This is a genomic window from Pseudomonas sp. P4_C8, from assembly GCF_056401975.1.
On the sequence record NZ_JBFUIH010000032.1, the window covers coordinates 1 to 57,320 of the forward strand.

Genomic DNA, 57,320 nt, shown 5'->3' on the forward strand with positions numbered 1-57,320 from the left:
GGCGGCGGCCAGTGCTTTTGGGTAGCGCTTTATCAAAGCCCAGTCGCACCAGGTCCAGCTTGGCGACGTAGATGTCGATAACGCGAACGAGGTGATCCTCAGGGATCAACTCCTCCAGCGAAACCGGGAACAAACTGGTCTGGGTACGGGACTGTCCCTGGATGTAGGCCATAACGAAAAATGCTCCGTATCTTTCGATGCGGAGCATTTTCTTTGATCGCCAGGCAGATTGCTAGGTTTTCACACAGTCTGTTCGAGCGGGTTTTTTCGTTTTGGCGTTCCGTTGGATCTGAGTTCGGGATAAAGGTCAGTTCGATAAAAGGGAGTACCCTTCATGTCGCGCACTACTGCTTCAATCTCCGACGCGGCTTGCCGTTCGGCCAAGCCGCACGTAGATATCAAGCAACATGAGTGTTCGCTGCAAGCTCATGCGCGGACTCAGGCTTGATCTTGAACCAGAGGGAGTACATCGCTGGCAGGAACACCAAGGTCAGCACTGTGCCGGCAAACGTACCGCCAATCAGGGTGTAGGCCAGCGTTCCCCAGAATACCGAATGGGTCAGAGGAATGAACGCCAGCATCGCCGCCAACGCCGTGAGAATCACGGGCCTCGCGCGCTGCACAGTGGCTTCGACCACGGCGTTGTAAGGCGACAGGCCGGCTTGCTTATTGGAGTGAATCTGGCCGATGAGGATCAGCGTGTTGCGCATCAGAATCCCAGACAAGGCAATCAGTCCCACCAAGGCGTTGATCCCGAACGGTTGCTGGAACAGCAGCAGAATTGGCACCACACCAATCAGGCCCAAAGGCGCGGTGGCGAACACCATCATCATTGCCGACATCGAGCGCACCTGAATGATGATGGTCAGCAACATTAGCGCGATCATAATCGGGAACAACGGCAGCAATGCCTTGTTCGCTTTACCCGACTCCTCGATCGCGCCGGCAAACTCAATGCGGTAGCCCGCCGGCAGTTTTTCGATGATGGGCTGCAACTGCGTTATCAAAGCATTGGAGACATCGGGTGGCTGAAGACCTTCAGCCACGTCACCGCGCACGGTTATCGTCGGCGTACGATCACGACGTCGCAGAATGGGCTCCTCCATGCGCACATCCACCGCCCCCACCTGGGACAGCGACACGCGCTGCCCTTGGGCGCCGGTCAGCGTGAAGGCGGCAATTTTCGACGGATCCAGACGCGTCTCTCCCGCCGAGCGAGCGACCACCTGAACCGAACGAATGTCCTCGCGCACCTCGGTGACAGGCACTCCCGTGAGCAGGAATTGCAACTGTTGCGCGACATCGGTCGAGGTCAAGCCGAAAGATTGCAAGCGATCCTGATCCAGCGTGAGATGAAGCGCTGGTGTGCGCTCGCCCAAGTCGGTGTTGACTGTCCTCATCATGGGGCTGGCGGTCATGACCTCGCGCACCTGCGCGGCGATATCTCGTAACATCGCGGGGTCGGCGCCCATCACCCGGAAGGCCACCGGATACGGTGAATAAGGACCAAATACCAACTGCGTCACCCGCACCCGAGCTTCAGGCGCCAAGCCATCGGCCGCGGCTTGTCTGAGGCGGAGCTTGAGCGCCTCACGCTCTTGCTGATTCGCGGTCAGGACGACGATTTTTGCGAAGGATGGATCGGGTAGCTCAGGTGCCATCGCCAAATAGAAGCGCGGCGCGCCCTGGCCAATGTAAGCGGTGACGATCCTGGCCTCTGGCTGCTGAGCCAACCACGCCTCGACCTTGGCCGCCGCCACATCAGTCTGTTCGATAGAGGTGCCGTAAGGCATCTGCACCTCAACCAGCACCTCAGGTCGGTCAGACGTTGGGAAAAACTGCTTGTTGACCACGCCCATGCCCAGAATCGCAACAACAAACAAGCCAACGACGGATGTCGCCACCAGGCCTTTGCGGCGGATCACACTGCCCAGCAGGCGCCTGAAACGCTGGTAGTTCGGTGTACCGTAAATCGCCGCATGCCCGCCTTCGGGTACCTTGATCTGCGGCAGCAGTTTGACGCCCAGGTAAGGGGTAAACACCACGGCCACCACCCAGGAAGTGATCAGCGCAATGCCAACGATCCAGAACATATTCGCGGTGTACTCACCAGCGGTCGATTTGGCAAAACCGTTGGGCATAAAGCCGATCGCCGTCACCAACGTCCCCGACAACATCGGCGCGGCCGTGTGGCTCCAGGCATAAGCAGAGGCCTTGATTCGGTCGTAGCCCTCCTCCATCTTCACCACCATCATTTCAATGGCAATGATTGCATCGTCCACCAGCAGTCCCAGCGCCAGAATCAACGAGCCCAGGGTAATTCGATCGAAGTCTTTGCCCGTGGCCGCCATGACAATGAACACCGCGGCCAGGGTCAGCGGTACCGCCGCGGCAACCACAACGCCGACACGCCAGCCCATGCTGAGAAAGCACACCAGCAGCACCACGCCCAGGGCAGCAAAAAACTTCATCATGAACTCGTTGACGGATGCGCCGATGTTCACCGCCTGATCCGTGACCTTGGTCAGGCTCATGCCCAAGGGCATCTGCTCATTGATCGCTATCGCCTCAGCCTCCAGCGATTTCCCCAGATCCAGACCGTTCCAGCCATCGCGCATTACCACGCCGAGCAACAATGCCGGCTCGCCATTGTTGCGTACCAGGAACGTCGCAGGGTCCTCATAACCGCGCTTGACCTCAGCCACATCGGACAACTTGAGGGTTCTACCCTGCACCGTCAGCGGGGTATTACGAATCTTCTGCAGGTCATCAAACGCACCATCCAGGCGGATAAAAACCTGTGGGCCCTTCGCTTCAACTGAGCCGGCCGGAGTCATCATGTTCTGCGTGTTTAACGCACTGAAGATGTCTCGTGCGGAAATACCTAGTGTCGCCAGACGCTCATACGACAGCTCGACAAAAATGCGCTCGGCCTGTTCACCAATGATGTTGACCTTCTTCACACCCGCCACATGCAACAGACGCTGGCGCAAGCTCTCGGCTTCGCGCACCAACAGGCGTTGCGGCTCGCCCTTGGCCTTGAGCGCATAGAGCGCGAAGGTGACATCGGAATACTCATCATTGACCATCGGGCCGATCACCCCAGACGGCAACCCCTTCTGCTCATCCAGAATTTTTTTGCGCGCCTGGTAAAACTCCTCCTGGACGGCTGAGGGCGGCGTGCTATCGAGCAGATAAACCGTGGTGAATGCCAAGCCGGGCCGGGTAAAGGTCTCGGTCCGATCGTACCAACGCAGTTCCTGCATGCGTTTTTCCAGTTTTTCTACCACCTGATCTTGCATCTCCAGGGCCGTCGCCCCAGGCCAGGCGGTGACCACCGTCAATTGTTTAATGGTGAATGCGGGGTCTTCCGCACGCCCCAGTTTGAAGAAGGCGTACAACCCACCCACAGAAATCAGCAGGATCAAAAACAGGGTGATTGAGCGCTCGCGTACGGCCAGCGCCGAAAGATTGAAGCCGCTCATCGACTTACCTCAACCACTGAATTTTGCGGAGCATCGGCGAGTTCAGTCCTGACCTTCTCTCCCTCACTCAGCAAGTGAGCACCCAATGCGACAACACGATCACCCACCTGCAGATCACCCGTCACGCGCACGCTGGCCTCATTATTCAGGCTGCGAACTTTGATCGGGCGCCATGCCACCTGCTCCGGTTCCCCGCCCACCACCCAGACCCCCGGGCCTTTACCGGCGTCGTAGAGGGCCCCCATGGGCACCTGTAATTCCTTGGCATCAGCAACATCCGTGTCAGCGATAACCACTGAGATCGTCGAACCCAGGGTGGCGTTGGAGAGCGCCCCCTCCAGCACATAACGCGCTTCAAACGTTCGGGTCTGTCGGTCGGCAGAGTCGGACAACTGGCGTAAACGCGCGCTACCTGCAGTCTGGTGCTGGCCGTATAACTCAACCGTCGCCGCCGAGCCCAGCGCAGGACGTAACGTCTCGGGCAACTGGATCACCGCCTCGCGCTGCCCTGAGTGGGCAACACGCACCACCACCTGACCTGCGCCAATCACCTGTCCCGGCTCAGCCAAGGTGTCCACCACAACCCCATCAGCATCAGCCAATAACGTCGAATAACCGGTCGCGTTTTTCGCCACATCAGCCTGGGCTTGGGCAGCGTTGAGTTGGGCTTTCGCCGAGTCGGCAGCCGCTTTGAACCCTGCGTAAGCTGAAGCAGATACCGCTCCGACGGACACCAGTTTACGGTAGCGAAGCTCATCATCGGAGGCCTGCCGGGCTCGGGCAATAGCGGCCAGCACCGCTTCCTGCTGCGCCCTCGCGGTCAGCGTCAGATCGTTGGCATCGATGCGCATGAGTGGCTGCCCGCGCTTGACACTCTGCCCAGAGTCCACCAAGCGCTCCAAGACTTTCCCAGGCACCCGAAAACCGAGATCGCTCTGAACTCGAGCGGCGACGATACCGGTGAATACCCGTGCCGCAGGTGCGGAAGGTTGAACTACACCAATGCGCACCAAGGGCATCTGGAGACGAGGATCTGCAGGCGCGGCCTCGTTGCAGGCCGTCAGGGCAAACGGCAACAAGCCAATGAAAATGAATGACAGGCGGGGGCGCTGGATCATAGAGACCTCTAAGTAGCGGATGCCCTATGCTTATTCAAGTGACCATTTCTGTCAATAGTCACCATTTAAGCAAATGCACGCCACCCTGTTGATCAGAGCAACGCAGAAAGGCTAGAGATCCGGTTTTAAAGGCGCGCACGTTGATACGGATGGCAGCCCATCCGTCAGCTGCGGCTTAAGGCATTAGGCTGCGCAGAACAAGATTGGAGATGAGCGAAGGGGCTTCTTCAACAAAATCGAGGTTGTACTGCAATAGCAGAGGATTGATGTAGGGCCGCAGAGCAAGATGAATCGCTTCTACTGTCTCGTCCAACGGTGTCTTGCGTTCAAACTCGCCGAGTTCTCGCCCCTCACGCACGATTTGCAACACGAAGTTCTTGATCTGAGCGTCATAGACTTGCGAGCTCGGCCAGCGCTCCGACGCAGAGAACGCCGCGATGTCATAGAGTTTACGGTCGTTAAAGAACAGGCTCACACCGGTAGCGATCAGGGTTTTGACCAATCGCCGAAAACGCTCAGTTGGCGAGATGCCGTCTGCATTGATAGCCTGCTCCACAGCTGCAACGATTTCCGTCAGGCAATTGGTACAGATAGCGTTACCAATCGCCTGCTTGGATTCAAAGAACTTGTAGATGTAAGCCTTGGAAAAACCGATGGCCTTGGCGAGGTCAGAAACCGTTGTTTTGCCGTAACCGTACTGACTGAAATGCTCGTTGGCCGCCGCGACAATCTGGTCTCGAATGTCGTGATCGGCTGGGCCGCGGGCGCTGGGAGAAGAAACGGATGGCTGGTTCATGCGAGCAGCTTACGCATCCCAAAGCGGGTTGACAACTTGTGACCAAATTGCAATATCGTCACAAACCGTCCAGTCCGAAGGATGTTTGGCCGTCTGCACCGAGGTAAAGAAGCCGCCTTCGCCGGCTATCGGGCCTCGCAAGCCGGAGCAATTGCCAAACGTCTAGCAGTGGTCGCGTAACCGGCCGTTTTTTTTAGGTTTATCGGCGAGTGCCTCCTCTCAGCCCGAAGATTCTACGTCGCTAAGTGGTCTCGACGCGCTTTGCATCGTGCTGGTGACGGAGTTCGGCCCAGTCGATAAGCGCTGTCATAGTAGGGGCAAGTGCATGACCAAGCTCTGTCAGGGCGTACTCCACCCGCGGAGGCACCTCTGGGTAAACCGTTCGGTGGACGATGTCGTCTTGTTGGAGCCCCTTCAACTGCTGGATAAGCATCTTCTGCGTGACATCGGGAATGAGCTTCTCCAGTTCAGAGAATCGAAGCGGCCGGCCTTTGGCGGCCATCAGCTCATTGATGATGACGATCTTCCACTTCCCCTCCAGCACGCGAAGCGTAGCGTTGATGGCGGCAGACCAGGCCTGACGCCGTAATGGGTTCTCACATTCCCACTCACGATCCATCGATACTTACCTTTTGGTGTGTTACAGACAAAAACGTCGGTTCTTGCGAATTTTGCAGCAGCGATAATATCGTATCTGGACTTTGAATCCTTGGAGGGACTATGAAAATCGCTATCGTTGGAATCGGATCTATCGGCGGGAACCTTGCCCGTCGACTCGCCGCTGCAGGCCATGAGGTCCGCGTGGCCAACTCCCGCGGAAAGGCTGCTGTGAGCAGTTTTGCTAAAGAGGCAGGCGTCATCCCCACCGACCTCGAAGATGCCATCGACGGCGCTGATGCAGTGATGCTTGCCATCCCACTACCCGCAATCGCAACGCTTCCAGAAGACCTGCTGGCCGCATTGCCATCCTCGGTTCCGGTGGTCGACACCAGCAACTACTATCCAGGCCTGAGAGACGCGCAGATCCCCGCATTGGAATCTGGTCAAACGGAGAGTGTCTGGGTCAGCGAGCAGCTCGGCCGACCGGTCATCAAGGCCTTCAACAATCTTCTGGCTTACTCGCTGGAAAATCTTGGTAAGCCGAAAGGGTCGGAAGGTCGTCTGGGAGTCGCCGTCGCTGGCGACGATGCCCGTCAGAAAACTCTCGTGATGAAGCTAGTCGATGAAGTTGGCTTCGAGCCAGTCGACAGCGGAAGCCTCGAGGATTCGTGGCGCCAACAACCATGCACTCCAGCGTACTGCTGCGATTACACCGCTGATCAAATGCGTCCGGCGCTGGCCGCCGCAGTCAAGGGAGCCGCAGCGCAGAAACGAGAGGAGCTTAATACGCGTTTACCTGAGCTCTTCGCCAAGAATCCTTCCCACGTCGACGTGGTGGTATTTAACCGGAACTTCAACGCGGCCAACTGAATTCCTCGTCACCGATCCATTCGTAAGCCATGGTGGATGGATTGCGGCACGCCAATGGTTTCTTATGCAACGGTCCTGACAGTCCTTGCGGTGCGAGTGCACCCGGCCAAGCTCATCGACCCCGTCGCCTCCCCTATGAGGGTCCGCTTCGGGTCGAGGCTGTGTAAAAACGCTTTTGGGTGCTTGCAGTAACAGATATCGGCCTGAAAGCGGTGCTTCTGCGTGAATTATGTGTTTGTTCAGCCACCTTGCAAGAGCAGAGGATAAGCGCGGACCTTAAAAACGTGCATGCGTTTTTACGCAGCCGATACAGCCGTCAGAGAGCAGGTTCCCGGCTCAGATGAGCCGGGACTGAACTTACTGCTGCAATATAAACGTAGTCAGGGTTTTCAGATCGTCCGGGCTTAACTGCGCGAAAGGCGGCATCGGGATTTCCCCCCATTTGCCGGCACCACCATGCTGAATGCTGGACGTTACCTTGGCCAGCGCCTGCGGGTCATTGGCGTACTTGGCAGCCACATCGTGATAGGCCGGGCCTACGACCTTATGATCGATCGCGTGGCAGGACAGACAGGAGTTGTTCTGGAGCAAAGCCATGGCATCGGGTTTTGCGACAGGCGACGCCGGGGGTTGGCTTGCCGTCGGGCTCGAGGCCGCCTGCACATCGGCATCGCTCGTATGAGCACTACCGTAGGTCACCGCAAGGTAGGCGCCGATCATGCTCACATCCTGATCGCTGATCGGAGCTCCATACACCTTCTGCATCTTGCCCGCTTCTGCCGTCCATTGCGCCAGGCTCATGCCAGGAGGCTGGAAGTTGATGTAATCGGCAGAGTGGCAGGTGGAACATTTCTGTTGCGCCAACTGATAACCAGGCAGCGCATTGGGCTTGAGCACAGCCGTTTCCGGCGGCAACGTGATCGACAGTGGCGCTGCACTAGCCAGCGTAGCCAAACAAACCTGAGCCGCGCACAGCAAAGTGGTCATGCGTTTCATGAGTTTCATGCAGGCCCCTCAGGCGACAGTCACGTGGCTGGTTTCTACGACATTGCGGCGGTAGCCGCCAGGGTTCCAGTCGGCTCGCAGCGGTTGCGTCTCGCCCGCACTGTTACTGGCTCGCACCATCAATTGTGTGGCGCCCTTGCTGGTAAAGGTGATCGGCAGCGTCCACTCACGGAAGGAGAAACGGCCAAGGTCCTGCCCAAGCTTGGCTTCGCGCCAGTTTTTTCCGCCGTCGATCGAGATTTCCACCTTGTTGACGCCAACACCGCCGTCGAACGCAATGCCCTTGAGCACCACGTTTTTTTTCAGCGGCAACACATCGCCATGTTTAACGCTGGTGATGAAGCTGCGTATCGCCAATTTGGAAATCGGTTTGGTTTGTGCCGCAGTGGTGCCGGGGGTGATGCATAAACAATCGTTGTCCGGAAGGCGGTAACCTTTCGCCATGAAGAAACCATCGAAGGTATGGTCGACGACTTCGATCTCATTCAGGTGTTTGACCCAGTACGTGCCGAAATAGCCTGGCACTACCAGACGTATCGGGTAGCCGTTGAGGAACGGCAGATCGGTTCCATTCATTGACCAGGCGATCATCGGTTCACCGTCCATGGCATGGCTGATATCCAGGGCCTTGATGTACTCCGGCGTGCTTGGCAGCACGGGCTTATCCAGCCCACGGAATGTCACTTGCCTGGCTTCGGCTTTCACACCGGCCTTTTCCAGTACCGCCTTGAGTGGTACTCCCACCCAGCGGGCATTACCCATTGAACCATTGCCCAACTGAGCGCCAAACACACGCGGCATCGAGAAGCCACGGCTATTACCCGAACACTGATTGACGGCCACCACTTCTACCGGTTCGGCGAGACCCTTGAGTTCTGCCAGGGAAAGCGACAGCGGCGTGTTAACCGCGCCCTTGATCGTCAGACGGTAAGTATCCGGATCGATGCTGGTAGGGAAATTGGCCAGGTGGTAACGCACGAAAAAGGCGTCATTCGGGGTGATCGGCCCTTCGTTGAAGACAGGGAACGGCGTCTCAAGGTGCGGTGGGCGAGCGGTCACCAAGGTCAACGGGCGCTTTTGCGGGTATTGCACCAGCGGCCGTGGACCAGCAGCAAAGGTTACTTCTTCGGCGGTTTCGTCGGCCGTCTTGGTTTCGTCGGCTGCCTTGGCGAGGCTTGCCAATGGAGAGGCCGCCACTGCCAGGGTGAAGACATCGCGTAGAACGCGCCGGCGACTCGGCTTGCTGTTATCTATAAAACTGAACTTCATTCTGCGCTCTCTATAATTGTTTTACTGAGATGCAACTGACAGCTCTCCCCCGCCAGGCTTGATGTGTAAACGGGGTTTCGCAGGGAAAACCAGTATCGTCACGAGCACGCCGACTGCTTTTCATTTGACGTCAGTGACTTCACATTTGATGACAGTGGCAGCCGAAGCCCGCTTGGTCAACTCCGTCGCCAGAGCGCAATTCGGACAATAAAAAAGGCGTCCCCAAAGGACGCCTTTTTCATATTGCCAAGACTTGAATGTTGTCAGACATGCTCACTGCTTTTCGCATGCGCCGCACGCGGTTCTCCATGTCCGTGGTCCATCTCCACCACCGGAATTTCTTTCCCGTCGCAGTCATGCAGCTTGCCTTCGCTGAAGTAATCCCCTTCACGCAACGCTGCCAGATCCTGATAACGCAGCACACGCTCAGTACCAGCCGCGAACACCGACTGCTGATCCGAGTTACCGGCCGTGAGGTGATTGAAGGTCAGGTTGAGCACGATGGCCATGATCGCCGAAGAGCTGATGCCCGAGTGGAAGATGGTCGCGAACCAGCTTGGGAAGTGGTCGTAGAAGTTCGGTGCAGCGATAGGGATCATACCGAAACCGATGGAGGTGGCGACGATGATCAGGTTGACGTTGTTGCGGTAATCAACTTTGGACAGCGTACGAATACCACTGGCCGCCACGGTGCCAAACAGCACGATACCGGCGCCGCCAAGGACAGACGTCGGCACCGCCGCGATGACCCGGCCCATGAAGGGCAGCAAGCCGAGAATCACCAGAAACAAACCACCCGTGGCGACCACGAAGCGACTCTTGATCCCGGTCACCGCCACCAGCCCGACGTTCTGGGCGAAGGCGCTTTGGGTGAACGAGCCGAAGATCGGCGCAAACATGCTCGACAGCATGTCGGCGCGCAGACCATTGCCCAGGCGTTTGGAGTCGACTTTGGTGCCGATGATTTCACCGACGGCGAGGATGTCCGCCGAGGTTTCCACCAGCGTTACCATGACCACGATGCACATCGACAGGATGGCGGCGAAGTGGAAGGTCGGCATGCCGAAATGGAACGGCGTCGGGAAGCCGAACATCGGGCCTTCGGTAACAGACGAGAAGTCTGCCATTCCAAGGAACACCGCGATGACCGTGCCGATGACCATCGCCAACAGAATCGACAATCGGGAGATGCTCGCGCTACCGATCTTGCTCAGCAGCAGAACCAACACCAGTGTCACCGCCGCCAGACCAATGTTCGCCATGCTCCCGAAGTCTGGAGCGTGGCTATTGCCGCCCATGGCCCAGCGTGCAGCCACCGGCATCAGCGTCAGGCCGATGGTGGTGATCACAATGCCCGTGACCAGCGGCGGGAAGAACTTGGTGATGCGCGAGAACACCGGCGTGATCAACAAGCCTATCAACGATGCGGCAATCACCGCCCCGAGAATCGACTGAAACCCGCCCTCCCCGCCACTGCTGACAATCGCCACCATGGTCGCGACGCCAGAGAACGATACGCCCTGCACCAGCGGCAACTGACAACCGAAAAACGGTAAACCAAGGGTCTGGAGTAACGTCGCCAGCCCCCCTGCAAACAATGAAGCAGCAATCAACAAACCGATGTCCGCCGGCGAGAGCCCGGCCGCCTGACCGATGATCAATGGCACCGCGACGATGCCGCCGTACATGGTCAGAACATGTTGCAGGCCGTAAGCCATATTCGCGCCGATCCCAAGGTTTTCATCCTCGGGCCGTTGGTGTGAAACATGGGGCGTTTTCATGGTTGGGGGGTTCCCTGGTTTTTGTTATGCGCACACTGTATTCAAAACACAGGACAACTGTCTATAGAGTTGTATACAACTTATCATTCAGATTATGACCAGTTGTTCATTTCACCCTTGGCTGTGCGGCTTTCCTCCCCTCAAAACTTTTGAAATACATCGTGACGCGGCCCTTCCACATTCCCCACTAGGCTTTGGCATTCCCAGCGACCGCCGGCACGGTCGCCTCTCGCTTATACATATAAAGTATGCATAATGAAGCCATTCGAAATTCAGTTTCACAAGGCAAAAAACGCAGCCAACAAATTAAAGCACCAGGGCATCAGCCTTTCAGAAACAGAGCCGGTTTTCTGTGACGAGCGAGCGCTTACGCTTCAAGACCACCACCATGATGAACAACGGTGGATCATCATGGGGATGGATGCCAAGGGTCGCTTGTTGGTCGTTGCGTATACCTATCGAGATCCGAATTTCGTTCGAATCATTTCCGCGCGCATCGCTACCAAAAACGAGCGCCGACGGTACATGGAGGATTGACCGATGAAAGATGAATACGACTTCAGCAATGCCAAGCGTGGGGCTGTTGCCTCCAGCAAAGGCAAAACCAGAATCACCATCATGCTCGATGATGCCGTCATAGAGGCGGCTCGTTCACTCGCCGAGAGTGAGGGATTTGGCTATCAGACAGTGATCAATAACACCTTGCGTCAGGCACTGCTCAATCACAGGAAAACAACCGCCGAGCTCGACCAGCGTGCCGCTTTCGCGAATGCCGGACATTTCAAAGAAGGGATAACCGCCTCCGAGCTGAAGAACCTCGAAAAAAAATTATCCGAGGTTCTCAGTGAAATTCATCGAGTGATGGCGCCTTGAGTTATCCCCCTGTGGAGTCTCAAAAAACGCTGGCTCAGTCTGGGCGGACCAACTGCTCAAGCACTCGCTTCAAACCCACATGTTCCGGCACCCGGATCCCGAACTCATCCTTCAGCAACCCGATCAGCTCATCCACATCCACCACCTGCCGCCGTTCGCTTTCGCGACCGACCCGATGTATTGCAAAACTGCCGTTGTTCAGCGTACGGCGCCAGCCCTCCCCGGTCCGGGCAACCATCAGTTGCCTGGCAAACGACGACTCGGGATGGGTCGAGACGTACCAGTTGCCGACGGTGTAATCGATGTCTTCCTGGCGTTGCAGGTCGAAGATGTACATCGCCCGCCACTCGCCGCCGACGTTGGCGCGCAGGGTGTAGCCGTCTTCATGCCGTTCAATGCGATACGGTTCATGGGGGGTGAGTTGTTCGGCTTCGGTATCGAGCATCAGCGGTGCAGTAGGGACCATGCCGCCGAAACCGACGTCAGTGATGTAACGCACGCCGTCCAGCGTGACCAGGCTCAAGCGGTGCGTGCGAGCGGTCCACGCGCCCTCGCGCTGGCCCATCACTACCCGGCCGGTGATGCCGTGAGCATCAAAGCCTAATGCCTGGAGCAACGCCAGGAACAGGTTGTTGAGCTCATAGCAGTAACCACCTCGACCGTCGTACAGGACTTTTTGCTCGATGGACGGCAGGTCAATCAGCACCGGCTCGCCCGACAACGTGGTGAGGTTTTCGAACGCGAATTCACCGGTGTGGCGCAGTTGCAGCTGGCGCAGGGTTTCCAGGGTCGACGCCGGGGGCGCGTCGAAGCCCAGACGCTGTAGATACAACGCAAGGTGGGTCAGGCGTGGCTCGCTCATTGCTCAGTCCTTATGCATGGGCCGCGGATCACTCCGCCGATGGTCGCCATGTATAAGGGATAAAGCAGTGCAACTGACAATTGATTTCGCCAATCACCGCTCTCATCAATGTCAATGTCGCTTGCGCGAGCTCACACGAATCCACGTCGGCGCGTGATCACTGGCATGCGGTTCATTGCGTACCCAGGCATTGACCCCCGCCTCTTGCAGATACGAACTCAGCGCCGGGTTCAACAACAGGTGATCGATGCGCAGCCCGGAATTTGTCTGCCAGTGCTGTCGGAAATAATCCCAGAACGTGTAAAGCCGATCCTGCGGGTACAGATGGCGCAGGGAGTCAGTCCAGCCCTGATCCAGCAAGCGCTGATAACACTCGCGGCTTTGCGGTTGTAGCAACGCATCCTTGAGCCAGGAACGCGGGTTGTAGATGTCCAGATCAGTGGGCACCACGTTGTAGTCACCCGCCAGCACCACCGGATGCTCGCTGCTTTGCAGATCCTTGGCATAGGCGATCAGCCGCTCGAACCACGCCAGTTTGTAATCGAACTTCGGCCCCGGCTGCGGGTTGCCATTGGGCAGATACAGACACCCCACCAGCACGCCGTGCACCTCCGCTTCCAGATAGCGACTGTGGGTATCCGTGTCGTCACCCGGCAAACCGCGTCGAATCTCCAAAGGTTGCGCATCTCGCGCCAGGATCGCCACCCCGTTCCACGACGACTGGCCCTGCCAAATGGCGCCGTAACCGGCCTCTTCAAGTTCCGCGACTGGAAAGGCCGTGTCGACCGACTTGAGCTCCTGCAAACACGCGATGTCCGGTTTCTCGCGTTCTAGCCACGCCAGCAGATTGGGAAGACGCGCTCGCAAGCCGTTGACATTGAAGGTGGCGATTTTCAAGTTCTTCATGGTCCGACGCTCGCTACGGATTGGCGGTATCCAGTTGTGTCAGGAGTGAGTAAGGACAGTTGCCGTGGCAAACGCTGCAGGCGATAAAAGGTACCGGGGCGGCTGGCGGAGGTGCCGGGGGTGCCGGGATTGGAACCAGCAGCGGAATGAATAAAAACAGGCCATGAAGCAGTTCATGGCCTGTTTTCGCTACCCGATCGTCACAGTCGTTTGACCGGGGGCGGGCTCCACTTACCGGTCAACGCCTCGGATTTCGGGCCGTACAAGCGCATGGTCAAGTTGAACGCACCTTTGGGGGCAGGAAGCCAATTGGCCTCAAGGTCTTTGCCGGGGCTTTCATTCTGGAAATAAATATCCAGCGAACCGTCGGCATTGGTCTTGAACGGCATCCAGCTACTGACCGCAAAACGGTTGAGTGTATTGCCCACCTGGAACCCTTCCGGATCGTACAACGTGATCGACCAGAAAGCGTTCACCGGTGGCGCTTCACCCTTATCGAAATGCAGCACGTACTTGTTGGCCCCATCGAGTGGCTTGCCTTGGTCATCGCCCATGTTCAGCGGATAAATGGCATCCTCGGGCAAGTTCGCTCCCAAACCGACCTGCGCCACGATCGCGCGCTTAAGGTAGTAGTTGCCATAGACGCCCATGGTGTCGGTGTTCATCGACCAGCCGTTGACCACAGGAGCGAGCGAGGCAACCTTCCACTTCATCAGCGTTTGCGCTTCTTCAGGCGCGGTTTGCAGCGCGGCTTTAACGGCCGGATCCAGTGCCTCGATGTTGAACGATTTTCCCACCTCGATACCGATGCGTTGCATCTGCGCCAGAATCGGCTGGTCGGTGAGATGAGGCGGATTCATTTTGAGCAACTCGGCGGCGTAGGCAAAATAATTGGCCGCCGACATCGTATCAACCTGAATCTTCGGCGGCGTTTTCATGTCCACCGTCGGGTCGATTTTCACGGTGACCGGTTCAGCTTTTTTACCCAGCAGCGACAATGGCGTCACGGTGTAGCCCGCCTGAATCTTGTGCACCGCCGCATAGTCGGCTTCCCCGTCAGTTTTGGTCCGACCGATGATCCAGACAAAAGTCGTCGGTGCCGGTAAATGACTCAATCCCACCGGCACCGTTCCGGTCCAGCCCGGCGGTGTCACCAGAAACTGACTGGCCTGGGTGCCAGTCGTGCGCCAACCGGGCGACGCGAAAACGTCGCTCCACATGTCGAGCATCGGCAACAGATAAAAGCGCCCTGCCGTGTCCGGCGCGGAAATCACCAATGGCTCTTTGGTCAAGTCGAGCCAGGCGATGGAATACAGCGTATCGAAGTTCGGCCGCACCACACCTCTGAAACTCGCGGGCGGGTACTCTGGCACACTCACAAACATGTTCATCGGGCCTTTACCGAACTCCTTGCCGGGTTCGATATTGGTGAACTGCTTGCGGGTGATGTCCATGGTCAACAGCGGATAAAAATACAGGTAGGCTTCAACGCCGATGGCATGCGCTTCTTCGGGCGTGACTTTCGGTTGAGCCTGGCTGGCCAGGGGAAAAACGGCCGCGGCCGCAAGCGTTAGAGCAACGGCTGTCAATGCTTGAGTAATCCACATTTAGGCGATCGTCCTTGCAATGGGGAGCGCTGCCGGGGTCGGCAGCTCTAACGGAACTCTAGACGATCGATTCAGCAAGAACTGACAGGCGGACGACCGGTTGTCGGGGTGTTGCCGGCCTGAAATAGCACTGAATGGTCGTTAATGCGCCTGGACATCGGAATGAATTGACCTGTGGATATGACCCAAGGCAAAACCCGATAACGCTGAAGGAGCTACGATTACTCTTACATCATGATAAGGAATCGACATGAGTAAGGCAGACGAGCTCGCCATGAAGTTGAAACACACTGGGGCTACCCACGCCGATCAGGCGATCGATAGCTGGCCGAACCAGGTTTACGAACTGTATCGCCAGATCGAGCACTGGCTGCTGCCGCTGACGGAGGTCGGCCTGGTATTGCGGCACAACCCCACACACGTTTTCGAGCGCGATCCGGAGGGGGAAACGTTCAACTATGCCATCGACCAACTGGTGATCGAAGGTAATGACCATACCCTGACTTTCGACCCCGTCGCGCGTTTCACCGAAGATGGCGAGGGCCGCGTAGAGATTCACTCCAAAGGCAAAGAGCTCGCATTGCTGCGTACCGTCGGTGAGCATGGCGAAACACATTGGTGGTTACAGGTCATTGAACAGCCAGGACAACAACTGGATGCGGTTGCGCTGACGGAGAACAATCTGCTTTCGGTCGTGCAGGAAGGTTTGGAGCTTTGGGACTAACCTTCTATTCGACCCTCGACTGTGTTCGACCGACAGCACAGGACAACATGCATGGACAGTTTTGTTTTGGGCACACGCGCCAAGGTTTCTGGGCAGAACAGGTTTGGTAATCGCACCGGTGCCGTTTCATATTTGAAAGTGTCCAGTGCCGCCACCGAACCCACCCCTTCAGATCAGGTAAGTACCGTCAAACAGTGGTTGGACCTGATCGTCCTACAAGCGAACCCTCCAGGCACCAAACCCGGAAAAGAACTGGATATTGTTTTTTTCGTTCATGGCTACAACACCGATTCAAAAGAAGCACTCAAGCGCCAGCGACTGGTCGAGAGCGAACTGAAAAAACGCAAATACAACTGCATGGTGATCGGCTTCGACTGGCCAAGTGCAGGCAGCGCTGAATTGTATCTGTATGACCGCTCCGAAGCGCAGGAAGCCGCCACGTTGTTAGTAACTGGCGGCATCATCCCGTTTGCCAACTACACGCTAAAAGACTGCCCCATAAACATCCATATCATGGCGCACTCCATGGGCGCCTTCGTGGTGCGTGAGGCGGTACGCGCGGTCGATAAAACTCGCAATGCGGACCTGGCCAATGACTGGCGCATCGGTCAACTGGTGTTGTTTGCGGCAGATATCTCCTCCGAGTGCTTTGAGCTCAACAACTCGGACATGATTCCGATCTTCAACCACTGCGGCCGACTGACCAACTACTTCAGTGGTTACGATGAAGCGCTGGCCGTTTCAAATGTCAAAAACATAGACATCAGCTCGCGCGTCGGACGCGCTGGCATGCCGATTGATACGCCAGCGCACGAAAAGGCCGTCGATGTTGATTGCGGACCGCGTTACAAGGCTGTCCCCAAAAGAAAATTCAAGATCATCGACGGCATGATTTCCCACTCCTGGTACCTGGAGGATCCGGTCTGGTACGACGATCTCGCCTATACCCTGCAAGGGCAAGTTGACCGTAACTCCATTCCGACCCGGATCTGGGTCAGTAAAAATGACTTTATCTTGAAGACCTGACTACCTGCCCGCCCCCAAAGCCGCATGCAAATCCAGCACCGGCAATGGCGAAGGCCGGTTCAACGCCCGCAACACCGGCGCATCGTAGCCATACACATCTGGCTTGAACGCCACTCGCCCGCCACTCTCCAGATCCACCGTCCAGTACGCCAACAACACCGGCACTTTAACCGGAAGCGAGATGTTCTGTGTCTTGCCATTGGCCAATTGTTTTTGAATGCCGGCGCTGTTCCATTTAACCGGGTCGTTGAACAACAGTTCCACCAATTGCAGCGGGTTCTCTACGCGGATGCAGCCCGAACTGGTCGCGCGCACAGTTTTGGCAAATAACTCGCGGTGCGGTGTGTCGTGGAGGTAAATCGCATAGTCGTTGGGGAAGCGGATCACCACCTGGCCCAGCGAGCTGTCAGGGCCGGCATCCTGGCGCAGGGTGAGCCCGCGCGGATTGCTCCAGTCAACGGATGACGGTTCGAGCACATTGCCTTCTCGATCAAGTACGCGTATCCGGTTGTTGGCCAGATAGTCTGGATTCGCCTGAACTTTCGGTAGCACGTCTTCCTTGAGGATCGTCGGCGGTACAGTCCAGGTCGGGTTAAACGTGATGTAGGTGATCTGCGCCTGAAAAATCGGTGTATTGCGAGCTGCTTTACCCACCTGCACCCGAGATCGCCAGATCGGTTGGCCATCGCGGTACATCGCCACCTTGTAGCCGGCGATATCGACGATAACAAAAGTGCCCTGCAGTTTATAAAGCAGCCAGCGCGCCCGCTCCATGTTCACCCGCACCTGGTCGATGCGCGCCTCAACAGGCACATTCAGCGCCTCCAGCGTAGTTGCCCCCGCCACACCATCCGCGCCAAGGTATTGCTCGGTCTGATACTTCTTCACCGCAGCGGTGACGGCACCGTCGTATTTCGTGTCGCGGCCCAATCGTGGATCAAGAAAGCCTGCCGCGACCATCCTCGCACGCAGCTGTGCGACAGCGGGTTCGTCCATGCCGGGCTTGAGCGAATGGTCTACAGCGACTTTCGGCCAGCCGCCTCTGTCCCGAACACCGCGCAGTTGCGCCAATGCCTGACGCAGACTCTTGTACACCGCTTCTTGCGGCGGTGCCTGTGCAAAAGCACTCGCCACGTCGTGATTGTCGAGTGCCGCGAAGAAGGCGTTGAAGTCGTCACGGGGGGCGACGCCGTTCGAGTCAAAATTCCAGTGATTGTCGAGCCGCGACGGGTCGACCTTGCCGCGCCGCAACTGCTGCAGCGCAGTAATAAAGGTGTGGGTGGTTGCGATATCAAAGGCTGCCCGCTGCTCAGTCGTGGCGGTCAAGGCGAGTACTGAAGGCTGTGTCCGGACAATTTCTTCAATATGGAAATCCGCCGGGTTCAAACCGTCGGCCTGCGTGTCGTTCAAGCTTTTGATCAACTGCGCGACGTCGCTGTCATTCGACCACGCCGCGCGATAGGCACGATGGGTATAAAAATCCATGACCAGACGGCTGACATCCACCCGCCGATAGCGCTTTGAAGTGAGCAATGGCGGAAACGCGGTTTTCATCGGCGCAAGTGTTGCCTGAATCGTTTGAGCGACGTTGTCGTCCGGTGCAGCGTCCATAACGGCGCTCGGCGCAGTTGCCGGCTCAATCGGCGAAGTTTCGGCAACCGCTGCACCGCTGATCAGAAAGCCCATAAAAAGTATGCGGCTTATGACGAATAACCTTGTTAATTGCACCATAGATAATCCTTAATCTCCCGCATTCACCAGCTAGCTTCCCACGCACTGCTAGACTCGCACTTAACATGATGAGACATCCATATGGCGTTACTACGTTTCGGCCTTCCAATCGCGGCCCTGATACTGACTGCAATGTCCGTACCATCAGCTTACGCCGATTCGCTTGCCGCCGCCCTCGTCAAAGCAGCCCCCACTGCCGACGCCAAGGTCATTGACCTGGCGGTCCGCGCTTCAAAATGCAGCATTGCTCAAGGCGCAGCCCCTGTTCAAAGGCTTGCAGTCATCGACTATTCCCTGCCTTCGACTCAACAACGGTTGTGGGTGTTCGATCTAAAGAAACGCAAGTTACTGTTCCATGAACTGGTGGCCCACGGGCGCAATACCGGCGAGAACATGGCCGTTAACTTCTCCAATAAAAACGAAAGCTTCGCCACCAGTCTCGGCTTGTACCGCACGCAGTCAAGTTATGTCGGGCAAAACGGCTACTCGCTGCGCATGGAAGGCCTGGAACCGGGGTTCAACGACAACGCGTTTGACCGGGCGATCGTGATTCACGGCGCACCGTATGTCAGCCCGATGCTAGCCCGCGTGAATGGCCGGATTGGCCGAAGCCTCGGTTGCCCGGCAGTCAGGCCGGCGATTGCGCATCGGCTGATTGATTCGATGAAAGATGGGCAGTTGTTGTTTTCTTACTATCCGGATCAGCGTTGGTTGAAGAGTTCTTCTTATATCAATTGCGGCAGTGAAACCGTCGCGTCGGCGGCCAAATCAACCATCCGCAAGTAAATACCGCGTGAACCTGTCAAAACTGTAATCCCCACCTCAGTCTTCTGAAAGGCAGCCTTCGTTAGTCTCGCCGTCAACTCCACGTTGACGGACCGGGAACAACGGCATGCATTCCAACACTTCAAGACGCACTTTCGTGAAGGGCCTGGCCGCCGGCGGGTTGCTCGGCGGCCTCGGCTTATGGCGCGCACCGGTCTGGGCAGTCACCAGCCCCGGCGAACTTCAAGTCCTGGCAGGCACCGATTTCGACCTGTTGATCGGCGAAACCCCGGTCAACTTCACCGGCAACCCACGCTCCGCCATGACCATCAACGGCGGCATTCCCGGCCCGCTGCTGCGCTGGCGTGAAGGCGACACCGTCACGTTGCGGGTGAGGAACAAACTCAAGGACGACACCTCCATCCACTGGCACGGCATTTTGCTGCCGGCCAACATGGACGGCGTACCAGGCTTGAGCTTCCACGGCATCGAACCCGGGGGAATGTACCTCTACCAATTCAAGGTTCGGCAAAACGGTACTTACTGGTACCACAGCCATTCAGGCCTTCAGGAACAGTCCGGCGTTTACGGCCCGCTGGTGATCGACGCCAAAGAGCCTGAGCCGTTCCAGTACGACCGCGACTACGTGGTGATGCTGACCGACTGGACCGACGAAGACGCCGTCAGCCTGATGAAGACGCTGAAAAAACAGTCCGACTACTACAACTACAACAAACCCACCGTGGGTGATTTCATCCACGACGTCGGCGAAAAAGGTTGGGGCCCAACGGTCGCGGATCGAAAGATGTGGGCCGAGATGAGGATGAACCCAACCGATCTCGCCGACGTCAGTGGCGCCACTTACACCTTTTTGATCAACGGCCAGGCGCCGGACATGAACTGGACCGGTGTGTTCCGGCCCGGCGAGAAGCTGCGCCTGCGCTTCATCAACGGCTCTGCCATGACGTATTTCGACGTGCGCATTCCCGGCCTGAAAATGACCGTGGTGGCGGCAGATGGATTGCACGTCAAACCGGTGAACGTCGACGAGTTTCGGATCGCGGTGGCGGAGACGTTCGATGTGATCGTCGAGCCGACGCAAGAGGCCTACACCCTCTTCGCCCAATCGATGGATCGCACCGGGTATGCACGCGGCACGCTGAGCGCGAAGGCGGGTTTATCCGCGCCAATCCCTGCGCTGGACCCTCGCCCACGGGTGACCATGGATGACATGGGCATGGGTGGGATGGACCACGGCAGCATGGGCGATATGGCAGGCATGGATCACAGCAGCATGGCCATGCCGGGCATGCAATCTCATCCGGACACGGAAAAAGACAATCCGCTGGTGGACATGCAGGCCATGACCACCTCGCCAAAACTCGACGATCCGGGGTTGGGCCTGCGCAACAACGGACGCAGGGGCCTCACCTATTCCGACCTGCGCAGCACCTTCGAAGACCCCGATGGCCGAGAGCCAGGTCGCACCATCGAACTGCACCTCACCGGCCACATGGAGAAATTCGCCTGGTCGTTCAACGGCGTGAAATTCTCCGACGCCGAACCGCTGCGCCTCAAGTACGGAGAGCGAGTACGCGTGGTGCTGGTCAACGACACGATGATGACCCACCCCATTCACCTGCACGGCATGTGGAGCGACCTCGAAGACGAAAACGGCCAGTTCATGGTGCGCAAACACACGATAGACATGCCACCCGGCTCCCGGCGCAGTTACCGGGTAACCGCCGATGCGCTCGGCCGCTGGGCCTATCACTGCCATCTCCTGTACCACATGGAAATGGGCATGTTCCGTGAAGTTCGCGTGGAAGAATGAGGCGCTATCCCATGACCAGACTTACCCCGATTTCCCTGGCGCTCATGACGGTGGGCCTGACGCTCTCTTCGGCCATGGCCGCTACCCACGACATGCAGGGCATGGACCACAGCCAAATGACCGGCATGGATCATAGCCAGATGCAAAGCATGGGCGACTTCCAGATGCAGCCCGCCGCGCCGACCGAAAGCCGCACACCGATACCGGTGCTGACCGATGCCGATCGCGCCACCGTGTTCGCCAGCCCCGGCGGGCACAAGGTGCATGACTCCGCGCTCAACTATTACTTCCTCGCCGACAAACTCGAATGGCAGGACGCCGACGACGGCAGCACGCTCGTCTGGGATCTCTCCGGCTGGGTCGGTGGCGACATCGATCGCCTGTGGCTGCGCTCCGAAGGCGAGCGCAGCAACGGCAAGACCGAGGACGCCGAAGTCCAGGCGCTGTGGGGCCACGCGATTTCCCCTTGGTGGGACGTGGTCAGCGGCGTACGCCAGGACTTCAAACCCGGCGCCCCGCAAACCTGGGCAGCCTTCGGCGTGCAAGGTATGGCGCTGTACAACTTCGAAGCCGAGGCCACTGCGTTCATCGGCGAAGCTGGCCAAACCGCCGCCAGACTGGAAGGCGACTACGACATTCTGCTGACCAACCGGCTCATCCTGCAGCCTACCGCCGAGCTGAATGTCTACGGTAAAAACGACCCGCAACGGGGCATCGGCTCGGGTCTGTCCAACACCGAAGCCGGTCTGCGCCTGCGCTATGAAATCCGCCGCGAATTCGCGCCGTACGTTGGCGTGACCTGGTATCGCACCTACGGCAAAACCGCCGACTACGCCACCAACGAAGGCGAGGATCGCAGTGAAACGCGCCTCGTCCTCGGGGTTCGGCTGTGGTTTTAAACCCTTTTACCCACAACAACAATTTAACGAGGCCTTGCATGCGCACCATCAAAATCAACGCTTTCGCCGTCGGATTGCTGATGAGCACACTCGCTCAAGCACACCCGAAACTGCTCTTCTCCGCCCCAACTGAAGGCGCGGATGGCGCGTCGCCCAACACGATCGAACTGCACTTCTCGGAAAACCTCATGACCCAGTTCTCCGGCGCAAAACTGGTGATGACCGAAATGCCCGGAATGGCCCACTCGCCGATGCCGATGAAAGCCAAAGTCACCGGCGGCAGCGACCCGAAAACCATGGTCATCACTCCACTGTCGCCACTGCCCACTGGCACCTACAAAGTGGAATGGCGCGCGGTGTCCTCGGACACCCACCCGATCACCGGCAATGTCACGTTTAAAGTGAAGTGATGGATGAGCGACTCGGTCAGCATTGCGCTGCGGTTTGCGTTGTATCTGGATTTGATGCTGCTGTTCGGGCTGGCGCTGTTTGGGCTTTACAGCCTTCAAGGACGGGAGCGGTTGTCAGGGGCGGTGTTGTCGTTTCGGTCGATGTTGACGGGGACTGCGATGCTGGGTGTGTTGCTGTCCGTCGTCAGCATGGTGACGATGGCGAGCGCCATGAGCGGAGAGTCGGACCTCACTGAACTGCGCCCGCACATCGAGATGATGGTGCTTGAGACGGATGTCGGATTGGCCTGGATCGTGCGCATCGTTGCGCTGGTGGTCTGCGGTTTAGCCATGATGCTCAACCCTCGCGCGCCCGGTGTAAGTTTGCTGGTCGCCTCGATCGCCGGCGGCATTACCCTCGCCTCCCTGGCCTGGAGCGGACATGGCGCGATGGATGAAGGCAGTCGGCGTATCTGGCATTTCACCAGCGACATTCTGCATTTGTTGGCGGCGGGTGCCTGGCTGGGTGCACTGGTGGCGTTTGCGTTGATGGCGAAGATCAATGCGCTGCAAACCGAAGTGCGCATCAGGTTGCTGGCCCGTGCGGTGACGCGGTTTGAAACCGCAGGTGCGTTGATCGTCGTGGTCATTACGGTGACGGGTGTTGTGAACTATCTGTTTATCGTTGGCCCGAAACTGGATGACGTTTTACTCAGCACCTACGGGATTTTGCTGTTTATCAAAGTCGCACTGTTCGCCGCAATGCTGGTGCTCGCGGCGTTGAACAGATTTCACCTCGGGCCATTTTTGGAACGGTCGCTACGAGATGGGCAGTATCAGGTCGCAGCCAATGCGTTGCGGCGCAGCGTGCTGGTGGAACTGGCGGCAGCGGTGTTGATTGTCGGGTTGGTGGCATGGCTGGGGACGTTGAGTCCGGAAATGGCCAACGGGGTCAGCGGTTGAGACGGGACTCAAACCCCAGGACAGTATTTAGTGTTTATTATCCGTTCGGGGACGGTCGTGCGTTATCGCTGAACCGATGAGATTCCATCAAAAAAAGTCCGAGAACAATGAAGAATATAAAAAGCACAATGATGCTCGGCGGTTTGCTCGTTCTATCGTTTGGCGTACAGGCAGAACCATCGCATCTGGACAGCGTCATCCAGCAAGGCCAACTTCGCGTGTGCACCACAGGCGACTACAAACCCTACACCTACAAAGCCGAGAACGGCGAATATTCAGGCATCGACATCGCCATGGCCCAGTCACTGGCGGACAGCCTGGGCGTCAAGGTTGAATGGGTGCAGACCACTTGGAAAACCCTGTTGCCCGACATGCTGGCGGGCAAATGTGACATCGGCATGGGTGGGATCTCGGTCACTCTGGAGCGCCAGAAAAAAGCCTTCTTCAGCACCACGCTAGACGTCGATGGCAAAATCCCGCTGGTGCGCTGCGAAGAGCAGGCGCTGTACCAAACCGTCGAGCAAATTAACCAGCCCTCAGTGCGCCTGGTTGAACCGGCCGGCGGCACTAACGAAGCGTTTGTTCACGCCTTCCTGCCCAAAGCGCAACTGAGCCTTCACGACAACGTGACCATCTTTCAGGAACTGCTGGACAAGAAGGCTGACGTGATGATTACCGATGCGTCGGAAGCGCTGTACCAGCAGAAACTCAAACCCGGATTGTGCGCAGTTAACCCGAGTCAGTTTATGCAGTATGGGGAAAAGGCTTACCTGCTGCCGCGCGACGACATGACCTGGAAGTTGTATGTCGATCAGTGGTTGCACTTGGCCAAGGTGACAGGTAATTACCAAAAAGTCCTAAGCCAATGGATCGCGACGCCCGAAACTAAATAGCCGCTAGATTATCCCCCGTAGCAACTGGCGAAGCCTGCGTCCAACTGCGCAGCAGTCGCCAACCCAAAGCACACGGCACATCAGGCAAAACCCAAAACGGCGGAAACAGTTCCGCCGTCGTTAATCGTCGTGCAACAAACCCGAACTGTACTCGCCGAAGCTGTTGCCGAGCGCACTGCCATGGAATTTCATCTTGTCGGGGTTGTTGGTCGGCCCCGGGCCAAAGCCGGCAGACGGCAGGGTGGCTTCTGAGTAATCGCTATGGGTGTTCACACCCGAACAGGCGCTCAACAGCAACGCACCACCGATTAGTACGACTTTGACGAGATTCGAGATCATTTTTTCAGTTCCCTGTGGGATGGAAGTGCGGTGATACGAGCTTGAGTCGTAATCCTAGGCGGTAATCTCGGTGGGCATTGTGAAACTTTGCTGGGCGACAGCATTGGTTCAGCCAGGGCGGTTTCCGGATGGAAAAACGGGTGTTCCCTCAGGAACGCCCTTTTCTGTTTAGAGCCGCGACGCCTAAACCTGCGCCTGCAATCGCCGCCCCACTACATCCATCAAATCACAGCCATCACGCAACGGAATCGCCAGCACCCGCGCGAAGATGAATTGGATGTAGCAATCCACCGCAGCCCCGGCCCGCCTAGCCTCCCCTGCTTTTTTTCTTCACCGTGTAGCAATTCTTAAGCAGGCTGAAACACATGCCTGTCACGGACACTACCTGTTATTTGTTTGTAGTCTTGGGGGAGTCGACCATTGCTTAGGAAAGAGGGCAGGAAGTCACCCTCTCAACATTCGACTGCTACGCTGAATTCTTCACGGAGGATTCGCGATGCCACACTCTGATCTGCTCCCTAGTCATGAATGAGAGGTCGCCATCAGCGCTCTGGGCAGCTTCTACAAGACTGAACTAGCTTTACCTACAAGCTTCAAGTGCTTGGAGTTCTTCCTGCTTCGGCATCGCAGTGGGCGGTACCGTAAGCCCATTCGTACGCGGCACTTTTGGGGAAGAAGCAATGCTCAGCTTGAGTCTCCTGGCTTTATTCCTGATAGCGATCCACTGCCTGTCGGCAAGGAGATGTGATGCGCGCCACAGCGTTTTCAGTCGGTCAACCTGCTCCATGGTTCCATTGCCGCACTCAACAAAGAGAGCACTTTTGTTTCGACACTATTGCCGGTCGGTATGTAGTGCTTTCTTTTTTCGGTTCTGCGGCTGATCCCGCATCAATTAAAGTTCTGGAAGGTGTTCGGGCCCATCGTCAGCGGTTCAATGACGATCAAGTCTGCTTCTTTGGTGTTTCCGTAGATCCGGATGATGAAAAGCTGAAGCGGGTAGAAAGTGCGATACCTGGCGTGCGCTTCATCTGGGACTTCGATCGGTCAGTTAGTAAGCTCTACGGTACATTGCAGATAGACGGCAGCATCAGGCAAATGACCTATGTGCTGGATCCTGCGTTACGTGTCCTGGCCATCGTCCCGATAGAGACGCGAGTTGATAACCATGTACCCTCGTTAATGCGTTTTCTGGATAGATTACCCGCACTGATGCCGCCACATGCCGCCACTCCACACGCACCAGTCTTGGTGATTCCCCGTATATTTGAGCCCAAGCTGTGTAAAGCACTAATAAGTTACTACGACGAACGTGGTGGAGAGGAATCCGGGTTTATGGTGGAGCAGTCGGGTAAAACCGTCCACATCACCGACCATGGCCACAAGCAACGTCGTGACTGCACTATTGAAGACGAGGCTCTATCCAAAGCATGTTCGTTGCGTATAGCCAACCGTCTGCTTCCAGAGCTACATAAAGCGTTCCAGTTCAATGCCACTCGAATGGAGCGCTATCTGGTGGCCTGCTACAACAGCGAGGAAGGCGGGCATTTCCGGCCCCATAGGGATAACACCACGAAGGGTACAGCGCATCGCCGTTTTGCCGTTTCCTTGTTTCTTAACACGGGAGAGTACGAAGGCGGTTCTCTGCATTTTCCAGAGTATGGAAAAATGCTTTACAGCGCGCCAACAGGAGGGGTCGTGGTGTTTTCGTGTTCACTTTTGCACGAAGCCACTCCTGTAACCCAAGGTCGCCGTTATATGTTTCTCCCGTTTTTATACGATGATGCTGCTCGCGCCATTCGAAAACAGAATCTCCCATTTTTTGGAAGCTGACTCGTACTCAAACACAAAATAAAGGGGACGGATTTATTGACTCATAGCTTGCCTTGCTAAATCCCCCCAACCCTTTGCTCATACGCCCTGATCAACCGCAGCAAGACTCGCCCGCGCCCCATAAGCCCAATCCTGATAAACTCCCGTCTTTCGCCCCACCGATTCCAGACCCCCAATGCCCCCAATCACCGCCACACCCGCCCCGCTCTCCCGCCGCTTCTCCGTCGCACCGATGATGGATTGGACCGATCGTCACTGCCGTTTTTTCCTACGTCTATTGTCGAAAAACGCCCTCCTCTACACCGAAATGGTCACCACCGGCGCGCTCCTAAACGGCGATCACGACCGTTTCCTGCGTCACAACGAAGCCGAACACCCGCTCGCCCTGCAACTCGGCGGTAGTGTTCCGCTGGACCTGGCCGCCTGCGCCCGCATGGCTCAGGAACATGGCTACGACGAGGTGAATTTAAACGTCGGCTGCCCGAGTGATCGGGTGCAGAACAATATGATTGGCGCGTGCCTGATGGGGCATCCGCAGTTGGTGGCTGATTGTGTGAAGGCGATGCGTGATGCGGTGTCGATTCCGGTGACGGTGAAGCACCGCATCGGGATTAATGGGCGGGACAGTTACGAGCAGTTGTGTGATTTCGTCGGTACGGTTCGGGATGCCGGGTGTACGAGTTTTACGGTGCATGCGCGGATTGCGATTCTGGAGGGGTTGTCTCCGAAGGAGAACCGCGACATTCCGCCCCTGCGTTATGACGTGGCGGCGCAGTTGAAGACGGATTTTCCGGACCTGGAGATTATTCTCAACGGCGGGATCAAGACGCTTGAGGCTTGTCACGAGCATTTGCAGACGTTCGACGGTGTGATGCTGGGCCGTGAGGCGTACCACAATCCTTATGTGATGGCTGAGGTGGACCAGCAGCTGTTCGGCAGCACGGCACCGGTGATCACTCGGGCCGAGGCGCTGGCGCAGTTGCGGCCTTATATCGCCGCGCACATCGATGCGGGTGGTTCGATGCACCATATCACCCGGCATGTACTGGGACTGGGCACCGGATTCCCGGGGGCGCGCAAGTTTCGGCAGTTGTTGTCGGTGGATATTCATAAGGCCAAGGAGCCTTTGGTGTTGCTGGATCAGGCGGCGGAGTTGTTGGAGGGGCGCTAATAGTCGCCCGGGTTGAACCTGTGCGCTGATTTGGCATCGTATTTATCGATACCGCGCCCCGCCATTCAAACAGCCGTTTTCAGGTTGTTGCCGCTGGGGCCATCGATACGTACATGCGCCCTTGAGTGGCTGTCAGCGCTCGGGTAATGTCATTAGACCCACAGGACAGAGCACGCCCATGACTTCCAAGCTGGAACAACTTAAACAAATGACCACCGTAGTTGCCGATACTGGCGACTTCGAAGCGATCGCTCGCGTTAAACCGGTGGACGCTACCACCAACCCTTCCCTGCTGCTCAAAGCCGCGGCTATCCCTGCGTATGCCGAGTTGCTGAATGCTTGCGTTCACGACTGCAAAGGCGATGTGGGCCTGGCCAGCGACCGTTTCGGTGTTGCGGTCGGGCAAGAGATTCTGAAGGTTGTACCGGGCCGTATTTCCACCGAAGTGGATGCGCGCCTGTCGTTCGACACTGACGCCGTATTGAAGCGTGCGCACCGTCTGATCGAGTTGTACGACAAGGCCGGCATTGGCCGTGACCGCGTGCTGATCAAGATCGCCTCCACCTGGGAAGGCATCCGCGCGGCGCAGACGCTGGAAAAAGAAGGCATCCAGACCAACCTGACGCTGTTGTTCTCCTTTGCTCAGGCGGCGGCGTGTGCCGATGCGGGTGTGTTCCTGATTTCGCCGTTCGTGGGCCGGATTTACGACTGGTACAAAAAAACCAACGGCAACGACTACATCGGCGCGGATGATCCGGGCGTGCAGTCGGTGACGCGGATTTACAACTACTACAAGGCCAATGACTACAAGACTGTGGTGATGGGCGCGAGCTTCCGTAACCTGGGCCAGATCGAGCAGTTGGCGGGTTGTGATCGCCTGACAATCAGCCCGGACCTGCTGGAGAAGCTGGCGGCAGATACTGGCAAGCTGGAACGCAAGCTGGCACCTGGGCATGCCGGTGAAGCGCGCCTGAGCTTGAATGAAGCGCAGTTCCGTTGGTTGTCCAACGAGGACGCGATGGCGACTGAGAAACTGGCTGAGGGTATTCGTCAGTTTGCTCGGGATCAGGAGAAGCTTGAGGCGCTGCTGCAGGCCAAGCTGTGATTTGAGGTAGCTGGAAGCAAAAAGGGCGAACCTTGGTAGGTTCGCCCTTTTTTATGCTTGGGTGGTTTGGCTTCGCGCCTGATGAATGGTGACAGGTATGACGCTATCGCGAGCAGGCTCGCTCCCACAGGGGATTTGTGGGGATCTGAGATTGTGTATCCGAAGGAAACTCAATGTGCGAGCGAGCCTGCTCGCGATGGGGCCAGACAGGCCCACATCACTTTAAGCCTAATCAGTGACGCTCGAGCGCATTCACCAGGTCATGGAACGCTTCGCGATTGTGGTCATTGAGGCCCATGAGGATTTTGTGTGCTTCGAGGACTTTGATACGCACCACTTCTTCGGACTGGTCCTGGTCTGGCAGGTCGTCCAGGCATTCCGGGCAAGGCACGGGCTGGTCAACAATGTTGAACACTTGCTCGAAACCCATGGATTCCAGCAGACGGGTGATGTCTTCGTGGGTGGTGACGACGGTCGGCAGGAGGCCGACCTTCTGCCGCGACAGGATCGACAGCTTGGCCAGCAGGCCAAGGGTGGTGCTGTCAATGCTGCGGGTTTCGGTCAGGTCGATCACGATCGCGTTGAAGTTCAACGCGGTGAAGATCCGATCAATAGTCGCATCCAACGCCGAACACAGGGTCAGGCGAACTTCACCGACGAATTTCAGGACGAAAGTGCCATCCTGCTCGGCGAACTGGATTCTACCGGTACTCATTAAAGATTCCTGCTCAACACCAACAGGGCGATATCATCCGGCATCTCCCCAAGCGTGGCCAATCCAAAAACCTGCCGCAGCCCATCCAGGGTGCCGCCCGCAGCCTTGACCCGTTGGGGCAACGCCGCTTCTTTTTCTTTGAGTGTGGGTTCTGGCAAAAGGTCCAGAATGCCATCAGACATCAGCGTCAGACTGAACGTCGGCGGCAGCTCCAGCACGTGGTCTTCGTAGGTGGCTTCATTAAAGAGGCCCACCGGCAGACCGCGCCCTTCCAGATAACGAACACTGTCTGGCGTGTACAACACAGGCAACGGCAAATGACCACCGATGCTATAGGTCAACAAACCTGTCTCCTCGTCGATGACTCCACCGACCATTGTGACGTGTTTTCCCAGCTTACAACTGATCAGGCCTCGGTTGATATGACCAAGGACCTCTGAAGGCTTGAATTCCGGCAATGTGCCGCTTCGCTTGGATTCGAACAGCAAGCGCGTGGTCATGAACTTCAGCAGCACGGTAACGAAGGCTGAAGAGGCGCCATGCCCGGAAACGTCTGCCAGGTAGAACGCTACCCGACGCTCGTCGACCCGAAAGTAGTCAACAAAATCACCCGACAGGTACAGCGACGGGATGATCTGGTGCGCAAACTGGAACTCGTCGATGGTCCAGGGGCTGACCGGCAGCATGTTCATCTGCACCTGGCGACCGGCGTTCTGGTCTTCCTGGAGCAGGTTCAGGCTGGCGGCGAGTTCGCGGTTGGCCTTTTCCAGCTTCTCGCGGTAGCGCTGGTTTTCCAGCAGCAGGCGCGCGCGATCCAGGGCTCGGCGCACAGAATGCTCGAGCACAGCCAGATCTTCGAGAGGCTTGATCAGGTAATCCGCAGCGCCCAGGCGCAGCGCCTCGACCGCGTCGTTCATCACGCCGGCACCCGAGACCACAATCACAGGGGTTTGCGGAGACCGCTCAGTGACCTGGCGGATAAGTTCGAGTCCGCCCATCTGCGGCATGCGCAGATCGCAGATGACCAAGTCGGGCTTGTCTTTCTCGAATACCTGAAGACCCTGCTGGCCGTTGCTGGCCTGCAGGACACTGAAACCACTGTCTTCCAAATAGGCCGCGAGACTCGCGCGCACTACTTCGTCATCATCGATTATCAGCAGCGTGGCACTGGTTTTTGGCATGTGGGCAAACGGCGCCAGAATTAGGTTGGCGTAGCAGGCAGGGGTTTTAGCCCGGCTCACACTACTGGATTCGCTTTCTAGCCTCTCTGCTGCACCGTTTTCGAGCGCTTGCCCTAATCACACGTACACCAGAGGTGCCCTTCTAAGGCGCAGACGGTACTCCCATCCGCGGGGCGTTTCAAGCTCACGCCGATGGTCGCTTGGCGTCTTTATTTGTCAAATCACTGAGAGTTATAAGAACAGACAAATCCGTAACCCAATGGAAGGATCGAGCCCATGAGTCAAACCAGTCGGGACTACAGCGAAAAGCGCGGTTTCATCCGCATACGAGTCGATGCCGAGGTGTCGTTGATTCATGAAGGCGATGAGGCTTCAGCCGTCTGCATCGACCTTTCCAGCAGTGGCATGCAGGTTGAAGCGAAGCGTGGATTCAACGTCGGCGACCGGCTCAACGTGCGCATCGGCTCCGATCACGCCGCATTAAAAGACCTTGAGGCCGACACCTAGGGGGTGTGGGTGAAGTCAGTGGACGGAGATGGACAGAAACTCGGGCTTACAATCTTGAAGAGAAAATAAGCCGGATCCAAACGACAGAAGGCGGCCCAATGGCCGCCTTCTTCGTCTTACGGATCGAGATTAAAAATCGTCTTCGACCTGGCCGTCTTTGACTTTGAATTCGCGGTTCTGCAAGTACGCATTACGAATAAAGGTGTACTTGTCACCGGTGATCAGTTTCTCGCTCGACAGCAAGCTGGCGCGCGTGTCGACGACGTTCAGGCCGAAGACCGAGTTACGCACCGGCACATCGTTGATGTACGGGTACGGGCCAGTGTAGCTGTCGACGACCTTGGAAGGCGCATCACGCACGGTGCTAGGGCCCAGCAATGGCAGCACCACGTAAGGACCGCTACCGACACCCCAATAGCCGAGGGTTTGACCGAAGTCTTCGTCGTTGCGGTGCAGGCCCATCTTGGTACCCACATCGAAAAAGCCCAGCAGGCCGAACGTGGTGTTGAAGATGATGCGTGCTGTATCAGTACCTGCGGCAGTCGGTTTAACCTGCAAAATGTTGTTCACCAGGTTGGTGACATCACCGACGTTGCGGAACATGTTGTGGATGCCGTCTTCCAGAAACTGCGGCGTTATGAACTCATAACCCTGAGCAACAGGCTTGAGTGCATAAGTGTCGATCACATCGTTGAACTTGAAGATCGGACGGTTAACGCTTTCCCAAGGATCGTCTTCCGAAGCAGCCTGAGCCGCAAACGGAACCAGCAACACGCCGGCACACACACAAAGCTGAGCGAAATGTTTGCTCCAGCGCATAGAAAAACTCCTTGGATTATTACTGGCGCGGGCACTCGGCCCGGGCGTTAAGCTAGTTAGTATAAGTCGGAAAAGCTGGTTTATGCAGCATCGTGCACATTCGCCTACAGATGAATCGCCCTGATTGGGAGCGTTTCACACCAATGTCACTCAACTGTCACTGACGCCGCATAGCCTTGTCACTATTTCAGGGACGTTGATATGCCAAACGCTGAAACCTTGCCCATTGCAGCACCCAGCTTGACCGCCGTCTTGTTCGGCCTCAGCGGTTGCCTGGTGGATTTCGGCGCCCGGACGCGCCAACACGGGGTTTATTCTGCGGAGCACGCCGAGGCCACTCCCGGTGCGCTGGACAGCCTGCGCAGTTTGCAGCGCAAGCAAATTCCCTGCGCCTGGCTCGATGAACTACCCCCTGCCCTCAGTCATTCTCTGGCCGTGACCCTGCCTTCCTGGATCAGCTCTTCGCAACACCCTGCAACAATCAACCCATGGCCCGCTCCGAACGCTTGCTGGCAAGCCCTGATGGCGTTGAATGTCGAACGCCTGGATGGCTGTGTGCTGGTCAGCGGCGAACCGCGATTGCTGCAATCGGGTTTGAATGCCGGGCTATGGACGATTGGCCTCGCGTCCTGCGGCTCGCTCTGCGGCCTCGCGCCCAGCGAATGGCATGCGTTAAGTCAAAAGGAACGCGAGCATTTACGCGGCAAGGCGACGATGCAGTTATTCAACTTGGGCGTGCATTCAGTGATCGATCATCTGGGCGAACTCGATACCTGCCTGGCCGATATCGGCCTGCGCCGGCTCAAGGGCGAAAAGCCCTGACCGAGATCATGCAGGTTGCGCGCAAGTGGATTAATCTAAAGGTCAGCCATAGACCTTTGGCACGAGGCTGCGGTCTATGCCAGTGCCTATTGATAGAAGGAAGAACGCCATGCCTGCCCGCGAACTGCAAGAACAGCTCAATGCCCTGCGCGAGCAATTGGAACAGAATCCTCCACTGTCCGAATCCGAACGTGAAAACCTGCATGAACTGATGCAACAGATCGAACTCAAGCTTGAGCTCGAAACCAAGACCCAGGACGCCAGCCTCGCCGACGGCGTTAATCTGGCCGTCGAACGCTTCGAACTCGAACACCCAACCCTGGCCGGCACCCTGCGCAACATTGCGCAAGCCTTGGGCAATATGGGCATCTGAACCCGCCAGATGCAAAAAAGCCCCGCTTTCGCTAGCGGGGCTTTTTCATATCCGGGATTTGTATGCAATCCCCCTGTGGGAGCGAGCCTGCTCACGATAGCTGAGTGTCAGACGACATCAATGTTGAATGATTCACAGCTTTCGCGAGCAAGCCCGCTCCCACATTAGATCTTCACTGACGGACCAGGCGGTGGTTCGGCAGTTGAACCTTTTCGGTGCTGCGATACGGGTTGATATCCAATCCCCCACGGCGTACATACCGCGCATATACCGTCAACTTCTCCGGCTTCAACAACCGCTGCAGGTCGAGAAAAATCCGCTCTACGCACTGTTCATGAAAGTCCGAGTGCTGACGGAAACTCACGATGTATTCCAGCAAACTCGCGTGATCCAGTGCCGCGCCACGGTATTCCACCGCCACGCTGCCCCAGTCCGGCTGACTGGTGACCGGGCAGTTGGATTTGAGCAAATGGCTGTGCACGCTCTCTTCGACAATACGCGACTCATCGCAACGCAACAGTTCCGGACGTGGATGCTCGTAGTTGCTGACGCTGATGTCCAGATCATCGATGCATACGCCCGGCAACGCGACAACGCCTTCGGCTTCCACGTCTTTGAGGCTGCGAATGCGCACGCCAACCGGCTTGCCGGCGGCGGCCGACAGGTCTTTCGCCAACGTCGCTTCAAGGTTCGCGGTGTCGGCAAACGGCGTCTGATTCAACGAGTTCAGGTACAGCTTGAACGACTTCGATTCGATGATGTTCGGCGAATCCGCCGGGATGCTGAACTCGCCAATCGCCACCACGGGCTTGCCGGATGGCAACAGCCACGACAGCTCGAAGCAATTCCAGAAATCCACGCCCTTGTATGGCAGGGTTTCAGCCGTCAGGCCCAGTTCGGCCCATTTCGCAGTGCGCGGAATCGGGAACAGCAAGGACGGCGTGTAAGTGGCAATGTATTCGCTGGATTTGCCCAGCGGCGAGTGTTCGGCTGCGGGATGCATGGCGGAAACCTGACTGAAGAATCAGCGGATTCTACCAGCCTTTGCGCCCGCCATTGAGTGCTTACTGACTGACAGTCAACTTGCCGACCATACCAGCCTGATAATGGCCGGGGATGTTGCAGGCAAATTCCAGGCTTGTGGCCTTGGTGAAGGTCCAGGTCAGTTCCGCCGTTTTGCCCGGCTCGACGAGGACGCTGTTCGGGTCGTCGTGTTTCATCGATCCATGATCCATGCCAGCCATCGAACCGTGGTCCATTTCCTTCATGCCTGTAGGCGTCAGCATGCCGCTCTGCTGCATCTGCAACATTTCCTGCTGGTGTTTGGCATGCATCGCCGCGTCCCCCAGGTTGAATTCGTGCAGCAACTGGCCTTTATTCACCAGCACAAAGCGAACCGTCTCACCGGCCTTGATCTCGATGGCCTTGGGAGTAAACGACATATCGCCCATCACCACTTCAATACTGCGAGTCGCCTTGGCCGCCGCAGCGGGCTGGCCGAAGTCGTAGGTATGCGCCGGGGCAGCCCACACCGGCGAACTCAATGCCAACAAACACGCCACCCGCAGCAAAGATTTGTGCAAAAACATCGTCGTACTCCAACAAGATAAGGTTCAGCCTGTGGAAAACTCTAAACTGCTGCCACTGCCCGCAACCTGACAGCCAGATTACAACTTTGTCAGGTTGATCTGTATCCACGCTGCCCACGGTATAAAGCGTTCGTTCAATTTACCCAGAGTCGCCCATGAAACTGCTGATCGTCGAAGACCAACCGAAAACCGGCCATTACCTGCGTCAGGGCCTGAGCGAGGCCGGTTTCAACGCCGAACTGGTGGCCGACGGCAGCACCGGGCAACAACTGGCGCTGAGCGGTGACTACGCGTTGTTGATTCTCGACGTGATGTTGCCCGGCCGCGATGGCTGGCAGATTCTGCAAGCAGTGCGCGCTGCTGGCTTGGACACGCCGGTACTTTTTCTGACAGCCCGTGACGCGGTGGAAGACCGAGTCCACGGTCTTGAACTCGGTGCCGACGATTACCTGGTCAAACCGTTCGCTTTCTCCGAACTGCTGGCCCGGGTTCGCAGCCTGTTGCGTCGTGGCAGCGCCTCGCCACAGGAAACCAGTTTGCAACTGGCTGATTTGCGCCTGGACTTGATCCGTCGCCGCGTTGAGCGCAGCGGTCAGCGCATCGACCTGACGGCCAAGGAATTCGCCCTGCTGGAGATGCTCCTGCGTCGTCAGGGCGAAGTCCTGCCCAAATCGCTGATCGCCTCTCAGGTCTGGGACATGAATTTCGACAGCGACACCAATGTGATCGAGGTCGCCATCCGTCGTTTGCGCCTGAAAATCGACGATGAATTCCCCAACAAACTGATCCACACCGTGCGCGGCATGGGTTACGTCCTTGAAGAGCGTTCAGCCTGATGCGGCATCTTTCGTTAAGCAGCCGTCTGGCGTTGCTGTTTGCGGCCTGCACGGCGGTGGTTTCGCTGTTCGCCGGGGTGTTGTTCAGCCGCGCCAGTGAAGCGCACTTCGTCGAACTCGATCAGCAGTTGCTGGACGGCAAGTTGATTGGTTTACGCCGGGCACTTCACGATATTCAATCCAGCGACAACCAAATCAGACTCGCGGATGAATTGAGCCGGCAGGCCGATTTGTCGCTGCGCATTACCGGCAGTGATGGCCAACGCTGGTATGACAGTTCGGCGCAGCTGCCGGACAAGCTCCCGCAAAAACCGGGTTTATCGACCCTGAACGACGACGGCACCGACTACCGAGTGTTGAATGCGCCGTTGTTCGTCGACAAACCTGACTCCCCACAACTGACCTTGTTACTGGACATCACCCATCACCAGCACTTTCTGCAACGCATGCAGCATCTGATCTGGCTGACGGTTGGCTTGTCAGCCTTGGCCACGGCCCTGCTCGGGGCTTGGGCGGCGCGCAGTGGATTGCGCCCGTTGCGGCGCATGAGTGCGGTCGCCCGCGGCGTTTCGGCGCAATCACTGAATGCGCGTCTGCCCGAAGAGAACATGCCGCCCGAACTCGCAGAAATGGCCCACAGCTTCAATGCCATGCTCGGACGCCTCGACGACTCTTTTCAACGGCTCTCGGCGTTCTCCGCTGACATCGCCCATGAACTGCGCACGCCGCTGTCCAATCTACTGACCCACACGCAGGTCACCCTCACCCGCCCCCGCCCCATCGAGGATTACCGCGAGGCGCTGCACAGTAACCTCGAAGAGCTGCAATGGATGGCGCAACTGGTCAACGACATGTTGTACCTGGCCAAGGCGGATCACGGGTTGCTGACGCCCAAGCGTGAACCGCTGGAGCTCGCGGCAGAAGCGGATGTGTTGCTGGAGTTTTTTGCGCCGCTGGCTGAAGACGCCAAGGTGGCGCTGAGTCGTGAAGGTAGTGCACGGATGGAGGGTGACCGCAGCATGTTGCGGCGGGCGCTTTCCAATTTGCTGGACAACGCGTTGCGGTTTACGCCGGCCGAGGGCGAGGTTCGGGTGCGGATTGTTGATCAGGTTAAAGGGTTGAGTCTGACGGTTGAGAACAGCGGCGACGGCATTGACGGGGCGTTGCTGCCGCGATTGTTTGACCGGTTTTATCGAGCCGATCCGGCGCGCCAGGAGGGCAGCAGTGAACATGCGGGGTTGGGACTGGCGATTACTCAGTCGATCATTCGTGCCCATGGTGGGCAGATTCGTTGCGAATCGGAGAATGGGTGGACGCGGTTTGTGATTGAGCTGCCCAAGGGAGATTGAGGCAAGCAGTTCCGGCCTCATCGCGAGCAGGCTCGCTCCCACAGTTGATCGAGTTGAATCACATATTTTGTGATCGACTCCAAACCCTGTGGGAGCGAGCCTGCTCGCGATGGCGACTTCAGGAGTTACGAATACCGCAACGCGTGAGCCGGCTCGATCTTCGCCGCACGCCACGCCGGATACACGGTGGCAAGGAAGCTCAAGATGAACCCCGCCGAGCAAATCAACAGCACATCCGCGCCCTGCAATTCCGAAGGCAGGTTGCTGACAAAATACACATCCGAACTGAAGATGTGCTGCCCACTCACCCGCTCGATCCAGCCCACCAATTCACTGACATTCAACGCCGCAATGACCCCAAGCACGCCGCCGATCAAGGTCCCGACAACTCCGATTACCGTCCCCTGGACCATGAAGATCGCCATGATCTGCCCCGGCGTGGCGCCGATGGTGCGCAGGATCGCGATGTCCGCGCCCTTGTCGTTCACCACCATGATCAAGGTCGCGATGATGTTGAACGCCGCCACCGCGACAATCATCAGCAACAGCAGGCCAATCATGGTCTTTTCCATTTTCATCGCGCTGAACAGGCTGCCCTGGGTGTGGGTCCAGTCGTCAGCCTTGTATGCGGTGCCCAAACTGCTGGCGATGTCGCTCGATACTTGCGGCGCGGCGTACAAATCCTTCACCGCCAGACGCACGCTCTGTACCTGATTCGGTTCCCAATGCTGCATCTGCGCGGCATCGGCGACGTGGATCAAAGCCATCGAACCGTCCAGCTCAGCACCGACCTTGAACACACCGACCACGTTCAGGCGCTGCATGCGCGGGGTAATCCCGCCCGGTGCGGTGCTGACTTCCGGCACGATCAGGGTGAGCTTGTCGCCGACGTTCAAACGGAAACGACGCGCCGTGATCTCGCCGATCACCACACCGAATTCACCCGGTTTCAAGGCATCAAGACGCCCCTGAACAATGTGCTGGGCAACGATCGACACCTTGCCTTCCTGCGCTGGATCGACGCCACTGACCTGGATCGGCTGCATCGTGCCCTTGTAGGACAGCATGCCTTCCATCTCGGTGAACGGCACGGCCGCCGTCACTTGCGGATTTTTCATCGCGGCAGCGGCGACAGGCTGCCAATCGTCGATCGGGTTCACGCCGACGATGGTGGCGTGCGGCACCATGCCGAGGATGCGCGAGCTCATTTCGCGCTGAAAACCGTTCATGACCGACAACACCACAATCATCGCCAGCACGCCGAGGGCGAGGCCGATCATCGAAGTCATCGAGATGAAGGATACAAAGCGATTGCGGCGCTTGGCGCGGGTATAACGCGCGCCGATGAAGATCGATAACGGTCTGAACATTCGCTGGGGCACCGTATAAAAATAAAAGACCCGGCGTACCGTCTGGTACGTCGGGTTTTGCTCAATCAGATGGGTGTCAGGCAACCTTCCTGCAAATGCAGGACGCGGTCCATCTGGCGGGCCAGGTTCATGTCGTGGGTCACCACCAGGAACGCGGTGCGCATCGACGTGCTGAGTTCCAGCATCAAATCCTGAATGCCTTGGGCGGTGTGGGAGTCGAGGTTGCCGGTCGGCTCATCGAGCATCACCAGCCCTGGATTGTTCACCAGGGCACGAGCGATAGCCACACGCTGGCGTTCACCACCGGACAATTCGGCCGGTTTGTGTTCCAGACGATGCCCCAGCCCTACCCGCTCCAGCAACGCCGTCGCACGCTGACGCGCTTGCGGGATCGCAGTTTTGCCAATCAGCAGCGGCATGCAGACGTTTTCCAGCGCGGTGAATTCCGGCAGCAAGTGGTGGAACTGGTACACGAACCCGAGGGCGCGGTTACGCAGCAGGCCGCGATTTTTCTCGCTCAACGCCGAGAGTTCTTCACCGTCGAGCCAGACGCTGCCCTTGGTCGGTGTATCAAGCCCGCCCAGCATATTGAGCAAGGTGCTTTTGCCGGAACCCGACTTGCCGACAATCGCCACGCGCTCACCCGGATGCAGTTCCAGTTGCAGACCGACCAGGACCTCCACCGACTCAGGGCCTTCCTCGTAGGATTTGCCCAGGTTGCGGCAGCTCAAGATTGCTTTATCACTCATGCCCGACTCACTCATAACGTAGCGCCTCCGCCGGCTGGGTGCGTGCGGCACGCCAGGCTGGATACAGGGTGGCGAGGAAACTCAGGACCAACGCGGCGCCGCAGACCATCAAGACGTCCTGGCTCTGCACTTGCGACGGCAGGTAATCGATGAAGTACACATCCGCATTGAGGAATTTGTGGCCGATCAGGCCTTCGAGGGCCGAGATCGCGGCGCTGACGTTCAACGCGGCGAAGATCCCGACCACGGCGCCAATCAGCGTCCCGACCACCCCGATGACGGTGCCCTGCACCATGAAGATCGCCATGATCGTGCGCGGCGTGGCGCCCAATGTGCGCAATATCGCGATGTCGCCCTTCTTGTCGTTCACCACCATCACCAGTGTGGAAATGATGTTGAACGCGGCAACGGCGACGATCAGCAACAACAGCAGACCGATCATGGCTTTTTCCATGCGGATCGCCTGATACAGATTGCCATGGGTGCGCGTCCAGTCGCGGGCATAGAAATGGTCTTCACCGAGCTGCTGGGCGATGCTCCACGCGGTGCGCGGCGCCTGGAACAGGTCGTCGAACTTCAGGCGAATGCCCTGCACCTGATCCGGTTTCCAGCGGTGCAGCCTGGCCAGATCCTGCAAGTTGGTGATGCCCAGATAACCGTCCAGCTCACCGGCGCCGACATGGAAGATGCCGACCACGGTAAAGCGTTTCATACGCGGGAACATGCCGGCCGGGGTCACGGTGACTTCAGGCGCAACAAACGTCAGCTTGTCGCCGATGGCGGCGCCGAGCTTGGCCGCGGCCTTGTCGCCGATGACGATGCCGAACTCACCCGGGACCAGATCGTCGAGTTTGCCCTGCTGCATGAAGTTATCAATGATCGAGACGTTACGCTCCAGCGCAGGATCGATGGCATTGAGCAGGACTTTGGAGACTTTGCCGTTGTTGGTCAGCAAACCCTGCATCTGAGTGAACGGCGCTACGGCCGTCACTTGCGAGTTCTTCTTGACCTTCGCGGCCAGGCTTTGCCAGTCACTGATCGGCTCACCGGACTCGATGGTCGCGTGGGGCACCATGCCCAGCACGCGGGTGCGCATCTCATGATCGAAGCCGTTCATGACCGACAGCACGACAATCATCACCACCACGCCAAGGGCGAGTCCGATCATCGAGGTCAGGGAAATGAACGACACAAAATGATTGCGACGCTTTGCACGGGTATAACGCGTGCCAATAAATACGAAGAGAGGTCTGAACATGTCGGGGCTTGTTCGGAGGGAAAAGGAACGTCCTTGTGGCGGGGGTCGATAACCAGCTTTACACTCAGACCACCGCCGCTACCATGGGTTCGCCATGTCGACATTAGATGAAGAAGATCGCCGCGAATACTACCGTATCGAGGACACGATCGCACTGGAAATTCGGACCCTGTCAGCTCCCGAGGCCGCTGGCCAGGAAGTGTTGCAGGATGCTTCTCCATTGTTCAATTTGCTTAGCGAGCTGCACCTGAGCGAATTCGAGTCGCAACACCTGTTACGCCAGATCAGTGAGCGCGACCGCAACCTCGCGGCGTTCTTGAAATCCCAGAACAAACGCATCGATTTACTGAGCCAGGTGATCGCAATCACTGTGCTTGGGCAGATCGGCGAGCCTCAGCCGGTGGTTATTTCCGAAGGCGGCATTGAGTTCCTTCATCCGACGCCTATCGCCGTGGGCACGCACCTGTCGGTCAAGCTGGTGCTGATGCCGCAAGCCCTCGGCCTGTTGCTGCGAGCCCGTGTCATCCATTGCGACCGCAAGGCTGGCAGCTTTGATGTCGGCACCGAGTTCGAACGCCCGACCGATGCTCAGCGGCAGTTGCTGGCCCGTTACATTTTGCAGAAGCAGGCCCAGGAACGACGACTGGCCCGTGAAAACGAATCAAGCATTTAATTTAAGGAAGAACCGTGACCCTCATCTACGGCCATCGCGGCGCCAAGGGCGAAGCACCGGAAAACACCCTGACCAGCTTTCAGCAATGCCTCAAGCACGGTATTCGCCGTTGCGAGCTGGACCTGCACCTGTCCATGGACAACGAGTTGATGGTCATCCACGACACGACACTCAAGCGCACCACCGACCGGCGTGGCAAGGTCGTCGAGCATACGGCGGCGGAACTGGTGACTTATGACGCGCGCAACGGCGGCCCAGGCTGGATCAAACCCTGCCCGATCCCGACGCTGGAAGAATTGTTCGAGAAGTGCGACTTCGATCACTGGCAACTGGAAGTCAAAAGCGCCTCACGCACCCGCGCTGCCACGACCGTGCTGGCGATTCGTGAAATGGCTCAGCATTTCGGCCTGCTCGACAAGGTCACGATCACCTCAAGTTCACGCGAAGTGCTCAAAGCCGCACTGGACCTAGTGCCGGACGTGTCTCGCGGATTGGTGGCCGAGTACGCCTGGCTTGACCCGCTGAAGGTCGCGCAAAGCTATGGCTGTGAGATTCTGGCGCTGAACTGGACCCTGTGTACGCCGGAACGCCTGCAGAAGGCGCAGCGTCAAGGGCTGCATGTGTCGGTGTGGACAGTCAACGAGCCCGCGCTAATGCGCAGACTCGCCGACTTCGGCGTTGACAGCCTGATTACAGACTTTCCCGGTTTGGCCAGCGCCACGCTCGAGAGTTGCTGAAATCGGTCTCCCCGGCCGGCTCAGGCCACCGGCCGGAGCCGCTCAAAAAAGCCGGTTGAGGCCATCGTACGCTGCTACCCGATAGGCTTCGGCCATGGTCGGGTAGTTGAACGTCGTGTTGACGAAATACTTCAGCGTGTTCAGTTCGCCCGGCTGGTTCATGATCGCCTGACCGATGTGCACGATCTCCGACGCCTGATAACCGAAGCAGTGAACGCCCAGCACTTCCAGGGTTTCGCGGTGGAACAGGATCTTCAGCATGCCTTGCGGCTCGCCGGCAATCTGCGCGCGCGCCATGCCCTTGAAGAACGCCTTGCCCACTTCGTACGGCACCTTGGCCTGAGTCAGCTCCTGCTCGTTCTTGCCGATCGAGCTGATCTCCGGAATGGTGTAGATACCAGTCGGAACGTCATTCACAAAACGCCAGCTACCGTTTTCGATGATACTGCCAGCGGCCGAACGACCCTGGTCATGTGCGGCACTCGCCAGGCTCGGCCAGCCAATCACGTCACCGGCGCCGTAAATGTTCGGTACGCAGGTGCGGTAGGCTTCGTCCACTTCGATCTGACCACGGCTGTTGACCTTCACGCCGATGTTTTCCAGACCCAACTGATCGGTGTTACCGGTACGACCGTTGCACCAGAGCAAGGCGTCGGCCTTGATCTTCTTGCCAGACTTGAGGTGCAGGATCACACCGTTGTCCACGCCTTCGACACGGTCGTAGTCTTCGTTGTGGCGGACCGTGATGTTGTTGTTGCTGAAGTGGTAGCTCAACGCCTGGGAAATTTCCGAGTCGAGGAAGCTCAGCAACTGACCGCGGTTATCCACCAGCTCAACCAGAACACCCAGACCACTGAAGATCGAGGCGTACTCGCAACCGATCACGCCAGCGCCGTAAACGATGAGTTTGCGCGGGGTGTGGCCGAGGCTGAGAATGGTGTCGCTATCGTAGATACGCGGGTGGTGGAAATCGATGTCCGCCGGGCGATAAGGACGCGAGCCGGTGGCGATGATGATGTGCTTGGCGACAAGCTTTTCAACCACACCGTTGGCGCAGACCACTTCGATGGTTTGCTCGTCGGCGAAGCTGCCGGTGCCGAAGAACACGTCGACACGGTTACGGGCGTAGTAGCCAGTGCGCGAAGCGACTTGTTTGGAAATGACTTTCTCGGCGCTTTTCAGTACGTCCGGGAACGAGAACCAGCGCGGCTCACCAATGGCCCGGAACATCGGGTTGGTGTTGAACTGCATGATCTGCCGGACCGAGTGACGCAGTGCCTTGGACGGGATGGTACCCAAGTGAGTGCAGTTGCCGCCGACCTGGCGACGGCTATCGACCATCGCCACCTTGCGCCCTGCTTTGGCGGCGTTCATTGCCGCACCTTCTCCCGCCGGGCCGGAACCCAGCACCACCACGTCGTAGTTGTAGACAGCCATGCGTACTCCTCAGAACAGGCCGCGGCGCCATCGGCACCCTGCGGCTAAATCACGCCGATCTGTGGCGTGAAGGAACAATTTGGGGCCAATGCAGAGCCCGGACACAGTCTATAGAAGCGTCAACGCCGCGCACATTAACCCTTGGTCGCGTCGTAGGCTAGTTTTGCCTGCACTACAACGCCAGTCTTTAACGCTTGAATCGCTGTCATCACTCGGTTTTACCGCCACTGAGGCGTTCAAAAGCCTGATTGGTTCGTGTGACGAAACCTGTATCGGCACGAATCACAAAGAATGCACCGATGTCATGCGCCTGGGCATAGTCCCAACCCCGTTCAGGGCCGAGAATCAGCAACAGCGTCGATAGTCCATCGGCCATCAGCGCTGAAGGATGAATCACCGTGACTGACGCCAGGGTGTGTAGGACCGGCGCACCGGTGCGGGCATCGAAGGTGTGGGAATAACGCCTTCCGTCCTGCTGAAAATAGTTACGATAGTCGCCGGAGGTGGAAACGCCATAGCCGTCGACCGCGATAACTTTTTGCGCAACTTGCTGATCATCCCGGGGTTCTTCGAGGGCAATACGCCAAGGTGAACCGTCAAGTTTTTTGCCTGCGGCCTTGAGCTCTCCCGTGGCTTCGGCGAGGTAATTGTGAATGCCCATGGCGTCGAGTTTTGCGGCAATGGTGTCGACTGCATAACCGGCGGCGATGCTATTGAAGTCGACTTCGACGGCGGCATCCTTGCACAACTGATCGTGGTCGATGCTCAGATGCTGGTAACCGACTCGCTGCCGCACTTCGGCTAGCGCTTCAGCAGTCGGGACTTTTTCCTCACGCGCCTGCGGGCCGAACCCCCACAGGTTGAGCAGAGGTTCTACCGTCAGGTCGTAGGACCCTTCGCTTTGCTCTGAAAGCTGTTCACCAACGCGGATCAATCCGAGGACTGGTTCAGGCATTTTCTGACAGTGATTGGCAGGGAGATCATTGAAGCGTTCGATGTCCGAGTCACTGCGGTAGGTCGACATTTGTTGATCGACGCCGGCGAGAATTTTTTCGACCTCGGCCCGGACGTCTTTCGAGGCGGGAAGGCCTGCGTGGCGCACATATTTGATCGAATAAGTGCTGCCCATGGTGGGGCCGCTGAAGCTTTCCATGGAGTCGCTGTTGCCGCAGCCGGCCAAGGCTCCGAACAGCACAAAGAAAACACCCTGCCACCTTTCCAACAATTCCTACGCTCCCCAAGCCAATTCCTGACACAACGCCAGGCCAGCCATTATGCGATAGAAATCCGGGAAGAGCCGGGTGTGACAGCCAGCTTCAATGCTATGTTTTCTGACGCCTTCGCGAGCAGGCTCGCTCCCACAGGTTTTGATAGAGTTCACACAAACCATTGCGGGAGCGAGCCTGCTCGCGATGAGGCCGGCTGGAGCAACCCGAAATCATGCACAAAAAAAAACGCCCCGACCAAAGTCGGGGCGTTTTCATGTGTAGCTAACGCTTAGCGCGGGAATGCTGGCGGGTTTACACCAGCCATGTCTTCCATCACGCGTACCACCTGGCAGCTGTAACCGAATTCGTTGTCGTACCAAACGTACAGAACAACGCGGTTGTCTTGACTGATGGTCGCTTCAGCGTCCACAACGCCTGCGTGGCGCGAGCCAACGAAGTCGGTGGAAACCACTTCCTGCGAGTTGACGTAGTCGATTTGCTTATGCAGATCGGAGTGCAGCGCCATGTAGCGCAGGTACTCGTTCATCTCTTCGCGGGTGGCGGCTTTCTCAAGGTTCAGGTTGAGAATGGCCATCGACACGTTTGGCGTCGGAACGCGGATCGCGTTACCGGTCAACTTGCCAGCCAGCTCAGGCAATGCCTTGGCAGCAGCAGTGGCAGCACCGGTCTCGGTGATTACCATGTTCAGCGCGGCGCTACGGCCACGGCGATCGCCTTTGTGGAAGTTGTCGATCAGGTTCTGGTCGTTGGTGTACGAGTGAACGGTTTCAACGTGACCATTAATGATGCCGAACTTGTCGTTCACAGCTTTCAGCACCGGCACGATGGCGTTGGTGGTGCAGGAAGCGGCGGAAACGATCTTGTCGTCAGCGGTGATTTCACCGTGGTTGATGCCGTGAACGATGTTCTTCAGCTTGCCTTTACCCGGCGCGGTCAGAACAACGCGGTCGATACCCGGGCAAGCCAGGTGTTGGCCCAGGCCATCGGCGTCACGCCATACACCGGTGTTGTCCACCAGCAGCGCGTCTTTGATGCCGTACTGGGTGTAATCCACCTCAGTCGGGTTTTTCGCGTAGATAACCTGGATCAGGTTGCCGTTGGCGGTGATGGTGCTGTTGGCTTCATCAATGGTGATGGTGCCATCGAACGGACCATGAACCGAGTCACGACGCAGCAGGCTTGCACGCTTGACCAGATCGTTCTCGGCGCCCTTGCGGACAACGATGGCGCGCAGACGCAGGCCATCGCCACCACCGGTTTTCTCGATCAGGATGCGCGCCAGCAGACGGCCGATACGACCGAAGCCGTACAGGACAACGTCGGTGCCTTTACGAGCGGCAACGTTCTGCTGACCAACCACGTCAGCCAGTTCTTCACGGACGAACTGCTCGGCAGTACGACCTTTGCCTTCGGCCTTGAACTTGACCGCAAGCTTGCCCAGGTCTACCGAAGCGGCGCCGAGCTTGAGCTCGCTCATCGCCTTGAGCAGCGGGAATGTTTCGTGGACGGACAATTCGCTGTCATCGGACTGACGATGACGAGCAAAGCGGTGAGCTTTGAGAATCGCAATGACTGAACGGTTGATCAGGCTGCGGCCATAGATCGAGCTCACCACGTTGTTATTGCGGTAGAGCTGACCGATAAGCGGAATCATCGCTTCTGCGAGTGCTTCACGGTCGATCCATTCACCAAGACACTGGTCGGGCTTCTGAGTCACGGGAACCTTCCACATGTAGGGGCAGAAAAAAGGGGCTACATTATGCCGCCGACTCCCTCCCGTAGCAATGCGCGCTTGTCGTGCGATCCGTAACAATTTCCTGTTCAAAAAAATTACGCCCCGCTAAAGCCCAATAAAACCGGGCCTTGCAGCGCAGTCAATTTTTTGGAGACAACGCAATCTTGTCCGTAACCCTCCGTAACACCGAGTGGTTTTGCCACTACATATTCAGCAATTTTCAGTAAAAAACCGGCAGATTTTGTCTTTACCACTACATTTCGCCAACCCTACGTAATAGACACAGTCTGCAACTGACAGGCGGCACCCGGGACCGCTACAATTACCGACTTTGTCGCAACGCTTGGAGCTCAACCTTCCGTGCCCGTTCTGCGTCTACCGCTTCTCCCTGCCGCGGCAGGTAAACAGCACTGGGGCAACCTGCCCGGTGCCGCCCTCAGCCTGGCCATCGCCGAGGCTGCCAGCGCTGCCAAGCGCTTTACCCTGCTGCTGACCGCCGACAGCCAAAGTGCCGAACGGCTTGAGCAGGAGCTGAGTTTCTTCGCCCCGGATTTGCCCGTGTTGCACTTCCCGGACTGGGAAACCCTGCCCTACGATCTGTTTTCGCCGCACCAGGACATTATTTCCCAGCGCATCGCAGCCCTTTACAGGTTGCCGGAGCTGAGTCATGGCGTTCTGGTGGTGCCGATCACCACGGCCCTGCATCGCCTGGCCCCGACCAAGTTCCTGCTGGGCAGCAGCCTGGTGCTGGATGTTGGCCAGAAGCTCGACGTCGAACAAATGCGCACCCGGCTTGAGGCCAGCGGCTATCGCTACGTCGACACGGTGTACGAGCATGGCGAGTTCACTGTGCGCGGCTCGCTGATCGATCTGTTCCCGACGGGCAGCAAACTACCCTTCCGGATCGACCTGTTCGATGACGAAATCGAGACGCTGCGTACATTCGATCCGGAAAACCAGCGCTCCATCGACAAGGTCGACACCGTCCGACTATTGCCTGCGCGTGAGTTTCCGCTGCAAAAAGATGCGGTCACCCGCTTCAAGGCACGCTTCCGTGAGCGCTTTGATGTCGACTTCCGCCGCTGCCCGATCTTTCAGGATCTGAGCAGCGGGATTACACCGGCCGGTATCGAGTACTACCTGCCGCTGTTCTTCGACGAAACCTCCACGTTGTTCGATTACCTGCCGCAGGACACGCAAGTGTTTTCCCTGCCGGGCATCGAGCAGGCGGCGGAGAATTTCTGGAATGACGTGCGCAATCGTTATGAAGAACGCCGCGTCGACCCGTCCCGTCCTTTATTGCCGCCTGCCGAGTTGTTCCTGCCGGTGGAAGATTGCTTTGCCCGCCTGAAAAGCTGGCCGCGTGTGGTTGCCAGCCAACAGGACGTGGAAACAGGTGTCGGCCGCGAACGTTTCCCTGCGCGGGAATTGCCGAACCTGGCCATCGAAGCCAAGGCCACTCAGCCACTGGCAGCGCTGGCGGGTTTCCTCGACGAATTCCCCGGTCGCGTGCTGTTCACCGCCGAGTCAGCGGGTCGTCGCGAAGTGCTGCTGGAATTGCTCGAACGCTTGAAGCTGCGACCGAAAACCGTCGACAGCTGGCCAGACTTCGTCGCGAGCAAGGAGCGTCTGGCGATCACCATCGCCCCGCTCGATGAAGGCCTGGTACTCGATAATCCGGCCTTGGCGCTGGTGGCCGAAAGCCCGTTGTTTGGTCAACGCGTGATGCAGCGTCGTCGCCGCGAAAAACGTGCCGACGCCAACAACGATGCAGTCATCAAGAACCTCACCGAATTGCGCGAAGGCGCGCCGGTGGTGCACATCGATCACGGCGTCGGTCGCTACCTCGGGTTGGCGACACTGGAAATCGACGATCAAGCCGCCGAATTCCTCACGCTGCAATACGCCGAAGGCGCCAAGCTGTACGTGCCGGTGGCCAACCTGCACCTGATCGCGCGATACACCGGCAGCGACGATGCCTTGGCCCCGTTGCACCGCCTCGGTTCCGAAACCTGGCAAAAAGCCAAACGCAAAGCCGCCGAACAGGTGCGCGACGTCGCCGCAGAATTGCTCGACATTTATGCCCGTCGCGCCGCCCGCGAAGGCTATGCCTTCGAAGATCCAAAAGCTGACTACGCGACGTTCAGCGCCGGGTTCCCGTTCGAAGAAACCCCGGACCAGCAAACCACCATCGATGCGGTACGCGGCGACATGCTCGCGCCGAAGCCGATGGACCGACTGGTCTGCGGCGATGTCGGTTTCGGCAAGACCGAAGTAGCGATGCGCGCAGCCTTCATCGCGGTGCATGGCGGTCGTCAGGTGGCAATTCTGGTGCCAACCACCCTGCTCGCCCAGCAACACTACAACAGCTTCCGCGACCGCTTTGCCGACTGGCCGGTGTCCGTGGAAGTGATGAGCCGCTTCAAGTCGACCAAGGAAGTGAACGCCGCCGTCGCGGACCTGGCCGAAGGCAAGATCGACATCGTGATCGGCACGCACAAGTTGCTGCAAGACGACGTGAAGATCAAAAACCTCGGGCTGGTGATCATCGACGAAGAGCACCGTTTTGGTGTCCGTCAGAAGGAACAGCTCAAGGCGCTGCGCAGTGAAGTCGACATTCTCACCCTGACTGCCACGCCAATTCCGCGCACGCTGAACATGGCAGTGTCGGGCATGCGCGACTTGTCGATTATCGCCACCCCGCCGGCCCGTCGCCTGTCGGTGCGGACCTTCGTCATGGAGCAGAACAAGAGCACGGTTAAAGAGGCCCTGCTGCGTGAGTTGCTGCGTGGTGGCCAGGTTTACTACCTGCACAACGACGTGAAGACCATCGAGAAATGCGCCGCCGACCTCGCCGAACTGGTGCCGGAAGCACGGATCGGCATTGGCCACGGGCAGATGCGCGAGCGTGAACTCGAACAGGTGATGAGCGACTTCTACCACAAGCGCTTCAACGTGCTGATCGCCTCGACCATCATCGAGACCGGCATCGACGTGCCGAGCGCCAACACCATCATCATCGAGCGTGCCGACAAGTTCGGCCTGGCGCAGCTACACCAGTTGCGCGGCCGTGTCGGTCGCAGTCACCACCAGGCTTATGCGTACCTGCTGACACCGCCGCGCCAGCAAATCACCCCGGATGCGGAAAAGCGCCTGGAAGCGATCGCCAACACCCAGGACCTCGGTGCAGGCTTCGTACTGGCGACCAACGACCTGGAAATCCGTGGCGCCGGCGAGCTGTTGGGCGATGGTCAGAGTGGGCAGATCCAGGCGGTTGGCTTTACGCTGTACATGGAAATGCTCGAGCGCGCGGTGAAGTCGATCCGCAAGGGCGAGCAGCCGAACCTTGATCAGCCGCTGGGCGGTGGTCCGGAAGTCAACCTGCGCGTACCGGCGTTGATTCCCGAAGACTATTTGCCAGACGTTCACGCTCGATTGATTCTCTACAAACGCATCGCTTCGGCCACCGATGAAGACGGCCTCAAAGACCTGCAAGTAGAAATGATCGACCGTTTCGGCCTGCTACCAGAGCCGACCAAGAACCTGATCCGCATCACGGCGCTGAAGTTGCAGGCTGAATTGCTGGGCATCAAGAAAGTCGACGGCGGCCCGCAAGGTGGCCGCATCGAGTTTGCGGCACAGACGCCGGTCGACCCGCTGACACTGATCAAACTGATTCAGGGCCAGCCCAAACGCTATAAATTCGAAGGCGCCACGATGTTTAAATTCATGGTGCCGATGGAGCGTTCGGAAGAACGCTTTAATACTGTAGAGGCGCTGCTTGAGCTCCTTATCCCGAAAACTGCTTGAAGGACGCCGCATGCGCCTGTTTCGCTCATTGCCCCTGCTGTTAACGCTGATCGCACCCACGGCGTTTGCCGATGATCTGTATCAGATTGAAATGATTCTGGTCCGGCAAAACGCCGTGCCCGCCATCGTCAGCCGCGCGGCACCGGAAGACTGGGCCGCCGGCGCGCAGCCCATCAGCAAAGACAGCCTGCGCACGCCGAGCCTGAATGGCGAAGTGGAAAAACTCACCGCCAGCGCTGACTACACTGTGTTACTGCACAAGGCCTGGCAACAAACCCTCGGCGAACAAGACAGCAAAATCGCGATCAGCGACGGCAAGGAACAATACGGTCAGTTCCCGATTGAGGGCACCTTGAACCTGAAGCTGGGCCGCTTCACCGACGTCGACGCCGATTTCTGGGTCAACCAGATCGATGGCAACGGCACAGTCACCGCCAGCGAACGCCTCAAGCAAGAAAGCCATACCAAGAACGGCGAGCTGAACTTCCTCGACAACGGCCACCTCGGCCTGTTGATCAAGATCACCTCGCTCACCGCCCCTGCTCCTCGGCCAGTCCCCGAAGAAATTCCGGACTGATTGCTATGCCCTCGCCCCTGAGCAAACCCCTGGCACCTTCCTGGGTCAGCCGATTCAAGGAACAAAGCCTGGAGCGTGGCCGTCGCTACGCGCTGGAGAACCGCGTCAGGATCGTCGAGGTCGGTGACGCTACGATCACCGCTGCGTGCGAAGGCTCGGGCGGTAATGTTTACCGTCAGACCATTCGCCTGCGTGAGTCAGCCAAAGCCACCTTGCTGATGGTTGACGCGACCTGCACCTGCCCGGTTCACAGCAACTGCAAACATTGCGCAGCGGTGTTGCTAAAGGTGCAAGAAACACTGGCCTACCCCGCGGCTGCGCAAGATGCCGATCTGCTGGAAAAACTTCAGGCCGTACTGGAAAACCGCGGCCCTAAAGCACCGCCGCAAGTGCTTGTGGATAACGTTCAACCGGTGCCGCGCTTGTGGCTGGCGAGCATCGAGTTCAGCGCCTTCGAACCGCGCAACGGCAAGATGCAGCGCTACATTCAGCATCGTGCGGCATTGTCTTTTAGCTATCTGGATGAATACGTTTGCGGACAAAAGAACGCCGACATTCTGATTCGCCAGGAAACCCAGACGCTGCGGATAAAACGTCACCCGGATGTCGAACAGACCTACAGGGAACAGTTACGAATCCTCGGCTTCAAGATTGCCACCCGACAAAGCAAAGCCTTGCCGGAAAGTGCCGGCGAACTCTACGAGATGGTCAACGACAGCGCCTGGCTGACGTTCACCCTCAATGAAATACCCAAGCTGCGCACCCAGGGCTGGGAGCTGCAAATCGACGAAGACTTCGGTTTCGACCTGACCGCCGTGGACGACTGGTACGCCACCGTCGAGCAGGTGCCGGAGCGCGACTGGTTTGATCTGGAACTGGGGATCATCGTCAACGGCGAGCGCCTGAGTTTGCTGCCGATCCTGTTGAACCTGATGCGCTCGCACACTGAAATTCTCAATCCGGAACGCCTCGCCCGACGTCGCGACGATGAGCTGATCCTGGTGAACATCCCCAATCGCCCGAACTCCGAGTACGGCCCGCTGCAAGTCGCCCTGCCCTTCGGCCGCTTGAAGCCGGTGCTGGCGACGCTCGGCGAGTTCTATCTGCAGGAACCTGGCGAAACCACGCTACGGCTGAGCAAGGCCGACGCGACGCGCCTGAATCCGCTGGAAGACTTGCCGCTGCTCTGGGAAGGTGGCGAACAGATCCGCACCTTTGCCCAGCGTTTACGCGACATCAAGGACCACACCGCAACCGCACCTGAAGGCTTGAACGCAACCCTTCGCCCCTATCAGCTCGAAGGCTTGAGCTGGATGCAATCACTGCGGCAACTGGAGGTCGGCGGGATTCTCGCGGACGACATGGGCCTGGGTAAAACCCTACAAACCCTGGCGCATGTTCTCACTGAGAAAGCGGCTGGACGCCTCGATCGGCCGTGCATGGTGGTGATGCCCACCAGCCTGATTCCGAACTGGCTCGACGAAGCAGCGCACTTCACGCCGCAACTCAAAGTGCTGGCGCTGTACGGCGCCAGTCGCAAAAAACACTTCGATAATATGGCCGACTACGACCTGATCCTGACCACCTATGCGCTGCTGCCCAAGGACGTCGAACGCCTCGCCGCGCAGCCTTTGCATGTGCTGGTGCTGGATGAAGCGCAGTACATCAAAAACCCCAACAGCAAGGCGGCGCAGGCGGCGCGCGAACTGAATGCGCGTCAACGTTTGTGCCTCAGTGGTACGCCGCTGGAAAACCACCTGGGTGAGTTGTGGTCGCTGTTTCACTTCCTGCTGCCGGGCTGGCTTGGCGATGTGAAAAGCTTCAACCGCGATTACCGTGTGCCGATTGAAAAGCGCGCCAGTGAAGTCAGACTTCAACACCTCAACGGTCGGATCAAACCGTTTCTGCTGCGTAGGACCAAGGAACAGGTCGCGACGGAATTGCCGCCGAAGACTGAAATCATTCACTGGGTCGAACTCAACGAAGCGCAGCGCGACGTGTACGAAACCATGCGCCTGTCGATGGACAAGAAAGTCCGCGACGAGATCACCCGCAAAGGCGTGGCGCGCAGCCAGATCATCATTCTAGAGGCGCTATTGAAACTGCGTCAGGTGTGCTGTGATTTGCGCCTGGTTAACGATGCCGTCCTGCCGACTCGCGGCAGCACATCGGGCAAGCTCGACAGCTTGATGGAAATGCTTGAGGAGTTGTTCGAGGAGGGTCGGCGGATTCTGTTGTTCTCGCAGTTCACGTCGATGTTGGCGCTCATCGAGGTCGAGCTAACGAAACGTGGCGTTGAGTACGCACTACTGACCGGGCAGACACGCGACCGACGCGCACCGGTGAAAGACTTTCAGAGCGGCAAGCGTCAGATTTTTCTCATCAGTTTGAAGGCCGGTGGTGTTGGTTTGAACCTGACCGAAGCGGATACGGTCATTCACTACGATCCATGGTGGAACCCGGCGACGGAGAATCAGGCAACTGACCGGGCATACCGTATCGGTCAGGAGAAGCCGGTATTCGTCTACAAGATGATTGCCCGGGGGACCGTCGAGGAGAAGATTCAGCATCTGCAGAAAGAAAAATCCGACCTCGCCGCCGGCGTTCTGGATGGACGCAAGACAGGGGACTGGAAGTTGCAGAGTGATGATATTGAAGCGCTGTTTGCGCCGTTGCCGGACAAACTCGAAAAGCGCTGAGATCTATGGTGCCAGACAGATTGCTATCGCGGGCAAGCCACGCTCCTACAGGAAATCACTGAACCGGTGGGAGCGTGGCTTGCCCGCGATAGAGTCAACTCGGTGTAAAACCTGTCTTACCCCTTCAATACCCGCGCCAACGTCGACTTCACCTTCCCCATCCCGTCGTGCAACGCCTGCTCTATCTCGGCCATGGTAATCACCGCCGTCGACTTGCCCGCCGCCGGGTTCACTACCAGCGCCAGACACGCATAGTCCAGTGCCAGTTCACGCGCCAGCGCCGCTTCCGGCATGCCGGTCATGCCCACGATGTCGCAGCCGTCACGCTCAAGGCGCGCGATTTCAGCGACGGTTTCCAGCCGAGGGCCCTGGGTGCAGGCGTACACGCCATGACTGCTGTAAGCCACGCCTTCAGCCGCCAGCGCCGCGATCAGCTCCTGACGCAGCGGCTCACTGTAGGGATAGCTGAAGTCGATATGGGTGACGTGTTCCAGGTCATCGGCGAAATAGGTGTGTTCGCGACCGCTGGTGTAATCGATCAGTTGATGTGGCACGCAGAAATGCCCGGTGCCCATCGCCGTATGAATTCCACCCACGGCGTTGACCGCGAGGATCGCTTCCGCGCCGGCCTGCTTCAATGCCCAAAGGTTGGCGCGGTAGTTCACCTGATGCGGCGGAAAACGGTGCGGATAACCGTGACGCGCGAGAAACAGCACGTCCTTGCCGACGTATTCACCGATCTGCACTTCAGCCGAGGGTGCGCCGTAAGGCGTGTCCACAACCAGTGACTGGCGAATGCTCAGGCCTTCGAGTTGAGTCAGGCCAGTGCCACCGATAATCGCGTAAACCGTCATAACACCACGCCCTTATTCGATCAGTTGAGCCTCTTTGAGCGCGCCGACAGCCGCCAGCCAGCGTGGGTTTTGACGGTATTCGATATTGGCGTATGACTGGCCGCGCATCCGCGCAATACGCTCGGACGGCTTGACCTTCAGGCGCTGGGCGGCGCTCAGCGCCAGTTCCGCAGCGGCGCGATCGTTGCACACCAGGCCCATGTCACAGCCGGCGGTCAGCGCGGCTTCGATACGGCTGGCGGCATCGCCGACCACGTGGGCACCGGCCATCGACAGGTCATCGCTGAAGATCACGCCATCGAATTGCAGCTCGCCGCGAAGGATGTCCTGCAACCAGCGGCGGGAGAAGCCGGCAGGCTGGGCGTCGACTTGCGGGTAAATAACGTGGGCCGGCATGACGGCGGCCAGTTGTTTGCTCAATTTGGCGAACGGCACCAGGTCATTGGCGCGGATCTCGTCGAGGCTGCGCTCGTCATTCGGGATGGCGACGTGGGAATCCGCCTCAGCCCAGCCATGACCGGGGAAATGTTTGCCAGTGGCGGCCATACCGGCACTGTTCATGCCACGGATGAATGCACCGGCCAGCAGCGCTGCGCGCTCCGGATCACCCTCGAACGAACGGGTCCCGACAACAGCGCTGCGCTGGTAATCCAGATCCAGCACCGGAGCGAAACTGAGGTCGAGACCGACGGCGAGCACTTCGGTGGCCATGATCCAGCCACACTGCTCAGCCAGGTATTCGGCGTTCGGATTGTCGGCGATGGCGCGCATGGCTGGCAGTCGTACGAAGCCTTGGCGCAAACGCTGAACGCGGCCGCCCTCCTGATCCACCGCCAGCAATAAATCGGGACGAATAGCGCGAATCGCGGCGCTCAACTCGCGCACCTGACGCGGGTTTTCGATGTTGCGGGCAAAAATGATCAAGCCGCCCACTTCAGGCTGACGCAACAATTGGCGATCTTCAGCCGTCAGCCAGGTACCGGCGACGTCCACCATCAACGAGCCTTGCAGGCCAGCAGTCATAGAGATTCCTTGAGAACGAGAAACCCGGCCCGCGCACATGCACCACCTTGGGCAATGCCCGGCAGGTCGGCGATACAAATGGGGGACGGGTTCAGAACGAGAGTCGGCATGGGCGGCTAGCTTAGCGGATGTCAGCTGCCGCGCCCACCCGTGCGCGGTTAAACCTTGGCGGCAGCCGAGGCGGACTTGCTACGTGGACGCAGCTGTGCGGCGGCCATGGTCGTGTCGGTCACGCCGGTTTCAGCACGCATGCCCGCGGCCAGGAACGGCACCATCAAGCGCATCACCTGCTCAATGGAGGTGTTGACGCCGAAATCGGTCTCGGCAATCGCGCGCAGAGCCTTGATCCCCGACATGCTGAACGCCGCAGCACCCAGCATGAAGTGCACGCGCCAGAACAACTCGATCGGAGGGATACGTGGCGCGGCTTCGTTGACCAGCATCATGTACCGGCGGAACACTTTGCCGTACATGTCTTCCAGATAACGACGCAAGTGGCCCTGGCTCTGACTGAACGCCAGACCCAGCAGACGCATAAAGATGGAAAGGTCGTTACCGCTACGCGGCTGCACGACAAGAGCTTGCTCGACGAGGATTTCCAGCAGCTCTTCAAGTGTCGGCTTGTTTTCAGGCTTGGCCTGACGCCGCTCCAGCTCTTTATCGAGGCTAATGCAGAACGGCCCGAGGAAGCGGGAAAAAACGGCTTGAATCAATGCCTTCTTGGAGCCGAAGTGATAGTTCACCGCCGCCAGATTCACACCGGCCTTGCTGGTGATCAGACGCAACGAGGTTTCAGCGAAACCTTTTTCCGCGAACAACTGCTCGGCAGCATCGAGAATGCGTTCAACGGTTTCCGACTGGGCCATGGCTACTCCGCCTGACAAACACTTGTTTGAAACATACGTTTCAGCCTGTGTATTGTCAAGCTTGGCCGTTCGTTTTGGGAATGGTCGGTCAGCTATTTAACCACACAACGGCAAAGCTTCAAGCGGCGGACAGATCGACCGTCCGGCGGCCTGCAAAAAAAGGGGCATTGCCAAGATGCTTTCACTGTATATAATCCCAGTCACTGTATAAAAAGACAGAGCGATCAAAATGCTAAAGCTGACGCCACGCCAAGCAGAGATTCTGGCCTTCATCAAACGCTGCCTCGAAGACAACGGCTACCCGCCGACCCGCGCGGAAATCGCTCAGGAACTGGGTTTCAAGTCGCCCAACGCGGCAGAAGAACACCTGAAGGCGCTGGCCCGCAAAGGCGCCATCGAGATGACCCCGGGCGCTTCCCGCGGCATTCGCATTCCAGGTTTCGAAGCCAAGAACGACGAGTCCACCCTGCCGATCATTGGTCGAGTGGCCGCCGGCGCTCCCATTCTGGCCCAGCAGCACATCGAAGAGTCCTGCAACATCAACCCTGCTTTCTTCCATCCGCGCGCCGACTATTTACTGCGTGTTCATGGCATGAGCATGAAGGACGTCGGTATTTTCGACGGAGACCTTCTGGCCGTGCACACCACGCGTGAAGCCCGTAACGGCCAGATCGTGGTTGCGCGAATCGGCGACGAAGTGACGGTCAAGCGCTTCAAGCGTGATGGCAGCAAGGTCTGGTTGCTTGCCGAAAACCCTGAATTTGCCCCTATCGAAGTGAACCTGAAAGATCAGGAACTGGTGATCGAAGGCTTGAGCGTCGGCGTGATTCGCCGCTAAAGGAGGCTTTATGCAGTTCCCACACACACCACAGCAAGCCCAACTGCCGCTGTTCGAGGCGTTCATGGCGCAGCCATTGGCGCCGATTCTGAAAGAAGTGGTCGAGTCGCCGTGGAGCGCCGAGCCCGAAGTCTTCAGTGAGCTGTCGCTACGTGGTGCAGCCGGGAACTGCCTGAACCTTCTGGCACCGATTCTCAGGGAACTGAGTCAGGACCAGGACGCACGCTGGCTAACATTGATTGCCCCGCCAGCAAGCCTGACCCAGGCCTGGCTGCGGGACGCCGGTCTTAACCGCGAACGCATTTTGCTGCTGCAACCTCGCGGCACTCAGAGCGCCCAACAGTTGACTTGCGAAGCCTTGCGCCTGGGCCGCAGCCACACGGTAGTCAGCTGGCTGAACCCATTGAACACGACTTCACGGCAACAGCTGATC

51 protein-coding genes and 2 pseudogenes (1 of these 53 running past the window's edge) are annotated in these 57,320 nt (G+C 58.0%); 26 read left to right on the top strand and 27 right to left on the bottom strand.

What is annotated here, in order from left to right; genetic code table 11:
- From AC1DWM_RS20000 to AC1DWM_RS20020, 5 genes and pseudogenes are all read right to left on the bottom strand, one after another.
- Nucleotides 1-172: pseudogene (locus AC1DWM_RS20000) on the bottom strand (IS5/IS1182 family transposase); the annotation flags it as partial.
- A 226-nt stretch (nt 173-398) separates the two neighbouring features.
- Nucleotides 399-3,485, bottom strand: a complete 3,087-nt coding sequence (locus AC1DWM_RS20005; protein ID WP_477795946.1) for an efflux RND transporter permease subunit — start codon at nt 3,483-3,485, stop codon at nt 399-401.
- Complete coding sequence (locus AC1DWM_RS20010; RefSeq protein ID WP_223521039.1) at nt 3,482-4,603, bottom strand: efflux RND transporter periplasmic adaptor subunit; 1,122 nt, start codon at nt 4,601-4,603, stop codon at nt 3,482-3,484. The genes AC1DWM_RS20005 and AC1DWM_RS20010 overlap by 4 nt, the downstream gene beginning before the upstream one ends.
- Before the next feature lie 175 nt (nt 4,604-4,778).
- The gene (locus tag AC1DWM_RS20015) at nt 4,779-5,399 is read right to left on the bottom strand and encodes a TetR/AcrR family transcriptional regulator (RefSeq protein ID WP_477795947.1); all 621 of its coding nucleotides are present in this window, start codon (nt 5,397-5,399) and stop codon (nt 4,779-4,781) included.
- A 241-nt stretch (nt 5,400-5,640) separates the two neighbouring features.
- A complete protein-coding gene (locus tag AC1DWM_RS20020; protein ID WP_477795948.1) occupies nt 5,641-6,018 on the bottom strand; it encodes a winged helix-turn-helix transcriptional regulator in 378 nt (125 codons plus the stop codon).
- A 101-nt stretch (nt 6,019-6,119) separates the two neighbouring features.
- Between AC1DWM_RS20020 and AC1DWM_RS20025 the strand changes: the two genes are divergently transcribed.
- A complete protein-coding gene (locus AC1DWM_RS20025) occupies nt 6,120-6,869 on the top strand; it encodes an NADPH-dependent F420 reductase (RefSeq protein WP_223521045.1) in 750 nt (249 codons plus the stop codon).
- Between the two features lie 357 nt (nt 6,870-7,226).
- Here the strand turns inward: AC1DWM_RS20025 and sorB are convergent, their stop codons facing one another.
- The 3 genes from sorB to AC1DWM_RS20040 form a co-directional block, all read right to left on the bottom strand.
- Entirely contained in the window at nt 7,227-7,874 is a 648-nt protein-coding gene (gene sorB, locus AC1DWM_RS20030) for a SorB family sulfite dehydrogenase c-type cytochrome subunit (RefSeq protein WP_477795949.1), read from the bottom strand.
- A gap of 9 nt (nt 7,875-7,883) precedes the next feature.
- Nucleotides 7,884-9,143 carry a SorA family sulfite dehydrogenase catalytic subunit gene (sorA, locus tag AC1DWM_RS20035; RefSeq protein WP_477795950.1) on the bottom strand — a complete coding sequence of 420 codons (1,260 nt, stop codon included), beginning with the start codon at nt 9,141-9,143 and terminating at the stop codon, nt 7,884-7,886.
- 263 nt (nt 9,144-9,406) lie between these two features.
- Nucleotides 9,407-10,924 (bottom strand): nucleobase:cation symporter-2 family protein, encoded by a 1,518-nt coding sequence (locus AC1DWM_RS20040; RefSeq protein ID WP_477795951.1) that lies wholly within the window; start codon nt 10,922-10,924, stop codon nt 9,407-9,409.
- Nucleotides 10,925-11,179: 255 nt separating this feature from the next.
- Here AC1DWM_RS20040 and AC1DWM_RS20045 point away from each other — a divergent pair, with 255 nt between their 5' ends.
- Both AC1DWM_RS20045 and AC1DWM_RS20050 read left to right on the top strand, forming a co-directional pair.
- The gene (locus AC1DWM_RS20045) at nt 11,180-11,461 is read left to right on the top strand and encodes a BrnT family toxin (RefSeq protein WP_223521052.1); all 282 of its coding nucleotides are present in this window, start codon (nt 11,180-11,182) and stop codon (nt 11,459-11,461) included.
- A gap of 3 nt (nt 11,462-11,464) precedes the next feature.
- Entirely contained in the window at nt 11,465-11,797 is a 333-nt protein-coding gene (locus AC1DWM_RS20050) for a BrnA antitoxin family protein (protein ID WP_477795952.1), read from the top strand.
- A 34-nt stretch (nt 11,798-11,831) separates the two neighbouring features.
- Here AC1DWM_RS20050 and AC1DWM_RS20055 read toward each other — a convergent pair whose 3' ends face one another.
- The 3 genes from AC1DWM_RS20055 to AC1DWM_RS20065 form a co-directional block, all read right to left on the bottom strand.
- Complete coding sequence (locus AC1DWM_RS20055) at nt 11,832-12,659, bottom strand: arylamine N-acetyltransferase family protein (protein WP_477795953.1); 828 nt, start codon at nt 12,657-12,659, stop codon at nt 11,832-11,834.
- 111 nt (nt 12,660-12,770) lie between these two features.
- On the bottom strand, nt 12,771-13,565 hold the full coding sequence (xth, locus tag AC1DWM_RS20060; protein WP_477795954.1) for an exodeoxyribonuclease III: 795 nt from the start codon (nt 13,563-13,565) through the stop codon (nt 12,771-12,773).
- A 200-nt stretch (nt 13,566-13,765) separates the two neighbouring features.
- Nucleotides 13,766-15,172, bottom strand: coding sequence for a DUF1254 domain-containing protein (locus AC1DWM_RS20065; RefSeq protein ID WP_477795955.1), 1,407 nt, complete (start codon nt 15,170-15,172; stop codon nt 13,766-13,768).
- A 250-nt stretch (nt 15,173-15,422) separates the two neighbouring features.
- Here AC1DWM_RS20065 and AC1DWM_RS20070 point away from each other — a divergent pair, with 250 nt between their 5' ends.
- Nucleotides 15,423-15,896, top strand: coding sequence for a hypothetical protein (locus tag AC1DWM_RS20070; protein ID WP_477795956.1), 474 nt, complete (start codon nt 15,423-15,425; stop codon nt 15,894-15,896).
- A 51-nt stretch (nt 15,897-15,947) separates the two neighbouring features.
- Nucleotides 15,948-16,922, top strand: a complete 975-nt coding sequence (locus tag AC1DWM_RS20075) for an alpha/beta hydrolase (protein WP_477795957.1) — start codon at nt 15,948-15,950, stop codon at nt 16,920-16,922.
- On the opposite strand, the gene AC1DWM_RS20080 is transcribed toward AC1DWM_RS20075, so the two are convergent.
- Nucleotides 16,923-18,653: a L,D-transpeptidase family protein gene (locus tag AC1DWM_RS20080; protein ID WP_477795958.1), complete on the bottom strand. Its 1,731-nt coding sequence runs from the start codon at nt 18,651-18,653 to the stop codon at nt 16,923-16,925. It abuts the gene before it with no gap.
- 81 nt (nt 18,654-18,734) lie between these two features.
- On the opposite strand from AC1DWM_RS20080, the gene AC1DWM_RS20085 reads away from it, so the two are divergent.
- From AC1DWM_RS20085 to AC1DWM_RS20110, 6 genes are all read left to right on the top strand, one after another.
- On the top strand, nt 18,735-19,439 hold the full coding sequence (locus tag AC1DWM_RS20085; RefSeq protein WP_223521148.1) for a murein L,D-transpeptidase catalytic domain family protein: 705 nt from the start codon (nt 18,735-18,737) through the stop codon (nt 19,437-19,439).
- 106 nt (nt 19,440-19,545) lie between these two features.
- Nucleotides 19,546-21,252, top strand: coding sequence for a copper resistance system multicopper oxidase (locus AC1DWM_RS20090; protein ID WP_477795959.1), 1,707 nt, complete (start codon nt 19,546-19,548; stop codon nt 21,250-21,252).
- 11 nt (nt 21,253-21,263) lie between these two features.
- Nucleotides 21,264-22,151 (top strand): copper resistance protein B, encoded by an 888-nt coding sequence (locus tag AC1DWM_RS20095; protein WP_477795960.1) that lies wholly within the window; start codon nt 21,264-21,266, stop codon nt 22,149-22,151.
- Between the two features lie 38 nt (nt 22,152-22,189).
- Nucleotides 22,190-22,561 (top strand): copper homeostasis periplasmic binding protein CopC, encoded by a 372-nt coding sequence (gene copC / locus AC1DWM_RS20100; protein ID WP_477795961.1) that lies wholly within the window; start codon nt 22,190-22,192, stop codon nt 22,559-22,561.
- Between the two features lie 3 nt (nt 22,562-22,564).
- Nucleotides 22,565-23,503 (top strand): copper homeostasis membrane protein CopD, encoded by a 939-nt coding sequence (gene copD / locus AC1DWM_RS20105; protein ID WP_223521141.1) that lies wholly within the window; start codon nt 22,565-22,567, stop codon nt 23,501-23,503.
- A gap of 107 nt (nt 23,504-23,610) precedes the next feature.
- Nucleotides 23,611-24,396, top strand: coding sequence for a transporter substrate-binding domain-containing protein (locus AC1DWM_RS20110; protein WP_477795962.1), 786 nt, complete (start codon nt 23,611-23,613; stop codon nt 24,394-24,396).
- A 120-nt stretch (nt 24,397-24,516) separates the two neighbouring features.
- Here the strand turns inward: AC1DWM_RS20110 and AC1DWM_RS20115 are convergent, their stop codons facing one another.
- On the bottom strand, nt 24,517-24,735 hold the full coding sequence (locus AC1DWM_RS20115; RefSeq protein WP_223521137.1) for a YceK/YidQ family lipoprotein: 219 nt from the start codon (nt 24,733-24,735) through the stop codon (nt 24,517-24,519).
- Between the two features lie 747 nt (nt 24,736-25,482).
- Between AC1DWM_RS20115 and AC1DWM_RS20120 the strand changes: the two genes are divergently transcribed.
- The 3 genes from AC1DWM_RS20120 to tal all read left to right on the top strand — a co-directional run bounded on the left by AC1DWM_RS20120 (nt 25,483) and on the right by tal (nt 28,841).
- Complete coding sequence (locus AC1DWM_RS20120; RefSeq protein ID WP_223521135.1) at nt 25,483-26,565, top strand: 2OG-Fe(II) oxygenase; 1,083 nt, start codon at nt 25,483-25,485, stop codon at nt 26,563-26,565.
- Nucleotides 26,566-26,740: 175 nt separating this feature from the next.
- Nucleotides 26,741-27,736 (top strand): tRNA dihydrouridine(20/20a) synthase DusA, encoded by a 996-nt coding sequence (gene dusA / locus AC1DWM_RS20125; protein WP_477795963.1) that lies wholly within the window; start codon nt 26,741-26,743, stop codon nt 27,734-27,736.
- Between the two features lie 178 nt (nt 27,737-27,914).
- On the top strand, nt 27,915-28,841 hold the full coding sequence (tal, locus tag AC1DWM_RS20130; RefSeq protein ID WP_223511646.1) for a transaldolase: 927 nt from the start codon (nt 27,915-27,917) through the stop codon (nt 28,839-28,841).
- 232 nt (nt 28,842-29,073) lie between these two features.
- Here the strand turns inward: tal and rssC are convergent, their stop codons facing one another.
- Both rssC and rssB read right to left on the bottom strand, forming a co-directional pair.
- A complete protein-coding gene (rssC, locus tag AC1DWM_RS20135) occupies nt 29,074-29,556 on the bottom strand; it encodes an anti-sigma factor antagonist RssC (RefSeq protein ID WP_007943680.1) in 483 nt (160 codons plus the stop codon).
- Nucleotides 29,556-30,737, bottom strand: coding sequence for a two-component system response regulator RssB (rssB, locus tag AC1DWM_RS20140; protein ID WP_223511648.1), 1,182 nt, complete (start codon nt 30,735-30,737; stop codon nt 29,556-29,558). The genes rssC and rssB overlap by 1 nt, the downstream gene beginning before the upstream one ends.
- Nucleotides 30,738-31,013: 276 nt before the next feature.
- Between rssB and AC1DWM_RS20145 the strand changes: the two are divergent.
- Nucleotides 31,014-31,313, top strand: a pseudogene (locus tag AC1DWM_RS20145) (PilZ domain-containing protein).
- A gap of 60 nt (nt 31,314-31,373) precedes the next feature.
- On the opposite strand, the gene AC1DWM_RS20150 reads toward AC1DWM_RS20145, so the two are convergent.
- The gene (locus AC1DWM_RS20150; RefSeq protein WP_477795964.1) at nt 31,374-32,063 is read right to left on the bottom strand and encodes an MlaA family lipoprotein; all 690 of its coding nucleotides are present in this window, start codon (nt 32,061-32,063) and stop codon (nt 31,374-31,376) included.
- Between the two features lie 201 nt (nt 32,064-32,264).
- Here AC1DWM_RS20150 and AC1DWM_RS20155 point away from each other — a divergent pair, with 201 nt between their 5' ends.
- Nucleotides 32,265-32,885, top strand: a complete 621-nt coding sequence (locus tag AC1DWM_RS20155) for an HAD superfamily inactivated hydrolase PcrP (RefSeq protein ID WP_223511651.1) — start codon at nt 32,265-32,267, stop codon at nt 32,883-32,885.
- Between the two features lie 109 nt (nt 32,886-32,994).
- A complete protein-coding gene (locus tag AC1DWM_RS20160; protein ID WP_109785926.1) occupies nt 32,995-33,258 on the top strand; it encodes a DUF4404 family protein in 264 nt (87 codons plus the stop codon).
- A gap of 172 nt (nt 33,259-33,430) precedes the next feature.
- On the opposite strand, the gene queF is transcribed toward AC1DWM_RS20160, so the two are convergent.
- Together queF and copI are read right to left on the bottom strand one after the other, a co-directional pair.
- Nucleotides 33,431-34,261, bottom strand: a complete 831-nt coding sequence (gene queF, locus AC1DWM_RS20165; RefSeq protein WP_477795965.1) for an NADPH-dependent 7-cyano-7-deazaguanine reductase QueF — start codon at nt 34,259-34,261, stop codon at nt 33,431-33,433.
- Nucleotides 34,262-34,322: 61 nt separating this feature from the next.
- A complete protein-coding gene (gene copI, locus AC1DWM_RS20170) occupies nt 34,323-34,847 on the bottom strand; it encodes a copper-resistant cuproprotein CopI (RefSeq protein ID WP_477795966.1) in 525 nt (174 codons plus the stop codon).
- A gap of 155 nt (nt 34,848-35,002) precedes the next feature.
- On the opposite strand from copI, the gene AC1DWM_RS20175 reads away from it, so the two are divergent.
- Together AC1DWM_RS20175 and AC1DWM_RS20180 are read left to right on the top strand one after the other, a co-directional pair.
- A complete protein-coding gene (locus tag AC1DWM_RS20175; RefSeq protein WP_477795967.1) occupies nt 35,003-35,683 on the top strand; it encodes a heavy metal response regulator transcription factor in 681 nt (226 codons plus the stop codon).
- Nucleotides 35,683-37,032 (top strand): heavy metal sensor histidine kinase, encoded by a 1,350-nt coding sequence (locus AC1DWM_RS20180; RefSeq protein ID WP_477795968.1) that lies wholly within the window; start codon nt 35,683-35,685, stop codon nt 37,030-37,032. Before AC1DWM_RS20175 ends, AC1DWM_RS20180 begins: the two co-directional genes overlap by 1 nt.
- A 125-nt stretch (nt 37,033-37,157) precedes the next feature.
- On the opposite strand, the gene AC1DWM_RS20185 is transcribed toward AC1DWM_RS20180, so the two are convergent.
- The 3 genes from AC1DWM_RS20185 to AC1DWM_RS20195 form a co-directional block, all read right to left on the bottom strand.
- Entirely contained in the window at nt 37,158-38,402 is a 1,245-nt protein-coding gene (locus AC1DWM_RS20185) for a lipoprotein-releasing ABC transporter permease subunit (protein ID WP_477795969.1), read from the bottom strand.
- Nucleotides 38,403-38,467: 65 nt separating this feature from the next.
- Nucleotides 38,468-39,151, bottom strand: a complete 684-nt coding sequence (gene lolD, locus AC1DWM_RS20190) for a lipoprotein-releasing ABC transporter ATP-binding protein LolD (RefSeq protein WP_223511658.1) — start codon at nt 39,149-39,151, stop codon at nt 38,468-38,470.
- A 7-nt stretch (nt 39,152-39,158) separates the two neighbouring features.
- On the bottom strand, nt 39,159-40,409 hold the full coding sequence (locus AC1DWM_RS20195; RefSeq protein ID WP_223511659.1) for a lipoprotein-releasing ABC transporter permease subunit: 1,251 nt from the start codon (nt 40,407-40,409) through the stop codon (nt 39,159-39,161).
- A 94-nt stretch (nt 40,410-40,503) separates the two neighbouring features.
- Between AC1DWM_RS20195 and AC1DWM_RS20200 the strand changes: the two genes are divergently transcribed.
- Together AC1DWM_RS20200 and AC1DWM_RS20205 are read left to right on the top strand one after the other, a co-directional pair.
- A complete protein-coding gene (locus AC1DWM_RS20200) occupies nt 40,504-41,082 on the top strand; it encodes a PilZ domain-containing protein (protein WP_223511660.1) in 579 nt (192 codons plus the stop codon).
- A 14-nt stretch (nt 41,083-41,096) separates the two neighbouring features.
- Complete coding sequence (locus AC1DWM_RS20205; RefSeq protein WP_223511661.1) at nt 41,097-41,819, top strand: glycerophosphodiester phosphodiesterase; 723 nt, start codon at nt 41,097-41,099, stop codon at nt 41,817-41,819.
- Nucleotides 41,820-41,861: 42 nt separating this feature from the next.
- On the opposite strand, the gene sthA is transcribed toward AC1DWM_RS20205, so the two are convergent.
- The 3 genes from sthA to AC1DWM_RS20220 form a co-directional block, all read right to left on the bottom strand.
- Nucleotides 41,862-43,256: a Si-specific NAD(P)(+) transhydrogenase gene (sthA, locus tag AC1DWM_RS20210; RefSeq protein ID WP_223511662.1), complete on the bottom strand. Its 1,395-nt coding sequence runs from the start codon at nt 43,254-43,256 to the stop codon at nt 41,862-41,864.
- 208 nt (nt 43,257-43,464) lie between these two features.
- A complete protein-coding gene (locus tag AC1DWM_RS20215) occupies nt 43,465-44,481 on the bottom strand; it encodes an FAD:protein FMN transferase (RefSeq protein WP_223511664.1) in 1,017 nt (338 codons plus the stop codon).
- A 272-nt stretch (nt 44,482-44,753) separates the two neighbouring features.
- Complete coding sequence (locus tag AC1DWM_RS20220; RefSeq protein WP_223511665.1) at nt 44,754-46,217, bottom strand: glyceraldehyde-3-phosphate dehydrogenase; 1,464 nt, start codon at nt 46,215-46,217, stop codon at nt 44,754-44,756.
- Between the two features lie 363 nt (nt 46,218-46,580).
- On the opposite strand from AC1DWM_RS20220, the gene mfd reads away from it, so the two are divergent.
- From mfd to AC1DWM_RS20235, 3 genes are read left to right on the top strand one after another with little or no spacing between them, the layout of a single operon-like run.
- On the top strand, nt 46,581-50,030 hold the full coding sequence (gene mfd / locus AC1DWM_RS20225; protein WP_477795970.1) for a transcription-repair coupling factor: 3,450 nt from the start codon (nt 46,581-46,583) through the stop codon (nt 50,028-50,030).
- Between the two features lie 10 nt (nt 50,031-50,040).
- On the top strand, nt 50,041-50,607 hold the full coding sequence (locus AC1DWM_RS20230) for a CsiV family protein (protein ID WP_223511667.1): 567 nt from the start codon (nt 50,041-50,043) through the stop codon (nt 50,605-50,607).
- A gap of 5 nt (nt 50,608-50,612) precedes the next feature.
- Nucleotides 50,613-53,306, top strand: coding sequence for an SNF2-related protein (locus tag AC1DWM_RS20235; RefSeq protein WP_477795971.1), 2,694 nt, complete (start codon nt 50,613-50,615; stop codon nt 53,304-53,306).
- Nucleotides 53,307-53,422: 116 nt separating this feature from the next.
- On the opposite strand, the gene AC1DWM_RS20240 is transcribed toward AC1DWM_RS20235, so the two are convergent.
- The 3 genes from AC1DWM_RS20240 to AC1DWM_RS20250 form a co-directional block, all read right to left on the bottom strand.
- Nucleotides 53,423-54,160, bottom strand: a complete 738-nt coding sequence (locus tag AC1DWM_RS20240; RefSeq protein ID WP_477795972.1) for an S-methyl-5'-thioinosine phosphorylase — start codon at nt 54,158-54,160, stop codon at nt 53,423-53,425.
- A gap of 12 nt (nt 54,161-54,172) precedes the next feature.
- Complete coding sequence (nagZ, locus tag AC1DWM_RS20245) at nt 54,173-55,183, bottom strand: beta-N-acetylhexosaminidase (protein ID WP_223511670.1); 1,011 nt, start codon at nt 55,181-55,183, stop codon at nt 54,173-54,175.
- Nucleotides 55,184-55,341: 158 nt separating this feature from the next.
- On the bottom strand, nt 55,342-56,049 hold the full coding sequence (locus AC1DWM_RS20250) for a TetR/AcrR family transcriptional regulator (RefSeq protein ID WP_223511672.1): 708 nt from the start codon (nt 56,047-56,049) through the stop codon (nt 55,342-55,344).
- 229 nt (nt 56,050-56,278) lie between these two features.
- On the opposite strand from AC1DWM_RS20250, the gene lexA reads away from it, so the two are divergent.
- Nucleotides 56,279-56,887: a transcriptional repressor LexA gene (lexA, locus tag AC1DWM_RS20255; protein WP_223511674.1), complete on the top strand. Its 609-nt coding sequence runs from the start codon at nt 56,279-56,281 to the stop codon at nt 56,885-56,887.
- A gap of 10 nt (nt 56,888-56,897) precedes the next feature.
- On the top strand, nt 56,898-57,320 hold the 5' portion of the coding sequence (gene sulA, locus AC1DWM_RS20260) for an SOS-induced cell division inhibitor SulA (RefSeq protein WP_223511676.1). The gene runs 51 nt beyond the window's last position; only the first 423 of its 474 coding nucleotides appear in the window; its start codon is at nt 56,898-56,900; the stop codon falls past the right edge of the window.

Bases quoted from the DNA above. Each gene is read 5' to 3' on its own strand.
- AC1DWM_RS20070 (WP_477795956.1), top strand. From the start codon at position 15,423: ATGAGTAAGGCAGACGAGCTCGCCATGAAGTTGAAACACACTGGGGCT.
- tal (WP_223511646.1), top strand. From the start codon at position 27,915: ATGACTTCCAAGCTGGAACAACTTAAACAAATGACCACCGTAGTTGCC.
- rssC (WP_007943680.1), bottom strand. From the start codon at position 29,556: ATGAGTACCGGTAGAATCCAGTTCGCCGAGCAGGATGGCACTTTCGTC.
- AC1DWM_RS20235 (WP_477795971.1), top strand. From the start codon at position 50,613: ATGCCCTCGCCCCTGAGCAAACCCCTGGCACCTTCCTGGGTCAGCCGA.
- AC1DWM_RS20065 (WP_477795955.1), bottom strand. From the start codon at position 15,172: ATGTGGATTACTCAAGCATTGACAGCCGTTGCTCTAACGCTTGCGGCC.
- lolD (WP_223511658.1), bottom strand. From the start codon at position 39,151: ATGAGTGATAAAGCAATCTTGAGCTGCCGCAACCTGGGCAAATCCTAC.
- sorB (WP_477795949.1), bottom strand. From the start codon at position 7,874: ATGAAACTCATGAAACGCATGACCACTTTGCTGTGCGCGGCTCAGGTT.
- AC1DWM_RS20250 (WP_223511672.1), bottom strand. From the start codon at position 56,049: ATGGCCCAGTCGGAAACCGTTGAACGCATTCTCGATGCTGCCGAGCAG.
- AC1DWM_RS20160 (WP_109785926.1), top strand. From the start codon at position 32,995: ATGCCTGCCCGCGAACTGCAAGAACAGCTCAATGCCCTGCGCGAGCAA.
- AC1DWM_RS20195 (WP_223511659.1), bottom strand. From the start codon at position 40,409: ATGTTCAGACCTCTCTTCGTATTTATTGGCACGCGTTATACCCGTGCA.
- AC1DWM_RS20010 (WP_223521039.1), bottom strand. From the start codon at position 4,603: ATGATCCAGCGCCCCCGCCTGTCATTCATTTTCATTGGCTTGTTGCCG.
- AC1DWM_RS20020 (WP_477795948.1), bottom strand. From the start codon at position 6,018: ATGGATCGTGAGTGGGAATGTGAGAACCCATTACGGCGTCAGGCCTGG.
- AC1DWM_RS20080 (WP_477795958.1), bottom strand. From the start codon at position 18,653: ATGGTGCAATTAACAAGGTTATTCGTCATAAGCCGCATACTTTTTATG.
- AC1DWM_RS20120 (WP_223521135.1), top strand. From the start codon at position 25,483: ATGCGCGCCACAGCGTTTTCAGTCGGTCAACCTGCTCCATGGTTCCAT.
- AC1DWM_RS20200 (WP_223511660.1), top strand. From the start codon at position 40,504: ATGTCGACATTAGATGAAGAAGATCGCCGCGAATACTACCGTATCGAG.
- AC1DWM_RS20085 (WP_223521148.1), top strand. From the start codon at position 18,735: ATGGCGTTACTACGTTTCGGCCTTCCAATCGCGGCCCTGATACTGACT.
- copI (WP_477795966.1), bottom strand. From the start codon at position 34,847: ATGTTTTTGCACAAATCTTTGCTGCGGGTGGCGTGTTTGTTGGCATTG.
- sthA (WP_223511662.1), bottom strand. From the start codon at position 43,256: ATGGCTGTCTACAACTACGACGTGGTGGTGCTGGGTTCCGGCCCGGCG.
- AC1DWM_RS20115 (WP_223521137.1), bottom strand. From the start codon at position 24,735: ATGATCTCGAATCTCGTCAAAGTCGTACTAATCGGTGGTGCGTTGCTG.
- AC1DWM_RS20110 (WP_477795962.1), top strand. From the start codon at position 23,611: ATGAAGAATATAAAAAGCACAATGATGCTCGGCGGTTTGCTCGTTCTA.
- lexA (WP_223511674.1), top strand. From the start codon at position 56,279: ATGCTAAAGCTGACGCCACGCCAAGCAGAGATTCTGGCCTTCATCAAA.
- AC1DWM_RS20240 (WP_477795972.1), bottom strand. From the start codon at position 54,160: ATGACGGTTTACGCGATTATCGGTGGCACTGGCCTGACTCAACTCGAA.
- AC1DWM_RS20075 (WP_477795957.1), top strand. From the start codon at position 15,948: ATGGACAGTTTTGTTTTGGGCACACGCGCCAAGGTTTCTGGGCAGAAC.
- AC1DWM_RS20050 (WP_477795952.1), top strand. From the start codon at position 11,465: ATGAAAGATGAATACGACTTCAGCAATGCCAAGCGTGGGGCTGTTGCC.
- AC1DWM_RS20220 (WP_223511665.1), bottom strand. From the start codon at position 46,217: ATGTGGAAGGTTCCCGTGACTCAGAAGCCCGACCAGTGTCTTGGTGAA.
- AC1DWM_RS20095 (WP_477795960.1), top strand. From the start codon at position 21,264: ATGACCAGACTTACCCCGATTTCCCTGGCGCTCATGACGGTGGGCCTG.
- AC1DWM_RS20045 (WP_223521052.1), top strand. From the start codon at position 11,180: ATGAAGCCATTCGAAATTCAGTTTCACAAGGCAAAAAACGCAGCCAAC.
- AC1DWM_RS20005 (WP_477795946.1), bottom strand. From the start codon at position 3,485: ATGAGCGGCTTCAATCTTTCGGCGCTGGCCGTACGCGAGCGCTCAATC.
- AC1DWM_RS20090 (WP_477795959.1), top strand. From the start codon at position 19,546: ATGCATTCCAACACTTCAAGACGCACTTTCGTGAAGGGCCTGGCCGCC.
- AC1DWM_RS20025 (WP_223521045.1), top strand. From the start codon at position 6,120: ATGAAAATCGCTATCGTTGGAATCGGATCTATCGGCGGGAACCTTGCC.
- copC (WP_477795961.1), top strand. From the start codon at position 22,190: ATGCGCACCATCAAAATCAACGCTTTCGCCGTCGGATTGCTGATGAGC.
- AC1DWM_RS20185 (WP_477795969.1), bottom strand. From the start codon at position 38,402: ATGTTCAGACCGTTATCGATCTTCATCGGCGCGCGTTATACCCGCGCC.
- queF (WP_477795965.1), bottom strand. From the start codon at position 34,261: ATGCATCCCGCAGCCGAACACTCGCCGCTGGGCAAATCCAGCGAATAC.
- AC1DWM_RS20150 (WP_477795964.1), bottom strand. From the start codon at position 32,063: ATGCGCTGGAGCAAACATTTCGCTCAGCTTTGTGTGTGTGCCGGCGTG.
- xth (WP_477795954.1), bottom strand. From the start codon at position 13,565: ATGAAGAACTTGAAAATCGCCACCTTCAATGTCAACGGCTTGCGAGCG.
- AC1DWM_RS20180 (WP_477795968.1), top strand. From the start codon at position 35,683: ATGCGGCATCTTTCGTTAAGCAGCCGTCTGGCGTTGCTGTTTGCGGCC.
- sorA (WP_477795950.1), bottom strand. From the start codon at position 9,143: ATGAAGTTCAGTTTTATAGATAACAGCAAGCCGAGTCGCCGGCGCGTT.
- AC1DWM_RS20230 (WP_223511667.1), top strand. From the start codon at position 50,041: ATGCGCCTGTTTCGCTCATTGCCCCTGCTGTTAACGCTGATCGCACCC.
- AC1DWM_RS20055 (WP_477795953.1), bottom strand. From the start codon at position 12,659: ATGAGCGAGCCACGCCTGACCCACCTTGCGTTGTATCTACAGCGTCTG.
- rssB (WP_223511648.1), bottom strand. From the start codon at position 30,737: ATGCCAAAAACCAGTGCCACGCTGCTGATAATCGATGATGACGAAGTA.
- copD (WP_223521141.1), top strand. From the start codon at position 22,565: ATGAGCGACTCGGTCAGCATTGCGCTGCGGTTTGCGTTGTATCTGGAT.
- AC1DWM_RS20175 (WP_477795967.1), top strand. From the start codon at position 35,003: ATGAAACTGCTGATCGTCGAAGACCAACCGAAAACCGGCCATTACCTG.
- nagZ (WP_223511670.1), bottom strand. From the start codon at position 55,183: ATGACTGCTGGCCTGCAAGGCTCGTTGATGGTGGACGTCGCCGGTACC.
- dusA (WP_477795963.1), top strand. From the start codon at position 26,741: ATGCCCCCAATCACCGCCACACCCGCCCCGCTCTCCCGCCGCTTCTCC.
- AC1DWM_RS20155 (WP_223511651.1), top strand. From the start codon at position 32,265: ATGCCAAACGCTGAAACCTTGCCCATTGCAGCACCCAGCTTGACCGCC.
- AC1DWM_RS20015 (WP_477795947.1), bottom strand. From the start codon at position 5,399: ATGAACCAGCCATCCGTTTCTTCTCCCAGCGCCCGCGGCCCAGCCGAT.
- AC1DWM_RS20040 (WP_477795951.1), bottom strand. From the start codon at position 10,924: ATGAAAACGCCCCATGTTTCACACCAACGGCCCGAGGATGAAAACCTT.